Below are 56775 nucleotides of genomic sequence, written 5' to 3'. Positions count from 1 at the left end.
GACAATCAGCGTATCGGTGATCGTGTTCGTATTGCCATGCACATCGGTGGCGGTGATCGTCATTGCCTCGGTGTAGCTGCCCGCAGGCAGTTCCGTGGTAGGGAAGGTCACGCTCCAGTTGCCGTCAGCGCCGGCAACGGTCGATTGCGTATGCCCGGCCACCGTGACGGTGATTGCCGCGCCCGCCTCGCTGGTGCCCGACACTGAAATCCCGTCCTGATATTCGGTATGGTTTTCAACGTCGCCCGTGCTGAGCGCACCGGCCATCACCGCGACATCGGGGGGCGTCATGTCGATCAGGAAATCGGGGCCGTCAAGCTCGGTCACGGTGCCATCGGGCGCGCTCACCGTCACGCGCGAACTCAGATCGCCATCCGAAGGAAAGCTGTCACCTTCAAAGCGGACACCCCAGGTGCCATCCTCGCCCACCGTGGTCTGCAGCGTCTGATCGCCCAGTTCCACGACAACGGTCGAACCCGCCTCGCCGGTGCCGGTCACGACCGCCGCCGGATCGGCGGTATGGGTCGTCAGTGTGCTGTCCGCATCCGGGTCATCCACGGTCGGCACGATCACATCGCGCCCGCCGCCCCCGCCGCCGCCCGAACTGCCCCCGATGACGGCCGCACCCGCCACCCCGGCCGCGATCAGCCCGCCCGATCCGATCCCGCCCAACAGCAGCGGCGCAAACGCCGCCATCCCGGTGGTATCCCCGACCACGGCAGGCGCGATCAGATCCTCGCCATTCAGGAAGGCCAGCGCGTCGTTCGCGCTCCATTTGCCGATCACCTCGGGCTGGCTGTATTGCGCGAACATCACGCCATCGCCGCTCTCTTCCAAGGTCACCGCCGTGATTTCGCCGTCCGACGAGATGTAGAGCCGGTTCTCTTCGCCCGGGATTGCGTCGTAATAGTCCGACAGCGTAATCGTGCGCCCGTCGACCAGAACGATCTGCAGATCGTTCCCTTCGCGCACATATTTCAGAATGTTGGTTTTTCTCAGATTGAGAGAAATCTCATCGCCCGAACCGACTGCGATGTAATCACTCGCCCCCTCGCCGGAAACCACACCACGCGACACGCCGCCCATAACATTACGGACGGCAAAGTCCACCGACTTTACCATGACACCACTCCGCCTCAAAAATACTCCGGCTCTTGCGGCCAGATTTTATACTGCGGGCATAGGGATAGCGGAAACACCCATTCGTTTCCAGACGAATTATTGACCTCTGCGTCAATTTGACGGGCATGTCCCGCGGCGCGCGCCACGAAATCGGGGTTTGTGGCCTATCTGCCCCAGATCGCCTGCGCCAGGAAATGCCGATCGCCGGAATTGGCCAGCTGATCAAGCGCAGCCTCCGGCGTCATCCAGATCGCGCGATGCCCCGGTTCGCTTGGCGGGCCGCGGCGCAGGACCGGGCGCGCCAGATAAACCATGCAGAGTTTCTCGGCCCAGCGGTCGTATTCGGGCATGTAGGTGAAGCGCCGGTAGGTGCCGATCCGGCGCGGCGCGGCGATCGACCAGCCGGTTTCCTCGAAGACCTCTCGGTGCAGGGCATGCTGCGGGCTTTCGCCCGGGTCGATGCCACCGCCGGGCAGCTGAAACTCGGGGGTCGGGGCGGCCTGATGGGTGACCAGAACGGCACCGTCACGCAGCAGCACCGCATAGGCCCCTGCCCTGACACGATAGCGTTGCCCCGCCACCACGGGCTCTCCAAACCGACGGATCATGCCTGCACCTTGTGTTGCCTCTTGGGTCTGCGGTTGCCGCGCCTATATAGGCAGGGTATGCCAGCCGCCGGGCTGAACGCAAACCCTCAAGGAACCGACATGACCACGCTTTCGCAAATCGCCTGGGACGACACCGTCCTGCCGTTCCAGCTGGACCGCTCTGATGTGCGCGGTCGCGTCGCGCGGCTTGATGGCGTGCTCGAGAAGGTGCTGGAGCAACACGACTACCCGCCGATGGTCGAGGCGCTGGTGGCCGAGGTGGCGCTGCTGACCGCGCTGATCGGGCAGACGATCAAGCTGCGCTGGAAACTGTCGTTGCAGGTGCGCGGCACCGGGCCGATCCGCATTCTGGCAACCGATTACTATGGCCCGAGCGATGACGGCGCGCCCGCGCGCATCCGCGGCTGGGCCAGTTTCGATGCCGAACGGCTGGACCCGACGGCCGATCCGTTCAGCCAGATCGGCGAGGGCTATTTCGCGGTTCTGATCGACCAGGGCGAAGGCAATGTGCCCTATCAGGGCATCACGCCGCTGGCAGGCGGATCGCTGAGCGCCTGCGCACAGACCTATTTCGCGCAATCCGAACAGCTGCCGACGCGCTTTGCCCTGTCTTACGGCCGATCGACCGTGCCGGGCCAGGGCGAGCATTGGCGTGCCGGCGGGGTGATGGTGCAGATGATGCCGAAGGCCTCGCCCTTCGCCGCCAAGGAAGGGTCTGGCGAAGGCGGGCTCTTGCAGCACACCGACATTCTGGATGGCGACGAGGATGAAAACTGGAACCGCGTGAACCTGCTGCTCGATACCGTCGAGGATCTGGAACTGATCGGCCCGACCGTGCATCCGACCGATCTGCTGGTGCGGCTGTTCCATGAAGAAGGCCCGCGTGTCTTTGATCCGCAGCGCATCGAGTTCGGCTGCACCTGCTCGGCGGATCGGGTGCGCGACAGTCTGGCGATCTATTCGGCCAAGGACATTCGCCACATGACCACCGAGGACGGGCGCGTCACCGCCGATTGCCAGTTCTGCGGCGCGCATTACGAATTCGACCCGGCCAGTCTGGGTTTCGAGGCCACGGTGAACCCCGACGGCACCCCGAAAGAGGCCGGCGATGCGTGATCCGCTCTCCCCGGTTCTGGCCGCGCTGGCCCGTCCGGGGCGGCCTTCATCGGATTACGACCTGAACCCCGAAATCGCGCTGCCGCCGGGGCGCAAGCTGCGCCCCGCGGGCGTTCTGGTGGCCTTCGAGGCCACGGCCAGCGGCGTGCAACTGTATCTGACCAAGCGCAGCTCGCATCTGCGCCACCATCCCGGGCAGATCGCCTTTCCCGGCGGCAAGGTCGATCCCGAAGATGACGGGCCCGTAGCCGCCGCCCTGCGCGAGGCGCATGAGGAAATCGGCCTCGATCCCGCCAATGTCGAGGTTCTGGGCACGCTCGATCCGCATGAAACCGTCACTGGTTTTCTGGTAACCCCTGTTCTGGCGCGCATTCATACCGCCTTCGCCCCGCGCCCCGAGGCAGGCGAGGTCGACGAGATCTTCACCGTCCCGCTGGCCCATATCGCCACCCCAACCAATTTCCACGTCGAGCGGCGGCGCTGGCGTGGCACTTGGCGCAGCTATTACGTCGCCCCCTTCGGACCCTATTACATCTGGGGCGCCACCGCCCGGATGCTGCGCACACTCAGTGACCGGATGGCGCCATGAAACTGTCGGGAGACTGGATCGAGGCGGCGCATGTGCAGCGCGTGCTGGAAATGCTGCGCGCGGGCGGGCATCAGGCGCTGCTGGTCGGGGGCTGCGTGCGCAACGCCGCACTGGGGCAGCCGGTCACCGACATCGACATCGCCACCGACGCCTTGCCCGCGCGGGTGACGGAACTGGCGCGGGCTGCCGGGCTGAAACCCGTGCCAACGGGCATCGAGCATGGCACGGTGACGGTGGTCGCCGATCATATCCCGCATGAAATCACCACCTTTCGGCGCGATGTCGAAACCCACGGGCGGCATGCCACCGTGGCCTTCTCGACCCGGATCGAGGATGACGCCGCGCGGCGCGATTTCACGATGAATGCGCTCTATGCCCGCGCCGATGGCACGATCATTGATCCGCTGGGCGAGGGCCTGCCCGATCTGGCGGCGCGCCATCTGCGCTTCGTCGGCACGCCCGAGGCACGGATTCGCGAAGATTACCTGCGCATCCTGCGGTTTTTCCGGTTCACCGCCTGGTATGGGGCGCCCGATCTGGGGCTTGATCCTGACGGGCTGGCGGCCTGCGCGGCCAATGCGCGGGGGATCGAGGCGCTGTCACGCGAACGGGTCGGCGCCGAGATGAAAAAACTGCTCGCCGCGCCCGACCCCGCCCCCGCGCTGGCCGCCATGCAGGCCTGCGGGGTTCTGGCCCATGTGCTGCCCGGCGCTGACGCGCGCGCGATCGCGCCGCTGGTGCATCTGGAACAGGGCCACAGGCCCGATGCGCTGCGCCGTCTGGCCGCGCTTGGCGGGCAGGATGTGGCCGAGCGGCTGCGCCTGTCGAAGGCCGAGGCCAAACGGCTGGACCGGCTGCGCGCCGCGCTGGCCGATCCCGCGCCAGATGCCGTTCTGGGCTATCGTTTCGGGGTCCGGGATGCCACGGATGCAGTGCTGGTGCGTGCCGCGCTTATGGGTCAGGAGATTCCGGCAGCAAGCCGGGAAAGCGTGGAGTTCGGCGCCGCGCAACAGTTTCCGGTGACCGCCCGCGACCTGATGCCAACGCTTGCGGGGGCCGATCTTGGGCAGCATCTGCGCCTGCTGGAAGATCGCTGGATCGCCTCGGGCTTCTCGCTCTCGCGCGACGAACTGCTGGGCTGACCCTTTCCCTTTCGGACCCGCGCCCCTATCTTCGCAGGGAAAGCGAGTTTCGATGATTGATGCCTTCCGCCCCGCCGAGGGGCCGCCGCCGCAACGTCTGGGTGCATTCTTCCGCTGGTGCCTGAGTGGCGCCTGGCCTGCGATCTGGCTGGCGGGGCTGCTGGCCGCCGCCGCGGGCACGATGGAGGTGGTTTCGGCCTGGCTGCTGGGGCGGGTTATCGACGCCGCCGTCAGCACCCCGCCCGCAACGCTGCTGGCCGATAACTGGGTGCTGCTGCTGGCCTTTCCGGTGTTCTATCTGGTGCTGCGCCCGCTGGCCTTCGGCGCCTCGACCTGGGCATCGAACCTGATGATCGCGCCCAATGTCCTGCCGCTGGTGCTGTCGCGGCTGCATCGCTGGACGATGGGGCAATCGGTGACCTTTTTCGACAACGATTTCGCCGGGCGCATCGCGCAAAAACAGATGCAGACCGCGCGTGCCGTGACCGATGTCGTCAGCGAGGTGATCGGGACCGTCTTCTTCGCGCTGGCCTCGATCATCGGCTCGGTCGTTCTGCTGGTCGGCATCGACGCCTGGGGCGCGCTGGCGCTGGCGGTGTGGCTGGTGGCCTATGTCTGGCTGATCCGCAGCTTCCTGCCGCGCGTGCGTGCCAAATCGAAGGATCGTGCCGCAGCGCGGGCGATGGTGACGGGCCAGGTTGTCGACACGATCACCAATATCAAGACTGTGAAACTGTTTGCCCATGCCGCACACGAAGACCAGGCCGCCCTTGGCGCGATGGAGGTCTTCCGCGACCGCGCCCGCGATTTCGGCGTGACCTCGATGTGGTATCGGCTGGCGCAGATGACGTTTTCGGGCCTGCTGCCGATCCTGCTGGTGGGGGGCGCGATCCTGATGTGGCAGCGCGGGCAGGCCAGCGCGGGCGACATTGCCGCCGCCGGGGCCGTCGCGATGCGGATTGCGCAGATGTCGGGCTGGGTGTCGCAATCGCTGATGGGGCTTTGGGGCAATATCGGCGAGGTCGAGGACGGCATGCGCACGCTGACCCCGCCGCATACGCTGACCGATGCGCCCGATGCACAGACCATCGGGCGGGCACAGGGTGCGCTGGCCTTCGATCATGTCTCTTTCGCCTATGGCCGCAAGGCAGGCGGGGTCGAGGACATCACCCTGAACATCGCCCAGGGCGAAAAGATCGGCATCGTCGGCGCCTCGGGGGCGGGGAAATCCACGCTCGTGGCGCTGATCTTGCGGCTATACGACCCGGAAACCGGGCGCGTGCTGCTGGACGGGCGCGACCTGCGCGGGCTGACGCAGGAATCCCTGCGCCGCCAGATCGCGATGGTCACGCAGGAAACCGCGATGTTCAACCGATCCGCCCGCGAAAACATCCTGTATGGCCGCCCCGACGCCACCGAGGCCGAGATGATCGCCGCCGCCCGCGCCGCCGAGGCGCATGACTTCATCACCGGGCTGACCGACCACACCGGCAAGCGCGGCTATGACGCGGCGCTTGGGGAACGCGGCGTGAAGCTGTCGGGCGGGCAGCGGCAGCGGATCGCGCTGGCGCGGGCGTTTCTGAAAGACGCGCCGATCCTGGTGCTGGACGAGGCGACATCGGCGCTTGACAGCGAGGTCGAGGCGGCAATCCAGCAGGCGCTGACCCGGGTGATGGCGGGCAAGACCGTGCTGGCCATCGCGCACCGGCTGTCCACCATCGCGCAGATGGACCGGATCGTGGTGATGGATCAGGGCCGCATCGTGGAACAGGGCAGTCACGCCGAACTGCTGGCGGCAGGCGGGCTTTATGCCCGGTATTGGAGCCGCCAGTCCGGCGGTTTCATCGGCGCCGACGACGATCCCGCGTCGCAGGCCGCGCAATAGCGCTTGGCGCATGCCCCCTGCCCCTGTTAAGGGGCGGCAAAAGGGGAAGACCATGGATCAGACCGAACTGACGATCGAACGTTTGTCGCTGCATGCCGATGGCGTGGCGCATGGGCCTGCGGGCACCGTGCATGTGGCCATGGCCCTGCCCGGCGAGGTGGCCAGCGGTGACATCGTCGAGGGCCGCATCGCCGTGCCCCGGATCGTCACCCCTTCGGATCGGCGCGTCAAGGCGCCCTGCCCGCATTACCGCGCCTGCGGTGGCTGTGTGTTGCAGCACGCCTCGGACGACTTCGTGGCGGGCTGGAAGGCCAGCGTGGTGGAAACCGCCCTGGCCGCCCGCGGCATCGCGGCCAGCGTCAGCCGGGTCGAAACCTCGCCGCTGCACTCGCGCCGCCGGGCGACGCTGGCCGGACGGCGCACCAAGAAGGGCACGCTGGTGGGGTTTCACGCCCGCGCCTCGGATACGCTGGTCGAGGTGCCCGACTGCCTGATCCTGCGCCCCGAACTGCTGGCCGCCCTGCCCGCGCTGCATGAGGCGACGGCCATGGGCGGCTCGCGCAAGGGCGAGATCGCCTTTGCCCTGACCCTTTCGGAAGCCGGGATCGAGATGGCCGCGAAAGGCGGCAAGGAGATAGAGCCCGCGCTGTTCACCCAACTCGCCGATCTGGCGCGGCGGCACGATCTGGCGCGATTGAGCTGGAACGACGAGACCGTCGCCGCCCGCCGCCCCGCGCAGCAAAGTTTCGGCACAGCCAAAGTCACACCGCCGCCCGGCGCCTTTCTGCAGGCCACCGCCAGCGGCGAGGCGGCGCTGGTCGATTTCGTGCGCGGTGCCGTGGGCAAGGCCGCGCGGGTGGCCGATCTGTTCGCCGGATGCGGCACCTTCGCGCTGCCCTTGGCCGCGAATGCCGAGGTCCATGCCGTCGAAGGGGACGCCACGATGCTGACCGCGTTGGACCGGGGCTGGCGCGAGGCGCAGGGCCTGAAGCGCGTGACCCATGAGGTGCGCGATCTGTTCCGCCGCCCGCTGCTGCCCGACGAACTCGATCGCCATGACGCAATCGTGATCGACCCTCCGCGCGCCGGGGCCGAAGCGCAGGTGCGCGAGATCTGCGCCTCGAAAACCCGCACACTGGCCTATGTTTCGTGCAATCCGGTCACATTCGCCCGCGATGCCCAACTGCTGATCGCCGCGGGCTTCGCGTTGCGCGATCTGATCGTGGTCGATCAGTTCCGCTGGTCGGCCCATGTCGAGCTTGCAGCCCGGTTCACGCGCGGCTAGCAGCCTAGGAAAACCGATCGCTTCACGCTAGAGTGCATAAAAATGAGCAGCGAAAACAGGCCCCTCATGCAACGTCGCACCGCCCTTTTCGGGCTTTCCTCTCTTGCCCTGCTGGCCGCGTGCGGTGGCCCCGGCAGCGGCGGCAAATTCCGCAGCTATGCGGGCCCGCCGATCACGCAGATCCAGGTGTTCAAGGGCAAGCGCCGGATGATGCTGTTCTCGGAAAACAAGGTCATCAAGACCTACAAGATCGCCCTGGGTGGCAACCCTGTGGGGCCGAAACGTTTCGAAGGCGACGGCAAGACCCCCGAAGGGATGTATTTCATCGACCGCCGCAATCCGAATTCGGCCTATCATCTGTCGCTCGGGATCAGCTATCCGAACGCGCAGGATACCGCCTTTGCCGAAGCGCAGGGCCGCAAGCCGGGTGGCGACATCTTCATTCATGGCCGCGCCCGCAAGAACAAGGGGCGTGGTCGCGACTGGACGGCGGGCTGCATCGCGGTCAAGGACGAAGAGATCGAAGAGATCTATGCGATGATCGCGACCGGCACGCCGATCTTCATCTTCCCCTGAACACGACATGGAAAAGGGCCCCGCGGGGCCCTTTGCCTTGGCACGGCGGTTGGGCCTTACTGGCCCGTGACCATCGTCCACCAGATCTTGCCCGACGCTTCCTGATACCAGCCAAAGCCCATCTGGGTGGCCGCCGGGTTGAGGATCACGTCGCGGGTATCGGACAGTGCCATCCAGGCCGACAGGGTCTCGGTCTCGGTCTCGTAGGTTTCCGAGATGTTTTCGCCCAGAATATGCCCCATGAAGCCCTGACGGCGCGCGCGATCCAGCGGCGACGAGCCGTCCGAACCCCAGTGCCACGGCCGGTTCTGCGAGGCCATGTCCTGGGCATGTGCCGTCGCCGCCGCCATCAGCTGCGCATTGAGCACCACCGGCGCGGTGCCACGGGCGGCACGCAACGAGTTGACGGATTCGAGCACGCGTTGCGGGATCACCCCGGCTTCCTTTGCCGTGATCTTGTAAAGCTGCGGCAAGGGCTTGCCGTCGGGTCCCAGTTGCGGCGCGGCAGACTCACAAGCCGCCAGCGCCAGAACAGACATTACAATCAGCGCTTTGACAGATTTCATCGGATAACCCCTGCAATTTCAGGCCAGAGGCTTACACGCATGACCGCACCCGCGCAAACGCACAGTTGCGTGAAACCGCCCGATGACGACGGTTTGATTTGCACCTGCGGCAAAGGCGCACTATGGCTGAGCGAAATTCGTGGACTGGGCCGCGATGGAGTATGATGATGACCGATATGCGCAAACCGCTTGATCGCCGCGCATTCCTTGGGACCGCGGCACTGCTGGGTGCGGGGCTTGCCCTGCCCGCCATGGCACAAACGCCCGATGCCGGGCTGGAACAGCATGAAGACACCGCCAACACCAACATGCGGCGGAACATCTCGAGCTTCCGGGCGCTGGACTGGCAGCCCTATTTCAGCACCCTGACCAACGGTGCCATCCTGGTGGATACCGTCTCGCGTGCGCTGCATTTCTGGTCCGAGGATCAGTCGATCTACAAACTCTATCCGACCTCGGTTCCGGTGTCCGAGGATCTGACCCGCCGCGGCCGCACCGAAGTGATCCGCAAGGTGAAGGGTCCGACCTGGGCCCCCACCCCGGCGATGAAACAGCGCAACCCGGACTGGCCGGATTTCGTGCCGGCAGGCCCCGACAATCCGCTGGGCACCCGCGCGCTTTACCTCAGCTGGCAGTATTACCGCATCCACGGCACGCATGACACGCGCAAGATCGGGCGCAAATCCTCGAACGGCTGCATCGGTCTGTATAACCAGCACATCGAAGAGTTGTTCGAGCTGGCCCAGGTCGGCACGCAGGTTCTGCTGATCTGACCTATTCCCCCCGGAACGCGGAATCCAAGACCCCGGCAGAGCGATCTGCCGGGGTCTTTTGATACCAGATCAGTTGCTGCGACCCTTGCCGCCGCCGTTGCCCGCACCTTCGCCACCGCGACCGCCGGCACCGCCCTTGCCACCGCTGGCCGCAGAGCCGACATCGGGGTCCAGCTTGCCGCGGGCGTTTTGCACCATCACACCCAGCATTTCGTCCTCGCCGGGGGTGTCCACCGATTTCGCGAGGTTTTCTTCATGGTTCTTCGACAGGATCGTGTCCTCTTCGGTGGCCCAGGGGTTGGCATACCCCGCCAGGGCTGGACCGCCCAACACCATCACCACTGCCGTCATCACCATCAGTTTTTGCATCATTTTTCCTTTTTGCTCCAAAGGCCGCCGCCCCGAAAACGGCCCGAACTCAGCCCATATGGCCTGCACTCAGGTGCACACCACAGGCTTAAAGATTCATTAAAAATGCCCCAAAACGCTCCGGGGCAGATTGACGCAGCAGAAATTTCGGCAAAATCAAGCCAGCCAGCCGGCGAAGTTCTCCTGAACCACGTCCATCAGCGCCGCGATATGCAGATCGTCGTCGTTGAGGCACGGGATGTAGGTGAAGCTTTCGCCACCCGCATGTTCGAAGGCCTCGCGGATCTCGCCGTTGATCTCTTCCAGCGTTTCGATGCAATCGGCCGAGAAGGCCGGCGAAATCACGGCGATGTTCTTTTTCCCCGCCTTCGCCAACTCGGCCACATGTTCGACCGTGTAGGGGCGCAGCCATTCCTCGCGGCCAAAGACCGACTGGAAGGTGGTGTCGATCGCATCCTTGTCCCAGCCCAGACGTTCACGCAGCAGCCGCGAGGTTTTCTGGCACTGGCAATGGTAGGGGTCGCCTTCCATCAGATAGCGTTTGGGCATGCCATGGTAGGACGCGACCAGCACATCGGGACGGGTCGGCAGCGTGGCATAGGCACGCTCGACCGATTGCGCCAGCGCTTCGACATAGCTGGGACGGTCGAAATATTCGGGCGCGATGCGCACTGCGGGCTGGCGTTTCTGTTTCATCAGCGCGCGGAAGAATTCGTCATTGGCCGTGGCCGAGGTGGCGCCTGCATATTGCGGATAAAGCGGCAGGAACAGGATCTTTTCACAGCCCGCCGCGACCATCCGATCCACCACCGACCGGGTCGAGGGGTTGCCATAGCGCATGCAGAATTCGACCATCACCTCGGCACCATAGCGTGCCTCGACGGCCTCGCGCAGCTTGGCCACCTGCTGCTTGGTGATCGTCATCAGCGGGCTTTCGTCGGCCTCGGTGTTCCAGATCGACTTGTAATTGGCGCCGCTGCTGAAGGGGCGCTTGCTCAGGATGATAAGTTGCAGCAGCGGCTGCCACTTCCAGTTCGGAATGTCGATCACCCGCTTGTCCGACAGGAACTCGTTCAGATAACGCCGCATCGACCAGTAATCGGTGGCGTCGGGCGTTCCCAGATTGGCCACCAGAAGCCCGATTTTCGCCTGGGCGACGGGCGGGTGATCGGCAGGGGCATGGGCGAGGCGCGGGTTTGCGTCGATCTTCATTCTGTCGTCCTGTCTGTCACTGTTCGGAACCTTTCCCGACTTAAAGTGTTTTGACGGCGGGTCAATGCGACCTTTCAAAATGAGACAGAATGCCTTACCCTAACGCCATGCCCAGCACATACCCTTCCGAGGCGTCCGCGCCTCCGCCGCTCGATTGTGCCCGTCATGCCGTCTTTCTGGATTTCGACGGCACATTGGTCGAGATTGCCCCGCGCCCCGATGCCATTCTTGTACCCACGGATTTGCCCGCTCGTCTGGCCGCATTGAGTGACGCCTGCGCAGGGGCGCTGGCGGTGGTGTCGGGCCGGTCGCTGCCGGAACTCGCGGGCTATCTGCCCGGGTTTGCCGGGCTCATGGTCGGCAGTCACGGCGCCGAGGCACGCGGCATGGCCCCGCCGCTGGGCGACTCCCCCTCCGGGCTGGCGATGCTGCAAAACGACCTTGCCGCCTTTGCCGCAAGCAAGGGCCTGCTTTACGAAGAAAAGACCCATGGCGGCGCGCTGCATTACCGTCAGCGCCCCGAAGCGGCGGACGAAGTGGCGGCGTTTGCGGCCGATCTTGCCGCGCAAACCCCGGGCTTTGCGGTGCAGCCCGCCAAGATGGCGATGGAACTGCGCCCCGCCGGCGTGTCGAAAGACCGCGCGCTGAGCGCCCTTTGGGCACTGCCGGTCTTTGCCGGGCGCATTCCGGTGTTTCTGGGCGACGACACCACCGACGAACCCGCACTGGACTGGGCCGGGACACAGGGCGGCTTTGGCATCAAGATCGGCACGGGGGACAGCTGCGCGGGCTATCGCCTGCCCGATCCCGAAGCCGTGCGCGACTGGCTTGCCGCGGCGCAGGGGGTATCATGGGGCGTCTGATCTGCCTTTCGAACCGGATTCCGATGGGGCCGAACCCGTCCGGCGGGCTTGTGGTGGCCCTGGGCGATACCCTGGCCGAACGCGGCGGCATCTGGATCGGCACCTCGGGCGAAACGGTCGAGACCCCCGCCCCCCATTTGCGCAGCGTGGACGGCGGGGCCTTTGCCCGGATGTGCTTTGACCTGAGCCCCGAGGAGCAGGCCAATTACTATGACGGCTACGCCAATTCGGTGCTGTGGCCGCTGTTTCACGGCCGCACGGATCTGCTGGATATTCACGGCGAATTCCTGTCCGCCTACAAGAATGTCAACCGCCGGCTGGCGCGGATGCTGATGCAGATCCTGCAACCCGAAGACCGGATCTGGGTGCATGATTTTCATCTGATCCCGATGGCCTACGAGTTGCACAATCTGGGCGCACAAAACCGGATGGGGTTTTTCCTGCACACCCCGTTTCCGACGCCGCTGGCGATGCAGGCGCTGCCCAACGGCCCCGAGCTTTGCGAATGGCTTTCGCATTTCGATCTGATCGGACTGCAGGCCGAACGCGACGCGCGCAATTGCATGGCCGCGATGGTCGAGATCGGCGGCGCGACCGAACTGTCGGGCGGCTTCATCCATCTGGCGCCGCGGCAGGCCCGGATCGGTGCCTTTCCAATCGCCATCGACGCGCGCGAATTCGCCAGGCTGGCCGAGGATGAAATGGCCAAACTGCCGCCCGGCATCGTCAAGCCCGACCGGCGGCTGATGATCGGCGTCGACCGGCTGGATTATTCCAAGGGCGTGCCGCAGCGGTTCCGGGCCTTCGGCGAATTTCTGGCACGGCATGAAGATTGGCATCGGCATGTGTCGCTGCTGCAGATCTCGCCGCCCACGCGCGAAGGCGTGCAGGCCTATGACGACATTCGTCAGGAAACCGAACATCTGTCGGGGCAGATCAACGGCACCTATGCCGACATCACCTGGGTTCCGATCCGCTTTATCAACCGCCCCGTCGCGCGCGAGACGCTGGCGGGGCTGTACCGTGCGGCGGATGTGGCGCTGGTGACGCCATTGATGGACGGGATGAACCTGGTCGCAAAGGAATATGTGGCGGCACAGGACCCGGCCAGCCCCGGCGTGCTGATCCTGAGCCAGTTCGCCGGCGCGGCCGAACAGATGACCGAGGCGCTGATCGTCAACCCGCACGACCCCGAACAGATGGCCACCGCGATGATGACCGCGCTGGCGATGCCGCTGAACGAACGCAAACGCCGCCATGCCGCGCTGATGCGGGTGCTGCTGAAGCAGGACGTGCACTGGTGGTCGCGCGGGTTCCTGACCGCACTGGGTTAACTTTCCGGCGTATCCTTTTGCGGCAGTGCGCATGTGTTCAGCGCATCCGCCAGCCGCTGGATCGCCGAGCCGGGACGCAGCGGTTTTTGCTGGCTTTCATGCGGCTTCCAGCCGGTCAGCCAGACCATGTCGAAACTGGCCCGCACCCGCCCGTCAGGGTCAGAAAACGCCTGGACATACCGGTTGAGCGCCTCGGCCAGAACGGCACGACGCATGAAATGACGCGGGCGTTGCGTCAGCGCGTTGGCCTCTCCCATCGCGCGCAGATCGGCCAAAAGGCGCAGCGGGTCGGCATAGCTGACCTTGCGCAGCACACTGTCGGCCACGGGCAGCGCCAGCCCCGCGCGCTGCAGCAGCCCGCCCAGATCGCGGATCTCGCCCATCGGCAACACACGCGGGCTCAGCCCGCCGGTCACGGCGGCCTCGGCCTCGGCCAGTGCGGCGCGCAGCTCGGCCAGCGTCTGCCCGCCGAACATCACCGCCAGGAACAGCCCGTCAGGGCGCAGCGCGCGGGCGCATTGCACCAGCTGCCCGACCGGGTCGTTCGACCAGTGCAGGCACATCGCATGCACCACCAGATCATGCGCGCCCGGCACCAGATCCAGAACCTCGTCATCGGCCACCACCTTGGCGTCAGGCAGGACTTCGCGCCACGGCCCCGGGAAATTCGTCACCAGGGCCGGGTTCGTAAACCTTCTGTTAACCTCGTTGAGCCTCTCCTCGAGTTCAGCGGCCGCATCCTCGTGCAGAAACAGCGCGGGGCCTGCAGCGGCGGCACGGTGGCGGTTGCGCATCAGCGCGGCTCGGTCGGTCAGAGGGGGCGGTGTGGTCATGATGGGGCCGGACCTTAAGACGGTTCGCACGGGGATGCTAGCGGGGATCAGACAGGTCGCGCAGGGCGCGCTGCATATCGTCTTCCCGCCGCGCTGCATCGCCTGCAACGGGGCGGTCAGCACCGATTTCGGCCTGTGCGGGCCGTGCTGGCGCGACACACCCTTCATCACCGGGCTGGCCTGCGACGGCTGCGGCGCGCCCCTGCCCGGCGACGACACCGGGCCGGTGCTGTGTGACGACTGTCTGGCGCAGGACCGGCCTTGGGCGCGCGGGCGCGCGGCGCTGGCCTACCGCGACAACGGGCGCAAACTGGTGCTGGCGCTGAAACATGGCGACCGGCTGGATCTGGTGCGCCCGATGGGCGCCTGGCTGCACCGCGCCGCAGCGCCGCTGCTGGAGCCCGGCATGCTCGTCGCGCCGATCCCGCTGCACCGGCTGCGGTTGCTGAAACGGCGCTACAACCAATCGGCCCTGCTGTCGCGCGAACTCGCGCGTCTGGCCGGGTTCGATCATTGCGCCGATCTGTTCGAACGGCCGCGCGCAACCCCCAGTCAGGATGGCAAGACTCGCGACGAACGCTTCGAAAACCTGCGCGGCGCCGTGCAGGTCACGCCCCGGCGGCGCGCATCTGTGGCGGGGCGGCATGTGCTGATCGTGGACGATGTGATGACCTCGGGCGCGACGCTTTCGGCGGCAACTCAGGCCGCGTTGGCGGCAGGCGCGGCAAAGGTCTCGGTTCTGGCACTGGCGCGCGTTGCGAAGGACGCCTAAATCCCTATAGTCACCCGCGACCCAAGGGATACCTGAAATGAAACGCGTCGAAATCTATACCACCCGCACCTGCCCCTATTGCATCGCCGCCAAGGCCCTGCTGTCGCGCAAGGGCGTGCCCTTCGAGGAAACCGATGTCGCCGACCCCGCGCTGCGCCAGGCGATGATGCAACGCGCGGGCGGACGCCGCACCGTGCCGCAGATCTTCATCGACGGCCAACTGGTCGGCGGCTGTGACGACATCCACGCACTGGACGCGGCGGGCAAGCTCGACCCGCTGCTGGCCGATTGATGCGCGCGGGTCTGCTCCAGCTGTCGGTCAGCGACGATCCGGCGGCCAATCTGCCGGTCACGCGCGACTTCATCCGGCAGGCGGCGGCGGGCGGCGCGGGGTTCGTGCTGACGCCCGAATGCACCAATCTGCTGAGTTCGGACCGCGCCCATCAACGCGCGGTGCTGCATCACGAGGATGACGACCCGACCCTGGCCGCGCTGCGCGCCGAGGCTGCCGATCTGGGGATCTGGCTGCTGATCGGCTCGCTCGGGCTGAAGACCCATGATGCCGACGGCCGCTTTGCCAACCGCTCGTTCCTGATCGCACCGGACGGCGGGATCGTGGCGCGCTATGACAAGATCCACATGTTCGACGTGGATGTGTCGGAAACCGAGAAATACCGCGAATCCGAAGGGTATCGCCCGGGCACCCGGGCGGTTCTGGCCGATGCGGGCTGGGCGAAGATCGGCATGGCGATCTGTTACGATCTGCGCTTCCCGCAGCTGTTCCGCCGCCTGACCCAAGGGGGGGCGCAAATCCTGACGGTACCCGCGGCCTTCAACGACACCACGGGTGCGGCGCATTGGGAAAGCCTGCTGCGCGCCCGCGCGATCGAGAACACCGCCTTCGTGCTGGCGCCGGCGCAATGCGGCACCCATGCGGCCCATGGCGGCAAGCCGCGGCGCACCCATGGCCACAGCCTGGCCATCGCCCCCTGGGGCGAGGTGCTGGCCGATGGCGGCAGCGACCCCGGCGTGACGCTGGTCGATCTGGATCTGAACCGCGTGACCGAGGCCCGCGCCCGCGTGCCCTCGATCACCCACGACCGTACATTCGAGGGACCATGAACGACGGCTCCGATCCGCTGGCCGCGGCCCTGTTTGCCGAGGTGTTCATGGCCGATCAGCTGGCGCGCAACGTGGTCAGCCGCGCGCTGCCCAAGGGCATGGAAATCTCGCATTTCTCGGTGCTCAATCACCTGGCGCATATCGGCGAGGAACGCACGCCCGCACAACTGGCCGCGACCTTTCACGTCACCCGTGGCGCGATGACCAACACCTTGTCGAAACTGGTGTGGGCCGGGCATATCCATATCCGCCCCGATTGGGACGATGCACGGCGCAAGTTCGTGGCGATCAGCCCGGCAGGGCGGCAGGCGCGCGATGCGGCGCTGGCCGCCTTCATGCCGGTGATCGCCGACATCGTGCGCGACATCGGCCCCGAAAAGATTCGTGCGACGCTGCCCGTGCTGCGCGAATTGCGCGCCCGTCTGGAAGACAGTTGAACGCCGCCGGGGGGCCGTCTGCCCCCCGCACCCCCCGAGAGTATTTTTGCCAAGAAGAAGCACCCGATTTCTTCTTGGCAAAAATACTCCCGCCGGAGGCGGAATGGCAAAAGACCCCGCCGAGCGAACGGCGGGGCAAGGCTGCACCTGCGGGCGGACCACAGGCGCTGGCGGTAACTGAATGACAGTCAGGTAAGCCGGGGGCCCGATCAGTTCGGGCGCCCCTCCATTTCGGCGCGGATCTGCTGGCGCAGCAGGTCGATGGGCACCAGTTTGCCATCGCGCTTGAAGTGCCAGTAGGTCCAGCCGTTGCAGCTGGGCGCGCCTTCGAGATGCGCGCCAACCTGATGGATAGAGCCTTTCACGTCATTTCCGACGAGCGTGCCATCGACCCGGACTTTCGCCTTGAAGCGATTGCCGATGGAGAAAAGCTCTTCGCCCGGGCGCAGCATGCCGCGTTCCACGAGCTGGCCGAAGGGAACGCGCGGTTCTGCGCGCTTCGAGCCGGTCATTTCCAGGGCCTCTTTGTCGAACTTGCGGATCTTGGCGATCCGCTTTTCGGCGACCTTGCGATAGGATTCCTCGCGTTCGATCCCGATGAAATCGCGCCCCAGCATCTTGGCCACGGCGCCGGTGGTGCCGGTGCCGAAGAACGGGTCCAGGATGACGTCGCCCGGGTTGGTGGTGGCCAGAATCACGCGGTGCAGCAGGCTTTCGGGTTTCTGCGTCGGATGCGCCTTGTCGCCGGCGTCATCCTTCAGCCGTTCGTGCCCGGTGCAGATCGGCAGCACCCAGTCCGAGCGCATCTGCACGCCTTCGTTCAGCGCCTTCAGTGCCTCGTAATTGAAAGTGTATTTCGCGCCTTCCGATTTGGACGCCCAGATCAGCGTTTCATGCGCGTTGGTCAGGCGTTTGCCGCGGAAGTTCGGCATCGGGTTCGATTTGCGCCAGACCACGTCGTTCAGGATCCAGAACCCTTGGTTCTGCAGCTCCGCCCCCATGCGGAACACGTTGTGGTAGCTGCCGATCACCCAGATCGCGCCATTGGGTTTCAGGATGCGGCGCGCGGCGGCCAGCCAGTCGCGGGTGAAATTGTCATAGGAGGCGAAGGACGAAAACTGATCCCAGTGATCGTCCACCGCATCGACCTTGGAATTGTCGGGGCGATGCAGATCGCCGCGCAGTTGCAGGTTATAGGGCGGATCGGCGAAAATCAGATCCACGCTCGCCTCGGGCAAGCGGTTCATCGCGTCGACGCAATCGCCCGCCAAAATCTGATTGAGCGGCAACGCCGCCGGCGCCACCTGCGTTTTTACCTTGGTCATCTGTGCCTCATTCTGCCCGATTTGGGTATGCCGACTTGTGCCGGTCTATGTCCCCAAACATGAGTCAAAGGCGATTCGCCGTCAAATTCTTTTTTGAATCAACTACTTACAGATTTGCCTTGGCACAAGATATTGTGCACGGGTTTGAACGAACGCCTATGCACGGGGGTCACACCAAGATTTAGGAGCGCCTCCAGATGGTCTTTGGTCGGGTAACCGGCGTTCTTCTCCCAGCCGTAGCCGGGATATTGTTGCGCCAAATCCACCATCAGCGCATCGCGTGCCTCTTTCGCCAAAATCGAGGCGGCAGAAATCGACACCGATCGCGCATCGCCCTTCACCAGCGCCTCGGCCGACACGCCCAGATCGCGCGGCAGACGGTTGCCGTCGACCAGCACATGATCGGGCGGGGTGCGCAGCCCTGCCACTGCACGGCACATCGCAAGATGGCTGGCCTGCAGGATATTGAGCGCGTCGATTTCCGCGACGCTGGCATGGGCCACGCAGAAATCGGCGACCTGCATGATTTCGGCGGCCAGTTCGGCACGCCGTTTCGCGCTGAGCTTCTTGCTGTCGTTCAGGCCGGCGGGGATGCGCGCGGGGTCCAACACCACGGCGGCGGCGGTCACGGGCCCGCACAGGGGGCCGCGCCCGACCTCGTCCACGCCGGCGATGCGCAGAAGGCCACGCGCCTGCGCGGCCTGTTCAAAGGAATAATCGGGGTTCTGTATCATGCCGTCCGGGATGCCCGCTGGGCGCCGCCCGTGCAATGAAAAAGCGCGGAGGGTTGCCCCTCCGCGCGCTGTGCGATGCCGGTTTCCTCAGCGGCGGCTGATACGGTAGCCGTGGCTTTCGAGGCAGTTGCGCCCGAACACCTCTTCCCGGCGGTTATGGTCGGTGCGGATGTCGAAGGCGCAGGCCTGCGGCAGGTTCACCCGGCTCGCGTTGCGCTCCATGCAGCGCCCCGAGATCACCTCGCGGGTGCGGCCCCGGGTTTCGACGCGGGTCACGCATCGTGCGGGCACCGTATAGCGTGCATCACGGCGCGCTTCGCGGCGGTCATCGTCCCAACGGTCCTGGTAACGGTCCTGATAGCGTTCTTCGTAGCGCTCGGTCCGGCGCTCCTGTTTCTTGTCTTTCTCGATGCCGTCGATGATCAGCGCCATCGTGCCGATTCCCAGCACGATCCCCAGCGCGTTGCGGTCTTTCTCGCTCAGCGCGGCGGCGGGGGTGGCGGTCAGGCTGGTCAGCGCAATCGTCGCGGCGGCGGCAACGGTGGTCAGCGACTTGAACGAAAAGCGGGTCATGGCAGTGTCCTGTGTGAAAGCGGGTCGCCCCGCGGTTTCGATGCCTGGACCCTGGCCCCGACCGCAACCGCCACGCAATAACAGCCCCCTGTTATCCGATAGCAAGCCCTGTAACCCCCTTTGGCTATTGCATAACAACGTCACTGCGCGCAGCGTTGGGACATGATGAAACATGCGCTCCTGATCCTTGCCCTTCTGGCCGCAGCCCCCGCGCAGGCCGACTGCTATGCCGATTACAAGGCCAAGCAGGACAACCCGCTGCGGCTGCATTACGGGGTGGCCAAGCTGCCCGACAATGCCTGCGGGTCGGCCGGGGCCGCCGCCAAGGCCCTTGCCCCGCGTCTTGCCCGTCAGGGCTGGACGCTGCTCAACATCCTGTCCATTTTCGGCCCCGAAGGGTTGGATCAAAGGAAAGCCAGTGCCGGACAATATTTCCTCCGTTACTGACAGCCTGCGCGCGGGCAACCGGGCCGTGGTCTGGGGTATTGCGGCGATTGCCACGATTCTGGCCGTCGCGGCGGGATTGCTGTTTTTCGCGCTGCCCGACGCCAATGCCTTCAACGCGCGGGTCGAGCGGATCTTCGTGCAGAACGACGCGCTGACCGGCGCGGGCGAAATCCGCCTGCTGGAGGTTCTGGCGCAATCGGGCACCGCCTTTGGCGAGGTGCTGTCGTCTTACCGCGTCATCATCTTCATCCTGCTGGTCTTTGCCACCGCCCTGCTGATCGCCGCGCTGGTGTTCTTGCTGCTGATAGTCGGGCTGAACCGGCGGATGAGCGAGATCCAGCGCGCCGGGATCGAGGTGCAGCGGCTGCGCATCCTGCGCAGCGAAAACGCGGTGATGCTGAACGACATGGCCTTCACCCTGACGCCCGCGGCGATCGAGACACTGGCCGTGCTGGCCGAGGCGCGGATGGATGACGACATCCTGACTGGCGCGCAGATCGAAGCGACGATTTCCGGCCGCCCCGAACCCGATTGCGACGAGGCCGCGGGCGCCACCCGGATCAAGCGGCTGCGCGATGCCCTGGGCAATCAGCTGGTGGCCGAGCTGCTGGTGCGCAACATTTCACGCAAGGGTTACACTTTGGCCGTAGCCAAGGACGCAATCCGCGTGGACTGAGTTTCCCTTGCGAAGGGGGGGCATGGGCCCTATATCGCGGCTTCACTTTGCCGCCTCGGGGGGGAGCCCATGATTCCGACACCCTTTTACCTGATCGACGAAGCGCGGCTTTTGCAGAACATGCAAAAGATTGCCCGCCTGCGCGAATTGTCCGGTGCCAAGGCGCTGCTGGCGCTGAAGTGTTTCGCCACCTGGGGCGTCTTTCCGTCGATGCGGCCCTATATGGACGGCAGCACGTCCAGCAGCCTGTTCGAGCTGCGTCTGGGGCGCGAGAAATTCGGCGGCGAGACCCACGCCTATTCCGTCGCCTGGTCGGATTCCGAAATCGACGAGGCGATCGGCTATGCCGACAAGATCATCTTCAACTCGATCAGCCAGCTGGAGCGCTTTGCCGACAAGGCCGCGCATATCGAACGCGGGCTGCGGCTGAACCCGCGGTTTTCCACCAGCGGGTTCGACCTGGCAGACCCGGCGCGGCCGTTCTCGCGGCTGGGCGAATGGGACATGACCAAGCTGATGACCGCCCTGCCCCGGATTTCGGGCGTGATGATCCATTACAATTGCGAGAACCGCGATTTCGACCTGTTCGACCAGCAACTGACCCGGATCGAGAGTGAATTCGGCGAATTCCTGAGCCAACTGAAATGGGTCAGCCTGGGCGGCGGCATCCACTTCACCGGCGAAGGGTACCCGCTGGAGGCGCTGGCCGCGCGGCTGCGCGCCTTTGCCGAGAAATTCGGCATCCAGGTCTATCTGGAACCGGGCGAGGCCTCGATCACCGGGGCAGCAAGCCTTGAGGTCTCGGTTCTGGACATCGTCGACAACGGCAAGCAGGTGGCGATCGTCGATAGCAGCATCGAGGCGCATATGCTCGATCTGCTGATCTATCGCGAAACCGCGAAACTGCCACAGACCGGCGATCACGCCTATCAGATCGCGGGCAAGACCTGTCTGGCAGGCGACATCTTCGGCGATGCGAAATTCCCCGCGCCGCTGGCGGTGGGCGACCGGATCAGCATTGCCGATGCGGCGGGCTACACCATGGTCAAGAAGAACTGGTTCAACGGCGTCAACATGCCTGCCATCGCCGTGCGGCGCGCCGATGGCAATGGCACGGTCGAGCTGATCCGTGAATTCACCTACGAAGACTATCAGTCTTCGCTTTCGTGAGGGCATCCGCCCTTGATCCGGGCCGCGCAGGCCCCCTTCCCCTGTCCTGAAGAAAAGGAGACAGCAGAAGTGAAACGTAACGTGCTCATCATCGGTGCCGGGGGCGTGGCGCAGGTCGTCGCCCATAAATGCGCGCAGAACAATGACGTTCTGGGCGACCTGCACATCGCCTCGCGCACGAAGGCGAAATGCGACGCAATCATTGCCAGCGTTCTGGAAAAGAACGCGATGAAGGTGCCGGGCACGTTCGACAGTCACGCGGTGGACGCGATGGACAGCGCCGCCGTGGCCGCGCTGATCCGCCAGACCGGGGCACAGATCGTCATCAACGTGGGGTCCGCCTTCGTGAACATGACGGTGATGGATGCCTGCATCGAAACGGGCGCGGCCTATATCGACACGGCAATTCACGAAGATCCGGCCAAGGTCTGCGAAACGCCGCCGTGGTATGGCAATTACGAATGGAAGAAGCGCGATCTGTGCGCGCAAAAGGGTGTGACCGCGATCCTGGGCGCGGGCTTCGACCCCGGCGTGGTGAATGCCTTCGCGCGGTTCGCCGCTGACGAATACATGGACGAGGTCAAATCCATCGACATCGTCGACATCAACGCGGGCAGCCACGGGCGCTATTTCGCGACCAACTTCGACCCCGAGATCAATTTCCGCGAATTCACCGGCACGGTGTTTTCGTGGCAGGGCGGCAAGTGGGTCGAGAACAGCATGTTCGAGGTCGGCCGCGACTGGGATCTGCCCGTGGTCGGCACCTGCCGCGCCTATCTGTCGGGCCATGACGAGGTGCATTCGCTGAGCGCGAATTACCCGCAGGCCGATGTGCGGTTCTGGATGGGCTTTGGCGATCACTACATCAACGTCTTCACCGTGCTGAAGAACCTGGGCCTGCTGTCGGAACATCCGGTAAAAACCGCCGAGGGCCAGGAGGTCGTGCCGCTGAAAGTGGTCAAGGCCGTGCTGCCCGATCCGTCCAGCCTCGCCCCGGATTACACCGGCAAGACCTGCATCGGCGATCTGGTGAAGGGCACCAAGGACGGCAAGGATGTCGAGGTGTTCGTCTATAACGTCGCCGATCATAAAGAGGCCTATCTGGAGGTCGGCAGCCAGGGCATTTCCTACACCGCGGGCGTGCCGCCAGTCGCCGCGGCGATGCTGGTGGCCACCGGCGAGTGGGACGTGGGCACGATGAAAAACGTCGAGGAACTGGACCCGAAACCGTTCTTTACCCTGCTCGACCGGATCGGCCTGCCCACCCGCGTGCAGATCAATGGCGAAGACAAGGCCTGGAACGACTGATCCGACCCGACATCTGAACCAAAGGCCCGCGCCCGTCGCGGGCCTTTTTTATCAGGCCCGGCACGATGCGAAATCCATGCAGCGCTGCCTTCGCGGCAGCCGACGCCATGACCGCGCGTATTATGGAGGTCAGCCTGCGCAACCCCGGCTCGCCCCTTGGTTGCGGCAATAGACCGCAATTTCAGCCGCCCCAACGCCCGGCGCCCAAGAATGTGACAAAGCTTCCGTCCCCTTGCGCAGTGCATCATTATTGCGCATCAAAGATTGACAGAGGCCGGGCAGGTTTGCGACTCTCCTCAGGGGTGAATTGCACGCAGATGCAGCTATGCGCCTGATTTGTAGGTAGACACTTAGGGCGATCATGACGGCTCATCTCGCGACCTCCGAGACAGAAGCAGGCTGCACAACCTGCAAATCGCGCAAAAACGGTCTGTGCGGGCGGCTGTCGGATCAGGTGCGCGAACGGGTCGCCGCACGAGCCCAGATCGTCAGCTATCCGGCGAATCGACGCATCTGTGGCGGAGAGGGCGACAGCTCGGACGTGGTCATCCTGCGCAGCGGCTATGTCAGGACACAACACCACAGCCTGTCCGGGCGACGCCAGATCATGGCGATCGCACGCCCGGGCCAGACCGTCGGCCGGGAAAACGAAGAACGCAACGAACATGAAATCGAGGCGATCACCCCGGTGTCGGTGTGCCGGCTTGAGCGGCTGGAATTCGAGCAGCTGCTCAGTCGTGAGCCGGGGCTGTGCCGGGCGCTGTGCAACCAGATGGTCACCCGTCTGGACGAGACGCGGCGGCTGACCTGGATTCTGGGTGCGCTTGAATCAAATCAGCGGCTGCGCGCGTTCCTGCTGCTGTCGCGCAACTGGATGGACTGGGCCCCGCAGCCCGATGGCACCGGGGTGCTGACGATGATTTTGCCCCGGCGTGACATCGCCGATCTGCTGGCCACAACCCCCGAAACGATCAGCCGGCTGCTGCGCCAGTTGCATGCACAGGGGCTGATAGAAATTCTCAGCCCCCGCCAATTCCGGCTTTGCGACATTCCCGGCCTCGCCGATGGGCTGGATATGGTCATTCCGCTCTGACCTCGCCGCGACGCGGGTCAGAGCCGCTCCAGCAACAGAGAGTTGCCCGCAACTTCCGTCAGCTTCGCCAGATCGAGCACGTCGATATCATAGGGCGTGTTGATCCGTATGATCTTGTCCCCTTCGAGCTGATGAAACGAACGGCTGAGCGATTCCGGCGAGGTGCCGCTCGCTCAGACTTTCCTGAATACGCGCACCGACGCGGGCCATCACCCGGCCGCGCACGAACTCAAGCAACGTGTAGAAAAAATACAAGAACGCGACCAAGGCGAACAAGGCGACCAGCGTCTCTTCGGAACGCGAACCGATCACGCGATCATAGACCTGCAGCATGAACAGCGGCCCGGTCAGCAGCAGCAGGTTGGTGAAAAAACTGAACAGAAATGCAGATCCGATCAAGCCCCGCACCCCGGCGAGGCTTCGTTTCATTTCCGCCCCGGACAATCCTGCCTTCATCGAGTTTTCCTATTCTGCCGTCTTGCGGATGTGCACCCGTCGAATGCTGGCAAACCGACGGTGTTACACAATCCGGCGCGCTGTGGCACCCGCCCCATTCAACCACGGGTTTTAGCCCCTCAATCCAAAGTTTCATAGGGAAAACAACGCCGCGCCTTGGATAATGCGGTGCGGTCGTCACTATCCGGGCCCGGAAGAACACCCTATTTTCGCGGATGACAGACTGCAGCGCACGCGTTGACCCAACCCTTCGCCTGACAACCGGGGGAGAGTGACGAAAACGCACAACTTCGGCGTGTTTCAGTGCCCCGAAACCCGCCGCGGGCCTTTCAGCCCTGCGCCAATGCAGCGATCAGCGGCTGCAGGTCGTCTGCATATTTTTCCCAGGCATGCATCGAGCTTTTATAGATCGGCTGCCGCACCTGATGCAGCGAAATGGTTTTCACCATTCGCGTGCTGCGGTGGAAATTCAGGCAGCCATCCTCCCATTCCAGCCCTGCGGCCGCCACCAGACGACGCGACTGCTCCTCGGGGTTCCGGATCAGGTCTTCATAGTGGACTTCGATAAACGCGTCGGGCGTCTTTTCGCGCCAGAAATCGACGATCTTGCGGAAGCTCTTGTATTGATAGGCCATGCTGTCGAAGTCATAGGCGTAGGGATGATCCCCTTCCCGGAAGATGTTCTTGTAAATCGACAGCAGGTTGTCGCGCGGGTCGCGATGCACCACGATGATACGGGCATTCGGCATGATGTGCCGGATCAGCCCGATAAACAGATAGCTGGTCAGTGTCTTGTCGGTAACGTACCGGTCGAAAGCCACCTGCCCGCGCAGAACACTGCGATAGAAGGTGCGGACCGCCTCCATCTCTTCGCGCGGGATGTCGGCCAAAGCCCGCAACCCATCCCCCTGCTTGACGTGAACGAGCTTTCGCAGCGCCCCCGTCAGCATCAGGATCTCGCCCGCGCCGGTGACCTGCGAATGGCTTGCGAGGATCTGCTCGACAAGGGTTGTGCCGGACCGGGGCATGCCGGTGACGAAGATCGGGGCGAAACTGTCGTCCGGCTCAAGGCCCGGCGTCCCGAAATCCGCATCCCGGAAAACCTCGATCAACCCCTCGACTTCCTTGCGACGCTCCGCAATCGGGTCGAGCGTGGCAGGCATCAATGCGCGCATTTCGGCATTCGCCTCGTTCAGGAAACGGAACACCCGGTCGGTCTGGCCGCTGTCCTCCATCGCCTTGGCCAGCGCGAAACACAGGTGGGCATGCTGGCGTGGCGGCAGGTCATGGGCCTTGTAGATCCGGAGCATCTCCGAGATCAGCGGGTCGCCCTTGCGCAGTTTCTTGCTCGACAGCATCGCAAGATAAAGCGTGCCATTGTGGGGCACCCGCCTGATCGCACGGCGAAACTCCCTTTCCGCGGCCTCGAAGTCTCCGGCACGCTGCAGCAACTGACCCAAAGCCAGCCGCGCGGCCATGTCGTTCGGCTGCAATCGGATCAGCTCCCTGAACTTGTCGACGGCCTTCTCGATCGAGCCTGCATCCCGCAGCGCTTCGGCATAAGTCGTCAGGATGATCGGGTCTTCGGGGCGCAACCGCTGCGCCTTGGCCAGGACCCGCGCCGCGCCGCGATAATCGCGCGCCGCAATGCCGATCTTGCCGATCTGATACAGGGCCTCGACGGTGTCTGGCCGGAGCGCAAGGATCGCCTTGTAAAGCTCATGCGCATCGCCAAGCCGCCCCGCCATCTGCAAAGCCCGCGCCTTCTGCAGAGCCGCCGGAATATCCCTGGGACTTGGGCCAAACATGATCGAATGCTTTCTTCTGGGACAATTCGGGCTGAAAGGCGCGAGAAATCATACGCATGGCCCAGAAAAAGAATGACCATTTCCGACCAATGGATGCAACCGCAGCATGCACTGATCGAAGAAACGTGATCGGTCAGCCGCCACAGTTTCCCCAGGCTCGGCTCTTCAGAAACGAGACGCCGGAGGCATGCATAGGCCCGGGACACCGGCGGAAATACATCGGACACATCAGGCCGACAATTTCCCGGGCATCGCGCTGCACCGATCTTCCCCCGCTCAAAAGCACGCCTAAAAAGTAAGGTATTTCAATATTTTGAGGGGAGATTGGTGACCCCGACAGGATTTGAACCTGTAACCTGCCCCTTAGGAGGGGGCTGCTCTATCCAGTTGAGCCACGGGGCCACAGGCCCTTAATGGGGGCAATTCGTGATTTGCGCAAGCCACAGGGAGAGGAAGGGCAGATAGGAACAGGGGGAACGGTTGGCCGACCGTTCCCCCCTTGATGTTCCGGACCCGTGATCGGATTCTACACACGCGTCGGATCTGTCAGGCACCGGATTTTCGGAGTCTTCTCCAGTGCCGTTATCGCTAACATAGCGCTTGCCAGACGCTTGCGCAACAGAAATATATGAGTCTAACAAGGACAATCCCAACGAAAGGCTCGTCGATTGACCCGTCCCCCTACCGACCCCCGCCGACCGCTGACCCTGCGTGACGTCTCCGAAGCCTCGGGGGTTTCGGAAATGACGGTCAGCCGGGTGCTGCGCAATCGCGGCGATGTGTCCGACAGCACGCGCGAAAAGGTGCTGGGGGCGGCCAAGGCACTGGGCTATGTGCCCAACAAGATCGCGGGGGCACTGGCATCGCAGCGCGTAAATCTTGTGGGGGTGATCATCCCTTCGCTGTCGAACCTGGTGTTTCCCGAGGTGCTGTCCGGGATTTCGGCAGAGTTGGAGGATACCGGGCTGCAGCCGGTGGTCGGCGTGACCAACTATTCGCCGCAGAAAGAAGAGGCGGTGCTTTACGAAATGCTGTCCTGGCGCCCCTCGGGGGTGATCATCGCGGGGCTGGAGCACACCGACTCGGCGCGTGCCATGCTGGAAAACGCCGGCATCCCGATTGTCGAGATCATGGATGTCGACGGTTCCGGCGTCGATTCGGTCGTTGGGATCTCGCATCGCCGGGCAGGGTTGCACATGGCCGAGGCCATCGTCGCGGCGGGCTATCGTCATATCGGATTTCTGGGCACGAAGATGCCCGAGGATCACCGCGCCCGCAAACGGCTGGAAGGCTTCAAGGAGGGGCTGGCTGCCGCCGGGCTGCAGCTGGAGGACGAGGAATTCTATTCCGGCGGTTCCGCGCTGTTGAAGGGGCGCGAGATGACAGAGGCGATCCTGAAACGCTCTCCCAACCTTGATTTTCTATATTACTCCAACGACATGATCGGCGCCGGCGGGTTGCTGTGGTGTCTGGACAACGGCATTGACGTGCCCGGGCGCGTTGGCCTGGCCGGGTTCAACGGCGTTGACCTGCTGGACGGGTTGCCGCGGCGCTTGGCGACGATGGATGCCTGCCGCCGCGAAATCGGTCGCAAGGCGGCCGAAATCATCGCCGGGCGTCCACATTCGGGGCTGATCGGCGGCGAGGTGATCGAACTGGAACCGACATTGCAGCGCGGCGACACGATCCGCAGCGCCTGACCTGCCGGGACGCGCAGGCGCCTAGCGCCGCGCGCTCCAGCTGATCGAGGCATATTGCCGGGTATAGAATTCACCCATCAGGCCGATCATCAGGAAGGCCAGACCGACATAAAGCGGATACTGCCAGTTCGAGAAATGCGGGTTGTAATTGATGAAGGTGAAGCCCCGCGCCTGGTCAATCGTGTGAAACAGCGGGTTCCAGTTGAAGAGAACCAGCATCTTGTGCGGCAGGGTATTGGCCAGGAACATCTTTCCCGACGCGATCATGTTCGCGCGGGAATAGACCTGCTGGATCACACCGACGACATCGGGTGCCCAGGGCTTGGCCGCCAGAAACACCATGCCCAGTGCAACCCCGGTGAACCACGACAGGAAAACCATCCCCATGGCGCCGACCCAGTTGTAGATCTCGATCGGTTTGAACGCCGCGTGATACAGATACATCACCACCAGCATTGAAAGCAGCTGGATGTAAAGCGCGCCCAGCGCCGCCGCCGAAATCGAGACCGCCGTCGTCATCGGCGCGTGCTTCATCATCTGCGAGGTCGAACTTTCGGCCCCGAAGACCGCGCCCATCGCCTTGGTATGGGTCATGAACAGGAAAATCCCGCTCATCACATACAGCAGGAAATCGCCCCGCACGCTGTTACCGCGCATCCCCAGAACACCGAACATGATGTAGAAGGTGAATACCAGCAGCATGGTCTGAAACATGTTCATGATCAGACCGATGATGGCATTGCCGTGGCTGCGGCGGATCGAGCGCACCGTCGCATGATAGATCAGCTCCAGCAGGCTGAAGGTCGATCCAAGCGTGGAATTGCTGCGTGCTGCTCTGAACATGACCCTGCCGCGCTGGCTGTTGGCGTGATTATGCCGTGGAAAACTTGCCGTTCCCTTGACGGACTATCATAAGGTTAGACAAACAGCATAGCAATCGGGCCAAATTCGGGCCGGAATGGAGTGAAAATGGATTTTGAACGCCTTGTTGTGGTGATGCGCCGCCTTGCACTGGAGGCAGGCGACAAGATCATGGAAATCTACAACTCTCCCGAATTCGAGGTGAAATCGAAATCCGATGCCTCGCCGGTGACAGAGGCCGACGAGGCCGCCGATGCGCTGATTTCGGCCGGGCTGGCCGAGGCGTTTCCCGGAATGCCGCTGGTCACCGAAGAGCAAGCCGCCAGTCACAGCCAGAATGTCAGCACCTTCCTGATCGTCGATCCCCTTGATGGCACAAAGGAATTCATCAAGCGGCGCGGCGATTTCACGGTCAATATCGCCTATGTCGAAAACGGTGTGCCGCTGCGCGGTGTGGTCTATGCCCCGGCCCGCGAGCGGCTGTTCTATACGCTGGCGGACGGGCGCGCGGTCGAGGAAACAGGGCCGTTCGACAAGGACACTATCGGTGCGCAAGTGCCGATCACTGTCTCGGTCCCCGACAATCGCGGGCTGATGGTCGTGGCCTCGAAGTCGCATCGCGATCAGGCCACCGACGATTACATCAATCAATATGCCGTGAAAGACATGACCTCGGCCGGGTCTTCGCTGAAATTCTGTCTGGTGGCAACGGGCGAGGCCGATCTTTACCCGCGCCTTGGGCGCACGATGGAATGGGATACGGCCGCGGGCGACGCGGTGCTGCGCGGCGCGGGCGGCGAGATGGTGCGCTTCGATGACCACAGCCCCTTCACCTATGGCAAGCCCGGCTTCGAAAACCCGTTTTTCATCGCCTTCGCCCCCGGCGTTCTGCTGGTGAAATGATGTCTGTTCTGATCGTCATTCCCGCCCGCTACGCCTCGACCCGCTATCCCGGCAAGCCGCTGGTCGCACTGACCGGGGTTTCCGGCCAATCGAAAACCCTGATCCGGCGCAGCTGGGAAGCGGCGATGGCGGTGCAGGGCGCCGACCGCGTCGTCGTGGCCACCGATGATCCGCGCATTCAGGCCGAGGCCGAGGGCTTCGGCGCCGAGGTGGTGATGACCTCGGAGGCCTGCCAAAACGGCACCGAACGCTGTGCCGAGGCGCTGGCCAATCTGGGCGGCGGCTATGACATCGTGGTCAACCTGCAGGGCGATGCACCGCTGACCCCCGCCTGGTTCATCGAGGATCTGGTGGCCGGGCTGCGTGCCAACCCCTGGGCGGAACTGGCAACCCCGGTGCTGCGCTGCGAAGGCGCGATGTTGGAGGCGCTGAAAGAAGACCGCCGCAACGACCGCGTGGGCGGAACGACGGCGGTGTTCGGGGCGGAAAATCGCGGGCTTTATTTCTCGAAAGAGGTGATCCCCTTCACCGCCGCCCGCTATGCGCCCGAAGACCCGACGCCGGTGTTCCACCATGTCGGCGTCTATGCCTACCGCCCCGAAACACTGGCGGAATATCCGACCTGGCCGGTCGGGCCGCTGGAAACGCTGGAAGGACTGGAGCAGCTGCGCTTTCTGGAAAACGGGCGCGCGGTGCTGTGCACCGAAGTGGCCGCGCGCGGGCGCCAGTTCTGGGAGCTGAACAACCCCTCGGACGTGCCGCGGATCGAGGCGATGATGGCCGAGATGGGGCTGGAATGAGCGACACGGCGGTGGTGCGGACGAGCGTGATCGTCGTTTCGCGCCACCGCGCCGCCGCCTTGACCCGCTGCCTGACCGGGCTGGCGCAGCTCGACCACCCCGACTTCGAGGTGATCGTCGTGGCCGACCCCGAGGGGCTTGCTGCGACCGAGGATCTGGCCGTGAAGCGGGTGGCCTTCGATGCGCCCAATATCTCTGCTGCACGCAATGCCGGGTTGAGGCAGGCGGCCGCCCCGGTGGTGGCCTTCATCGACGATGACGCCGTGCCCGAACCGACCTGGCTGTGCCGCCTGACCGCCCCCTTCGCCGATCCGCGTGTGGCGGCGGCCGGCGGGTTCGTGCGCGGCCGCAACGGGATTTCGTTTCAATGGCAGGCCAGCAGCTGCGACCGGATGGGGCAGACCAGCCCCTTGATGGTTGACGAAACCGCGCCCAGCCTGCACGCCCCGACCGCCGGACGGGCGATTCGCACCGAAGGCACCAACTGCGCCTTTCGTCGCGACACGATCCTGCAACTCGGCGGCTTCGATCCAGGCTTTCAGTTCTATCTGGACGAGACGGACCTGAACATGCGGCTGGCTGCAGATGGGCATCTGACCGCGATCGTCCCGGGCGCGCAGGTGCATCACGGCTTTGCCGCCTCGGCCCGGCGTGCAGTTGACCGCGCGCCGACCGACCTGCATCAGATCGGCGCCTCCATGGCGGTGTTCTGGCGCAAATACGCCCCTGCGCACGCCGATCTGGAGGCAGCCAGCGCCACGCTGACCGCACGCCAACGCAACCGGCTTTTACGCTACATGATCGACGGCGCGCTGGAGCCACAGGACCTGGCGCCGATCCTGACCACGCTCCAGGCCGGGCTGAAGGAAGGCCGCGCCCGCCCCCTGCCCGATCTGGCGCCGCTGTTGTCCGACACCACAGCCTTCCTGCCTTTCCCCGCAGGGCCGCGCCCACGCCGCATCATTGCCGGGCGGGTCTGGCAAGCTTGGCGCAAGCGTCGCGCTGCGGCACGCGCCGCCGCCCGTGGCGATTTGGTCACGCTGCTGCTGTTCGGCCCCTCGATCCGTCGCCACCGGCACTGGTTTCACCCGCAAGGGTATTGGGAACAAAACGGCGGGCTTTGGGGCCGCGCCGGGCGCCAGGATCCGTTTTTTCGACCTTTTGGTTTCCGTGCCAGGGTGCGCCACGAGGCCAGCCGAATTGCAGACCTGCGCAATCCCTGACCGGACATGCAGCAAATGTCGCGAACCGATGCAGTTGCAGCATCCATCGGCAACAGCCTGCCTTAAGTTTCGCCGTCGCGTGCAGCGGAACTTGTTCCAATCCCGTTTCGAGCCTAAAATGACCACATAAAAAGGACGCATTTGTCCGGAATTATAGGTGTGCATATGAAACGCAAGGTCACGAAAGCGATCTTTCCTGTCGCAGGTCTCGGGACCCGATTCCTCCCCGCCACCAAGTCGATCCCGAAAGAGATTTTGACATTGGTGGACCGTCCGTTGATCCAATATGCGATCGACGAGGCCCGCGCCGCCGGAATCAAGGAATTTATCTTTGTGACTTCGCGCGGGAAATCCGCGCTTGAAGATTATTTCGACGATGCCCCCGAGCTGGAAAGCTCGCTGCGCAAAGCCAACAAGACCGCACTTCTGGAAACCCTGAAAGCCACCAATATGGATTCGGGCGCGATTGCCTATGTGCGCCAGAACCGTCCGCTAGGCCTGGGCCATGCTGTGTGGTGCGCGCGGCGTCTGGTCGGCAACGAGCCCTTCGCGGTCATTCTGACCGATGACGTGATCGCCGCCGACAAGCCGTGCCTTGCGCAGATGGTCGAAGCCTATAACGAGACCGGCGGCAACGTCGTGGCAGCGATGGAAGTCCCGCATGAACGGACCTCGTCCTACGGGGTGCTGGACATCGACGAGGACATGGGCGCGATGGTCAAGGTCAAGGGCATGGTCGAAAAGCCCAAGCCCGAGGATGCGCCCTCGAACCTGGCGGTGATCGGGCGCTACATCCTGACCCCGAATGTGATGACCAACCTGAACAAAAAGAAAGAGGGCGCCGGGGGCGAGATCCAGCTGACCGATGCCATCGCCGAGGAAATCGAGGCGGGCAATCCGGTCTATGGTTTCCGTTTCCGCGGCCAGCGCTACGACTGCGGCACCAAGGCGGGCTTCCTGCAGGCGACGGTGGCCTTCGGTCTGGCCCGCGAGGATCTGCGCGACGAGTTCTCGGACTATCTGAGCGAAGTGATGGCGATGCGCACGGCGGCCGAATAACCGATGGCCAAGCATGTTCTGGTAACCGGCGGCGCCGGATATATCGGTTCGCACGCCTGCAAGGCGCTGCGTAACGCGGGTTATGTGCCGGTCACCTATGACAGCTTTGTCACCGGCTGGCGCGACGCGGTCAAATTCGGCCCCCTCGAAGAGGGCGATCTTGCCGACCGTGCCCGTCTGGATGAGGTGTTCGCGAAATGGCGGCCGGTTGCGGTCATGCATTTCGCGGCCCTCAGCCTGGTCGGCGAGTCGATGAAAGCCCCCGGCAAATACTGGCGCGGCAATGTGCTTTCCAGCCTGACACTGATCGAGGCGGCCGTCGCCGCGGGTTGCCTCGATTTCGTTTTTTCCTCGACCTGCGCAACCTATGGCGATCAGGACGGGGTGGTGCTGGATGAATCCACCCGGCAGGCACCCATCAACGCCTACGGCGGATCGAAGCGCGCGATCGAGGACATGCTGCGTGACTTCGGCAACAGCCACGGGCTGAATTCGGTGATCTTCCGCTACTTCAACGTGGCGGGCTGCGACCCCGAGGCCGAGGTGGGCGAATTCCACCAACCCGAGACGCATCTGATCCCGCTGATGCTGGATGCGATCGCGGGCAAACGCCCGGCGCTGACGGTCTTCGGATCGGATTACCCCACCGCCGATGGCACCTGCATTCGCGACTATGTGCATGTCTCGGATCTGGTCGACGCCCATGTTCTGGGGCTGAAATGGCTTGAGGCGGGCAAGGGCTCCGAAGTGTTCTGTCTGGGTACCGGCAGCGGCTTTTCGGTGCGCGATGTCATTGCCCAGTCGCGTAGCGTGACCAATCGCGAGGTGCCGATCATCGAGGGCGCGCGCCGCCCCGGCGATGCGGCGGTGCTGGTTTCGGGCTCGACCAAGGCAATGTCGGAACTGGGCTGGGCGCCCAAGCGCGCCGATCTGAAGACCATGATCGCCGATGCCTGGCGCTGGCATCAGACCGGCCACTATGAGACCTGAGCCGGCGGCACGTCTGCTGGATGTCACGCGGCTGGTGTCGCGGGTAGGGCTGGGGCCGCTGACCGGAGTCGACCGGGTCGAAGCCGCCTATCTGGACCATTTGCGCCACGAGCCGGTTCCGCTCTACCTGCTGTGCCGCACCGGCTATGGCTATCTGCTGCTGCGTGGGGCCGAGGCCGAATTCCTGTTCGCCGCCCTCAGCGCGCCCGAAACGCTGCCATGTGCCGGATGGTTCGACCGGTTGCGCGGACGACGCGGACTACGCACACGGCTTGAAGCGGGCCTGCGGGCGCGGGCCATCGCCCGCGCGGGTCATCGCGCGCTGACCCGCCTGATCGCGCGGCATCTTCCCACACCCGCCCGCTACATCAACGTCGGCCAGACCACGCTACGCCCCGAGACCCTGCGACGCCTGAAGCGCGTGCCTGGTTTGCGCATCACCGCGATGCTGCATGACACGATCCCGCTCGACTTCCCGCAATTCGCGCGCGAGGGCGAGCCCGAACGGTTTGCGGCCAGCTTTGCCGCCACGCTGGGCAATGCGGATCTGATCCTTGCCAATTCCGCCGCAACCGCCGCCGATCTGGCGCGCCATGCCGCGCGGCTGGGCCTGCCCCTGCCGCCGGTTCTGGTGGCGCATCTGGGGATCACCACCGCACCGCCAGATCCCGCACAGATCCCCGGCGATCTGGATTTGCTGCCCGGCTATTTCGTGACGCTGGGCACGATCGAGCCGCGCAAGAACCATGCGCTGCTGCTGGATGTCTGGGACAGGATGTCGACCGAAATGCCCGAAGACCAAATCCCGCGGCTGCTGGTTTTAGGGCGGCGCGGCTGGCGCAACGAGGCGGTCTTCGCCCGGCTGGATCAAGCAATCGCGCAGGGCTGTGTGGTGCAGGAACGCGCCGACCTGCCCGATGCCGCGGTTTCCGCCCTGCTGGCGCGGGCGCAGGCGCTGCTGATGCCGTCCTTTGCCGAAGGCTTCGGCCTGCCTGTTCTGGAAGCGGCTGCACTTGGAACGCCCGTTGTCGCCAGCCCCCTGCCTGCCACGCAGGAATTGCTTGGCAACAGCGCCATTTACGCAAACCCCGACGCCCCCTATGATTGGCTGCAGATCATAAAAAAACTGACGGGGGGCACTGCAGCGACGGATGAAGCAATCCGCACGGAATACACGAAAATTATCATTCCGACGTGGACAGAGCATTTCAATATCGTCTTAAAGAAGACGTGAGAGAAACAATCCATACCGCAGAAACATGACCGCCGGGAAAGGGCCGGGTTGAGCATCTGGAGCACATACCGCCTGCGCCTTGAGCGCAAGCGCCGTCTCTATCGCGCATTCCGCAAGAGGCGGGACTTGTGCATGCTCAACGACCAGACGGGCAAGATCGGGCGCGGCGACATCCTGGCCTTCGTCACCCTGCGCAACGAACGCATCCGCCTGCCCTATTTCCTGCGCTACTATCGCGACATGGGGGTTCATCACTTCCTGATCGTCGACAACGCCTCGGACGACGGCTCCACCGCCTACCTCAAGGCGCAGCCCGACGTTTCGCTGTGGCGGACCGAGGCAAGTTACAAACGCGCGCGTTTCGGCGTCGACTGGATGAACTGGCTGCTGCGCAAATACGGCACCGGGCACTGGACGCTGACGGTCGACCCGGACGAATTCTTTGTCTACCCGTTTTGCGACACCCGCCCGATCACCGCGCTGACCGACTGGCTGGATACTTACGACATCCGCTCTTTCCCGGCGATGTTGCTGGACATGTATCCCAAGGGACCGATCGACGCCGTGCCCTACAAAGAGGGCCAGGACCCGTTCGAGATCGCCTGCTGGTTCGACAGCGGCAATTACACGATTTCCAAGAATCCCCAGCTTCATAACCTCTGGATTCAGGGCGGGCCGCGGGCGCGCATGTTCTTCGCGCACAAACCGCAGGCGGCACCGTCCCTCAACAAGATCCCGCTGGTGAAATGGGAACGATCCTTCGCCTTCACATCCTCGACGCATATGCTGCTGCCTCGCGGGCTGAATACGGTCTATGACGAATGGGGGGGTGAAAAGGCGTCGGGCTGTTTGCTGCATGCCAAATTCCTGTCGCCGATGGCCGATAAGGTCACCGAAGAGCTGGAACGGCGCGAACATTTCGCCGGATCACGCGAATACAAGGCCTATGCCAGAATGCTCAGCGAAGAGCCCGAGCTGTGGTGCAAATGGTCCGAGAAATACATCAACTGGCGTCAGCTCGAAATTCTGGGGCTGATTTCCAAGGGCAACTGGGCATGAGGGCGCGGGGGTGAGCATCGGTTTCATTATGATGTGCCACACGGCGCTGGACCGCGCCGCGCAGGTTGCGCGGTTCTGGGCCACGAACGGCGCGCCGGTGGTCATTCATGTGGATAAACGCGTGCCCGATCGCGAATTCAACGGGCTGCGGGCCGCTGTGGCCGATTTCGACACCATCTCGTTTTCGCGGCGCTACAAATGCGACTGGGGCACCTGGTCACTCGTCGCCGCCGCGCAGGCCGCCTCCGAGCAAATGCTGGCGCGTCATGCCGAGGTGCGCCATGTCTTCCTTGCCTCGGGCGCCTGCCTGCCGCTGCGCCCGGTGCAAGAGCTGGTCGATTACCTTGATGCGCGGCCTTACACCGATTTCATCGAAAGCGTCACCACCGCCGAAGTCGACTGGACGGTCGGCGGCATCGACATGGAACGCTTCACCCTGCGTTTTCCGTTTTCCTGGAAAAAGCAACGCCGTCTATTCGACCGCTATGTGCATCTGCAGCGCCGCCTGGGGCTGAAACGCAAGATCCCCGCAGGGCTGGTGCCGCATCTGGGCAGCCAGTGGTGGTGCCTGACGCGCCAGACCCTGAGCGCGATCCTGCAAGATCCCGAACGCCCGACCTACGACCGCTATTTCAAAAAGGTCTGGATCCCGGACGAGAGCTATTTCCAGACGCTCGCGCGGCTTTATGCAACCTCGATCGAAAGCCGCTCTCTGACGCTGTCGAAATTCGATTTTCAGGGCAAGCCGCATATCTTCTACGACGACCACCTGCAGCTGTTGCGCCGCTCGGATTGCTTTGTGGCGCGCAAGATATGGCCCCGCGCCGAACGGCTCTATGCCACGTTCCTGTCGGCCCGACAGGAAGCGGAAAGCACTGCCGAACCGAATCCGGCCAAGATCGACCGGCTGTTTGCCAAGGCGGTCGAGCGACGCACCAAGGGCCGCCCCGGGCTTTACATGCAAAGCCGCTTTCCGCTGCTCGACCGCGAAAATGGCAAGACCTCGGCGCCCTATTCGATCTTTCAGGGGTTTTCCGACCTGTTCGAGAATTTCGACGGATGGCTGTCGAAATATGTTGGCGCGCGGGTCCACGGCCACCTGTTCGCCCCCGGGCGCGCGGAATTCGCCGGCGGCGAGACGATGTTCAACGGCTGCCTGAGCGATTCGGCCAAATTGCGCGACTACAACCCCCGCGCTTTCCTGACCAATGTCATCTGGAACTCGCGCGGCGAACGACAGTGCTTCATGTTCAGCCCCCGGGACACACAGGACATCAACTGGTTCACCGCCACCGATCCGAATGCGCAGATTTCGGTCATCAGCGGCGCATGGGCCGTGCCGCTGTTCCGCTCGAACGAGAATTTTGCAACGATCCGGGCCGAGGCCGCGCGGTTGCAGCAACTTGAACTCAACCACCTGTCGATCCTGCGCTCGATGTATGTGAAGGCGCGGGTGCGGATCTGGAACATGGCCGATTTCGTCGAAAACCCGATGGAGCCGCTGCAGACCATCATCGACGAGATCAGCCCCCGCGCGACCCGCCGCCTGACCGAGGCGCCGCAGATGGTGGACCTGACCGGTTTCGGCCAGTTCCTGCAGAACCTGAAAAATCAGGGGATGCAGCCACGGCTGATGGGCGATTTCCCTGTCGGCGGCGATCCGCGGCCCAATGCCTCGCGTCGTGGGCGCCCCTATCTGGTGAAGTGATTTCATGCCCAAATTCGACAGCTTCGTGATCTTTGCCGAAATGCGCACCGGCTCGAATCTGCTGGAAGCGGCGCTCAACGCCTTGCCCGGCGTGACCTGTCACGGCGAGGCCTTCAATCCCGCGCTGATCGGTTACCCCAAACGCACCGAGTTGCTGGGCGTCACGCAGGCCGCGCGCGATGCCGAACCGATGCATCTGTGGCGCAAGATCGTGGCGGCGCCCGGGCTGAACGGCTGCCGCTATTTCCACGACCACGACCCGCGCGTGCTGGAGGCGATACTGGCCGACCCGACCTGCGCCAAGATCGTGCTGACCCGCAATCCGATTGACAGCTACGTCAGCCTGAAAATCGCCCGCGCGACCGGACAGTGGAAGCTGGGCGACGCGAAACACCGCAAGGCCGCGCAGGCCGATTTCGATGCCGCCGAGTTCGAGGACCATCTGGCGCAGTTGCAGGGCTTTCAGATCGTGCTGATGCATGCGCTGCAAACCAGCGGGCAAAGCGCGTTCTATATCGACTACGAAGATGCGCAGGATCTGGACGTTCTGAACGGGCTGGCGGCCTGGCTTGGGCTTGAGGCACGGCTGGCTGCCCTGCCCGACAGTCTGGTGCCGCAAAATCCCGAACCGCTGGAAGCCAAGGTGACCGATTTCGCCGGGATGGAGGCGTCGCTGGCCCGGATGGACAGGTTCAACCTGTCGCGCACACCGAATTTCGAACCGCGCCGAGGCCCGAACGTGCCGGGCTTCGTCGGCTGCGCCAAGGCAGGGTTGCTTTATATGCCGCTGCGCCCGGCGCTGGATGCGCAAATCCGTGGCTGGATGGCGCAGATTGGGCCGCTAGAGGAAAAATTCTCGCAAAAGACCCTGCGGCAGTGGAAGCGCAAGCATCCCGGCCATCGCAGCTTCACGGTGCTGCGCCATCCGCTGATGCGCGCACATCTGGCCTTTGCCGCGGTGCTGCACTGGCCGGCCTTTGCTGAAAGCCGCGATATTCTGCGAAACGCCTACAAGCTGCCACTGCCCGCCGAAGGGAAAAGCATCGGGCCGGCCGATTACGCCCAGGCTCTGTTAGAGTTCATCCGCTGGCTGAAGGCCAATCTGAACGCGCAAACCAGCCTGCCGGTGCATGCGCTCTGGGCCAGCCAGTCGGCCGCATTGCAGGGATTCGCGCAATTTGCGCTGCCCGATCTGCTGGCCCGGGAGGAGCGTCTGGCGCAGGATCTGGCCTATCTGACCCAGGCCGCGGGCATTGCCGCGCCGCCCCTGGACCTTGGCGAAACCGATACCGCGCCCTTCAAACTGGCCGAGATCTGGAGCCCCGAACTGGAAGCGGCCGCGCGCGACACTTACATGCGCGATTTCATGCAATTCGGATTTGGGGCGTGGAACGCGGCCTGATCAGGCCGCCTGCACACCCTGCGCGGCGGTCAGCACCGCATGCAGCGCCGACGGGTCGGTGTTGGCGCGCAGCTTCGCACAGGTTTCAGCGCTGCGCATCGTGCGCGACACCAAGGCCAGCGCCTTGAGATGATCGACGCCCGAATCCTTGGGCGCGAACAGCGCAAAGACCAGATCGACCGGCAGCCGGTCCACCGCATCGAAATCGAGCGGGCGTTCGAGGCGCAGGAATACACCCACGACAGACTTCAACCCGTGCAGACGCGCATGCGGCAGCGCCACCCCATGACCCACGCCGGTGGGCCCGAGGCTTTCACGCTCTTGCAGCGCATCGACGGTTTGGGCCGCATCCAGCCCGTAGGCTGAATGCGCGATATCCCCGAGATCCTGAAACAGGCGCTTCTTGCTCGTTACATTGGCCAAGGCCTTGACGGCGCCCGGCTTGAGCAGGTTGGAAAGATCCATTTGTCCATTTTCCGCGCCTGCCATGTCAGGCGCTCACTTGCTGTTGCGCGGGTCGATCCAGCCCACATTGCCGTCATCGCGGCGATGCACGACGTTGACCCCACCGTGTTTCTCGTTGCGGAACACGAGCAGCGGCGCGCCAGCCAGCTCCATCTGCATCACTGCCTCGCCGACCGACAGGGTGGGAACCTTGGTTTCCATCTCGGCCACGATCACAGGTGCGAGGCTGCTGCCGTCGGCCTCCGACTCCTCATCATCCGCGGCGAGGACATACAGGCCCGCTTGGTCAAATTCAACCGGCTCGACGCGTTCCTTGTGGTGGTCTTTCAGGCGACGCTTGTGGCGGCGCAGCTGTTTGTCCATCTTTTCGCGGCACGCTTCGAAAGCGGCGTAGATCTCGGTCGCATGGCCGGTCGCCGCAGCGGTCAGCCCGGTCGACAGGTGAACCGTGGCTTCGCACAGGAATTCATGCGCATTGCGCGAGAAAACCACGGTGGCATCGGTCGGGCGCTGAGAATATTTTTCCACCGTTTCGCCCAGCTCGGACTTCACATGGCTTTGCAGCGCTTCACCCACGTCGAGCTGTTTGCCGCTGATCTGGTAACGCATGGCTTCTCCTTCACGTCAAAGGTCTGGTCCCGGAATTTCATATTCGGGTTGCAGACCGGTTAATATCGGAAAACGGGGCGTGGTCCACCGGCAAGACGCAGAACGCACAATTTTCGGCCTGCCGAAATCTCGCGGCGCAGTCACACGGGAAGTGAGGCGGTGTTCACGCATTTGTCTCATTTGGGAACGGAACGCCGGAGGTGTCAACGGGTGACCTACGCCGCAGTGCAGCACCCTACTGGATGCGGAAATTCTGCCCCAGATAGACACGGCGCACATTTTCGTCGCGCACCACATCTTCAGTGCGTCCCGACATCAGAACCTTGCCGTCGTGCAGGATATAAGCCCGATCGACGATCTCGAGGGTCTCGTGCACGTTGTGATCGGTAATCAGCACGCCAATGCCCCGCTCCTTCAGGTGCGACACCAGAGCGCGGATCTCGCTGACCGCGATCGGGTCGACCCCCGCGAAGGGTTCGTCCAGCAACAGATATTTCGGATCGGCCGCCAGGCAGCGCGCGATTTCGACGCGCCGACGTTCCCCGCCCGACAGAGCCAGCGCGGGCGCCTGCCGCAGATGACCGATCGAGAAATCGCCCAGCAGTTCCTCCAGCCGTTCGCGCCGCTTGTGCGGCTCTGACACGGCGATTTCCAGCACGGCCATGATGTTCTGCTCGACGCTCAGACCGCGAAAGATCGAAGCCTCCTGCGGCAGATAGCCGATGCCCAGACGGGCCCGGCGATACATCGGCAGGGTGGTCACATCGGTGCCGTCGATCGTCACCTGCCCGGAATCGGGGGTAATCAGCCCGGCGATATTGTAAAAACAGGTGGTCTTGCCCGAGCCATTGGGCCCCAGCAGCGCAACGACCTCACCGCGGTTGAGATGCATCGACACATCGCGGATCACCAGACGGCGGCGATAGCTCTTGCGCAGGTTGACCACGCGCAGGCCGCCCGCACCATCTTCGGCCACCAGATCGGCGACATCGGAACTGCCGGTCAGGGCCATCAATTGCCCCCCGGTTGCAGGATCGTGCGCACCCGCCCGTCCATCTGGCCGGTGCCGGTTTTCAGATCGACCGACAGTTTCTGCCCGGCCATGACATTGCTGCCCTGGGTCAACAGCACATCGCCTGTCATCACGATCTGGCCAGTGGCGACCTCATAGACCGCATCGCGCGCCTCGGCCGAGTCGCTGGCAGAGACCAGGGTCACCCCACCGGAGGCATGCAGCTGTTTGATCTGGCTGTGATCGTCGCCGTATTCGACGCGCACATTGGCCGCCTGCAGGCGCATGTCCTGCTGCACGATCAGGACATTGCCGCTGAAAACGGCGGTGCCATCCTCCTGATTGACCGCAAGGCTGTCGGCGGTGATCTCGACCGGCGCAGACGTGTCGGCACGAAGCCCACCGAAGGCCACCTGCTGCGCCAGCGCCGCCCCGGGGGCCAACATCAGCACAAGCGCGAAAACACGGAGCAACATGACCTAACCCTCATTCCTTCGGCTGATATACCAGCTTCACATGGCCATTGAAAACCAGATCGTGCGGGCCATCCGCAGAGGCCGCAGTCAGCGCCATCGAATCGGCCGAGATGGTGCCGAAGGGGGCTTCGCCCTGCACCGGGCCCGGGGCGATCACGCTGGTGTGGTCGGTGGCGATCTCGATGCGGTCCGTCGCCAGGCGATAGCCCGCCGAGGTTTGCACACCCACACCGTCGCTCAGCAAAATCTGGCCTTGTGCAGGGTCCAGCCGCCCGGTTTTCGACGTCAGCTCCGTCACCAGCCCCCCGGTGCTTTCAAGCTTGGCCGCCAGGCGCTCGGCGGTGGCCCCGCCCCCGTTCGGGTCGGGCATCGCCGTCTGCGCGGTGACCGTCAGCGCGGCGCCTTCCTGCGTCATGCCGGCGAACTGCGGGGCGGTCATACGCGGTTCGCGCGCCAGCGCGTCGACATCGACCTCGGCATAAAGCCGGGCAGCGCCGGGATCGACCTTGCCGGAAAACAGAAACATCGTGGACAACAACCCGAGCGCGGCCAACGGCAGAGCGATCTTCGCCCAGACCACCAGAGCCGAATGCCGGTTGTCGTAATGCATCACGCCACCCCGGCCCGCAGGCAGTCGTGGATGTGCAAGATGCCCTGCGGTTGCCCATCGGCCACGACAAACAGACAGGTGATCTTGCGCTCGTTCATCACGGCGACAGCGGCCTCTGCCAGGGCATCGGGGGCGATGGTGCGCGGGTTTTGGGTCATCACCTCGGCAGCCGTGTGATCGAGCAGCCCCTGCATGTGGCGCCGCAGGTCACCATCTGTGATGATGCCGGCCAGATGCCCCCCGGCGTCGGTCACGCCGACCACGCCAAAGCCTTTCTGGCTGATTTCCAGAAGCGCCTCTGACATCGGTGTCTGTTCGGGCACCAGCGGCATGTCGCGGTGCATCAGATCCGCCACTTTCGACAGTTTCGCGCCCAGCTTGCCCCCCGGGTGGAAGGTACGGAAATGTTCGGGCGTGAACTGGCGGTGCTCCATCAGCGCGACGGCCAGCGCGTCCCCCAGCGCCAGCGTCATCGTGGTCGAGGTCGTGGGCACAACGCCGGTGCCGCAAGCCTCGGGCGCCTGGGGCAGCACGATCGCCACATCCGACTGCCGCAGCAGAGTCGATTCGGGGCGGCTGGCCACCCCGATCAGCGGGATCGAGAACCGGCGGGTATGCGCGATCAGATCGGCCAGTTCCGGCGTCTCGCCCGAATTGGACAGCACCAGCGCCACATCTTCGCGCGTGACCATGCCCAGATCGCCATGGCTCGCCTCGGCGGGATGGACGAATTGCGCGGGCGTGCCGGTCGAGGCTAGCGTCGCCGCGATCTTGCGCGCGATATGGCCCGATTTGCCCATGCCCGAAACGATCACCCGGCCGCGCGCGCCCAGGATCAGTTCGACGGCGCGGGAGAAGCTGCCATCCAGACTGTCCGACAGTTGGCGCAACCCCTCCAGCTCGATCGCGATCACGCGGCGCGCGGTATCCAGATAGTCAGTGGTTGAAGATGTCATTGGTGTCCCCCCACCCCAGCAGATCCAGCTGCGCCCGCGCGGGCAGGAAATCGAAGCAGGCCTGCGCCAGATCGGTGCGCCCCTCGCGCGCCAGACGGCGGACCAGTTCGTCCTTGAGCCGGTGCAGATACAGAACGTCCGAAGCCGCATATTCCAGCTGCGCCTGCGTCAACTGCGCCGCCCCCCAGTCCGAGGTTTGCTGCTGTTTCGAAATATCGACCCCGACCAGTTCCTGCAGAAGGAACTTCAGCCCGTGCCGGTCGGTGAAGGTGCGGATCATCCGCGAGGCGATCTTGGTGCAGAACACCGGCGCGGTGACCACACCGAAGGCATTATACAGCGCGGCGATGTCGAATCGGGCGAAGTGAAACAGTTTTTCCACGCCCGGATCGGCCAGCATCGCGCACAGCCGCGGGGCTTCGGTCTGTCCTCTGGCGATCTGCACCATATGCGCGCTGCCATCCCCCGCAGACAGCTGCACCAGGCACAGCCGGTCGCGGCGCGGATCGAGCCCCATGGTTTCGGTGTCGACAGCCACGACCGGGCCAAGGTCGAGCCCTTCGGGCAGGTCGTTTTGATGCAGATGCAGAGCCACGGGCAATTCTTTCACTGTGCTTTGCGCCATATAAGCGCTTTCGCCAGACATTGCCAACGCGGCCCGGCCCTACTGCGCAAACCACGGCCCAAAAACGAAAAACCCCCGCTTTCGCGGGGGTCTTGCGACCGGTGCAGGTTCACCGGAAAGACTTGGTGCCCAGGAGAGGACTCGAACCTCCACGCCTTGCGGCACACGGACCTGAACCGTGCGCGTCTACCAATTCCGCCACCTGGGCAGGTGTCGTGGGGGGCGATGTAACGGGAGCCGCGGGGGGTGTCAACGGGGATCTGAAAGATTTTTTCAGCTTTTTCTGCGCCGCAGCCTTTGGCCTTGTTTGGCAAGGGGCTTGGCGGTAATCAGGGTGCGACTTTTTGTAATATATGAGGCCTAAGCCGATGTCGAAGCTGGTCACGATCTATGGCGGTTCGGGGTTTGTCGGGCGGTATGTCGCACGGCGCATGGCAAAAGAGGGCTGGCGCGTGCGCGTCGCAGTGCGCCGCCCCAACGAAGCACTGTTCGTGAAGCCCTACGGCGCCGTCGGCCAGGTCGAACCCGTGCTGTGCAACATTCGCGACCATATCAGCGTGCGCGAAGCGATGAAGGGCGCGGATGCGGTGGTGAACTGCGTCGGCCTGCTGGTCAACGAAGGCCCGAACAAATTCAACGCGGTGCAGGCCGAAGGCGCGGCGCTGGTCGCGCGAATCGCGGCCAAGGAAGGGGTGAAGACCTTGGTGCATCTGTCCGCTTTGGGCGCCGATGCCGCCAGCGAGAGCGATTACGCCCGCACCAAGGCCGAAGGCGAGGCCGCCGTGCTGAAACATTTCCCCACGGCGATGATTCTGCGTCCCTCGATTATCTTCGGCAGCGAAGATCGCTTCTTCAACAAATTCGCCGCGATGACCCGCTTCGGGCCGGTGCTGCCGATTTTCGGCGGCAACACCCGCTTCCAGCCGGTCTATGTGGATGATGTCGCGCAGGCTGCCGTGAAGGGCGTTCTGGGTCAGGCCACGGGCACCTACGAACTGGGCGGCCCCGATGTCGACACGTTCAAGGGCCTGATGGGCCGCATGCTGGCGGTGATCCACCGCCGCCGTCTGGTGCTGGACCTGCCGCGCTTCGTTGCAAAGGCGATCGCGCTGGCCGGTGATACGGTGCAGACCCTGACGCTGGGCCTGGTAACGAACCGCGTGCTGACGCTGGATCAGGTTGCCAATCTGCAAAACGACAATGTCGTAGCGGAAGGCGCCAAGGGCTTTGCCGATCTAGGCATCAAGCCGACGCCGATGGGTGCCGTCCTGCCCGACTATCTGTGGCGCTTCCGCCCGCATGGGCAGTATGACGCGATTCAGGCCTCGGCGAAAAACCTGCGCAAGTCGCTGTGATGAACGACACGCTCGTTGCCGCGCTTCTGGGTCTTCTGGAAGGGCTGACCGAGTTCATCCCGGTGTCGTCCACGGGCCATGTTCTGCTGGCCGGGCATTTCCTGGGCTTCGAAAGCACCGGGAAAGCCTTTGAGGTGGTGATCCAGCTAGGTGCCATCCTGGCGATTCTGGGCGTCTATGCAAAACGCCTGATCGGCGTTTTCGCGGCCGCGCCGCATGATCCCGCCGCACGGCGGTTCATCGGCTCGGTCCTGCTGGCGTTTCTGCCTGCGGTCGTGATCGGTGTAATGGCACATGATTTCATCAAGACCGTGCTGTTCGAGACTCCGCTACTGATCGCGGTGATGCTGCTGGTCGGCGGCCTGATCCTTCTGATCGTCGACCGGATGAACCTGCCGGTGACCCATGATGACGCCATGGACCTGCCGCTGGGGATGGCCTTCAAGATTGGCGTGATCCAATGCCTGGCGATGGTGCCCGGTGTGTCACGCTCTGGCGCGACGATCGTTGGCGCAATGGCCCTGGGCGCCAGCAAGCGCGCCGCAGCCGAATTCAGCTTCTTCCTGTCGATGCCGACGATGGCGGGCGCTTTTGCCTATGACCTGTACAAGAATCGCGACGTGCTGAGCGCGGCCGACCTCAATCTGATTGCCGTCGGCTTCGTAATGGCCTTCATCTCGGCGATTTTCGTGGTCCGCGGGCTGTTGGCCTTTGTCAGCAAGCATGGGTACGCCCCCTTCGGCTGGTGGCGAATCATCGTCGGCGGTGCGGTTTTGATCGCGATCGCGTTGGGTTACTGAGGGTTATGTTAGCAAGACTGACCTAAAATTACCCCAAATCGGCACGACCTGCGTCAATCGACCGCGAATTTCGAGCATATAGGTCATAACAGCTGACTTTTAATTTTTTCTCAGCCAGTGTAATCAGGCGCACCCGAACCACACCCGCAGGGAGGCGCAGCCATGGCTCAGCAACGCATGCTCAAATTCGTCACCAAGGCGAAGGAGATGCCCGAGAAGCGTGACGCAAGTGTGCGTTCCCACGACTTCAACGAGATTTACCGCGAATTCGCGGATGCCAAGGCCACCGAACAGGCCAGCCGCTGCAGCCAGTGCGGCGTGCCTTATTGCCAGGCGCATTGCCCCCTGCACAACAATATCCCCGACTGGCTGCGCCTGACCGCCGAAGGCCGCCTGCAAGAGGCCTATGAAATCAGCCAGGCCACCAACAGCTTCCCGGAAATCTGCGGCCGGATCTGCCCGCAGGACCGTCTGTGCGAAGGCAATTGCGTGATCGAGCAGTCGGGCCACGGCACAGTCACCATCGGCGCGATCGAGAAATACGTCACCGACACCGCCTGGGACATGGGCTGGGTCAAGCCGATCAAACCGGCGGTCGAGCGCGCGGAATCGGTGGGCATCATCGGCGCGGGCCCCGGCGGGCTGGCGGCGGCGGATGTGCTGCGCCGTGCGGGCGTGCAGGTCACGGTCTATGACCGCTATGACCGCGCGGGCGGCCTGCTGACCTACGGCATCCCGGGCTTCAAGCTGGAAAAAGACATCGTCATGCAGCGCGTGAAGCAGCTGGAAGATGGCGGCGTCGATTTCGTGATGAATTGCAATGTCGGCGAGGACATCAGCTTCGACGCAATCCGCGGCAAGCATGACGCCGTGCTGATCGCGACGGGCGTCTACAAGACGCGCGATCTGCGTGATCCGGGCGCCGATGCGGCCGGAATCGTGCGCGCGATCGACTATCTGACCGTGTCCAACAAGCTCAGCTTCGGCGACGATGTGCCCGAATTCGAAGACGGCACCTTCAACGCCGCGGGCAAGCGGGTGGTCGTGATCGGCGGTGGCGACACTGCGATGGACTGCGTGCGCACCGCGATCCGCCAGGGCGCGACCTCGGTCAAATGCCTGTATCGCCGCGACCGCGCCAACATGCCCGGGTCGCAGCGCGAAGTGCAGAACGCCGAGGAAGAAGGCGTCGAATTCGTCTGGATGGCCGCGCCGTGCGGCTTTGCCGGCAACCCGGTGTCGAAGATGTCGATCCAGAAGATGCGTCTGGGCCAGCCCGACGCCTCGGGGCGCCAGTCGCCCGAGCCGATCGAAGGCGGCATCTATGAAGAAGAGGTCGATCTGGTGATCAAAGCGCTCGGGTTCGAGCCCGAAGACCTGCCCAAGCTCTGGGGGGTCGAGGCGCTGGAAACCACGCGTTGGGGCACGGTGAAAGCCACGTTCAACACCCACGCCACGAGCCTGCCGGGCGTCTATGCCGTGGGCGACATCGTGCGCGGGGCCTCGCTGGTGGTCTGGGCGATCCGCGACGGTCGCGAAGCCGGGGCCGAGATCGTCAAGTTCCTGGACGGCGCCGCGCAGGTAGCCGCCGAATAAACCGTCTGTCGAAGGGATCAATCTGGTGCGTGCAGCAATGGCATGTCTGGCAAGTGTCGGGGGGCTTTTCGCCGCCCTGCCCGGCCATGCCGGCGTGTTTGCACCACCGCCCGGGTGCGAGCTGGAAATGACGGTGCAACTGCACCAGTGCCAGGTTGCCAACCACTATCGCTGTGCGGGCGATCCGGCCGGCTATCGCAATGTGGCCTATGCCGATGGCAGCGGCGTGTTCTTCATCAGCCAGATTGATGACGAAACCCGTTGGATCGAGAGCTTCAGCCCCGAGACCGGCGAGATCGACCAGCTCGACATCGCCGGATCGAAAGACAACGCCTCGTTCAGCGCGCTGCTGGCCGAGGGGCGGGACGATTACGATTTCGTCACCCGCAACAATTTCGGCGAGGTGCGCCGCAACATCGGCCACGATCAGCTGACCGGCGAAAGCGTGACCATCGACGGCGTTGCGCTGGAACGCTGCACCTTCGATCTGCGGATCGAGGATGGCGCGGGCAACTTCGTCGCACGGCGCACCGGGCAGCAATATATCAGCCGCAAGATGCGCATCTTCTTCTCGGATATCGAGGAGTTCGAGAACGCACAGGGCGACAAGGTCCAGAGCATGGACGGCCCCGTGACCTTCGCCTTCCCCGGCGACGAGGGCTTCGCTGCGGCGGAACCGCAATTCGACTGCGACATGTTGATGACGAACATGTCCCCGACCCTGACCTACCCACTCTCTGAGGAGGCACTGTGATGACTGAATACGACGCCAAATGGGTTGCCGCCGAGGAAGCCAAGCGCCAGTGGATGGACGAGCATTCGCTCTATAAATCGGATGACGAGAAGGCCTCTTGCGGGGTTGGTCTGGTCGTGGCGCTGGACGGCAAGGCGAGCCGCCGGGTCGTGGAAAACGGCATCGACGCGCTCAAGGCGATCTGGCACCGCGGCGCGGTGGATGCCGACGGCAAGACCGGCGACGGCGCGGGCATCCATGTGCAGATCCCGGCCCCGTTCTTCTATGACCAGATCCGCCGCACCGGGCACGAACCCGACATGGAGAAAATGGTCGCCGTCGGTCAGGTCTTCCTGCCGCGCACCGATTTCGGCGCGCAGGAGCGCTGCCGCACGATCGTGGAAACCGAAGTGCTGCGGATGGGCCATTACATCTATGGCTGGCGTCACGTTCCGGTGAACACCGAAGTGCTGGGCGAGAAAGCCAACGCGACGCGCCCGGAAATCGAGCAGATCCTGATCCGCAACGAGAAGGACATCGACGACGAGCAGTTCGAGCGCGAGCTGTACATCATCCGCCGCCGGATCGAGAAAGCCGCCATCGCGGCCCAGATCAACGGGCTTTATATCTGTTCGCTGTCGTGCCGCTCGATCATCTACAAGGGCATGATGCTGGCCGAGCAGGTGGCCGAGTTCTACCCGGACCTGAAGGACGAGCGGTTTGAATCGGCCTTCGCGATCTATCACCAGCGCTATTCGACCAACACCTTCCCGCAGTGGTGGTTGGCGCAGCCGTTCCGCATGCTGGCCCACAACGGCGAGATCAACACGATCAAGGGCAACATCAACTGGATGAAAAGCCACGAGATCCGCATGGCCTCGCATACGTTCGGCGATGCGGCCGAGGACATCAAGCCGATCATCCCGGCCGGTGCGTCGGATTCGGGCGCGCTGGACGCGGTGTTCGAGGTGATGGTGCGGTCGGGCCGCTCGGCCCCGATGACCAAGACGATGCTGGTGCCCGAGGCCTGGTCGAAATCCACGACCGACATGCCGAAAGCGTGGCAGGACATGTATGCCTATTGCAACGCCGTGATGGAGCCGTGGGACGGCCCCGCCGCGCTGGCAATGACCGATGGCCGCTGGGTCTGCGGCGGGCTGGACCGCAACGGCCTGCGTCCGATGCGCTATGTCGTGACCGGCGAAGGCATGCTGATCGCAGGCTCCGAGGTCGGCATGGTGCCGGTCAACGAAACCACGGTGATCGAGAAAGGCGCGCTTGGGCCTGGGCAGATGATCGCCGTCGACATGCGCGAAGGCAAACTCTACCACGACGCCGACATCAAGAACCGTCTGGCCAACAGCCAGCCCTTCGGCGACTGGATCGAGAAGGTCGTGGATCTGAACGCGTTGATGCGGGACGTGCCCGAAAAGGCGCTGTTCACCGGCGCCGAGCTGCGCAAGCGGCAGATCGCTGCGGGCTATTCGGTCGAGGAACTGGAACAGATCCTGGCGCCGATGGCCGAAGACGGCAAGGAAGCCATCGCCTCGATGGGCGATGACACGCCGCCTGCGGTTCTGTCCAAGCAGTATCGCCCGCTGAGCCACTTCTTCCGGCAGAACTTCAGCCAGGTGACCAACCCGCCGATCGACAGCCTGCGCGAAAGCCGCGTGATGTCGCTCAAAACGCGGTTCGGCAACCTCAAGAACGTGCTGGACGAAGACAGCAGCCAGACCGAAATCCTGATCCTCGAAAGCCCGTTCATCGCGAACGCGGAATACGAGCAAATGCTGAAGCAATTCGGCAGCGCCGTGACGGTGATCGACTGCACCTTCCCCGAAGGCTGCGGTCAGGAAGCGCTGCGCGACGGGTTGGAACGCATTCGCGCCGAAGCCGAGGATGCCGTGCGTTCGGGTTCGGCGCATATCGTGCTGACCGATGAAAAACAGAACGCCGACCGTGTCGGGATGCCGATGATTCTGGCCACCAGCGCGGTGCATTCGTGGCTGACCAAGAAGGGCCTGCGCACGTTCACCTCGATCAACGTGCGCGCCGCGGAATGCATCGACCCGCATTATTTCGCGGTGCTGATCGGGTCGGGCGCGACCACGGTGAACGCCTATCTGGCGCAGGATTCGATTGCCGACCGGATCGAGCGGGGCCTGCTGGAAGGCAGCCTGGTCGACGCCGTGCGCCGCTATCGCGATGCCATCGACGCCGGCCTTCTGAAGATCATGTCGAAGATGGGGATCTCGGTGATTTCCTCGTATCGCGGCGGTCTGAACTTCGAGGCCGTGGGCCTGAGCCGCGCGATGGTGGCCGAATATTTCCCGGGCATGCACTCGCGCATCTCGGGGATCGGCCTGCACGGCATCCAGCACAAGATCGAAGAGGTCCACGACAAGGGCTGGAAAGGCGGGCAGGACGTTCTGCCGATCGGCGGCTTCTACAAGGCGCGCCGCACCGGCGAGAAACACGCCTGGGAAGCGCAGACGATGCACATGCTGCAATCGGCCTGCGACCGCGCCAGCTATGACCTGTGGAAGCAGTATTCCGCGATGATGCGGGCAAACCCGCCGATCCACATCCGCGATCTGCTGGACGTCAAGACGCTGGGCAAGCCGGTGCCGATCGAGGAAGTCGAATCGATCACCTCGATCCGTAAACGCTTCGTCACGCCCGGCATGTCGCTTGGCGCACTGTCGCCCGAGGCGCACAAGCTGCTGAACGTCGCGATGAACCGGATCGGCGCCAAGTCGGATTCGGGTGAGGGCGGCGAAGATCCGGCGCATTTCGTGCCGGAACCGAACGGCGACAACCCGAGCGCCAAGATCAAGCAGGTCGCCAGTGGCCGTTTCGGCGTGACTGCCGAATACCTGAACCACTGCGAAGAGCTGGAAATCAAGGTTGCGCAGGGTGCGAAACCGGGCGAGGGCGGCCAGCTGCCGGGCATGAAGGTCACCGACCTGATCGCGCGTCTGCGGCACTCGACCAAAGGCGTGACGCTGATCTCGCCGCCGCCGCACCACGACATCTATTCGATCGAAGACCTGGCGCAGCTGATCTACGACCTGAAACAGATCAACCCGCGCTGCAAGGTCACCGTGAAACTGGTGGCGTCTTCGGGCGTCGGCACGATCGCGGCGGGTGTGGCCAAGGCGAAAGCCGATATCATCCTGATCTCGGGGCACAACGGCGGCACCGGGGCAAGCCCGGCGACCAGTATCAAATATGCGGGTCTGCCGTGGGAGATGGGCCTGACCGAGGCGCATCAGGTTCTGGCGATGAACAAGCTGCGCGACCGCGTCACGCTGCGCACCGACGGCGGTCTGCGGACCGGCCGCGACATCGTCATGGCCGCGATGATGGGCGCCGAGGAATACGGCATCGGCACCGCCGCGCTGATCGCGATGGGCTGCATCATGGTGCGTCAGTGCCAGTCGAACACCTGCCCGGTGGGCGTGTGCACGCAAGACCCCGCGCTGCGCGCCAAATTCACCGGCACGGCGGACAAGGTCGTCAACCTGATCACCTTCTACGCCCAGGAAGTGCGCGAGATCCTGGCCTCGATCGGGGCACGTTCGATGGATGAGATCATCGGCCGCGCCGACCTGCTGACCCAGGTCAGCCGTGGCTCGGCGCATCTGGACGACCTGGACCTGAACCCGCTGCTGATCACCGTCGATGGCTGGGACAAGATCGTCTACGATCGCAGCAAACCGCGCAACTATGTGCCCGATACGCTGGATGCCGAGATCATCAAGGACGGTCACCGTTTCTTCGAGGACGGCGAGAAGATGCAGCTCAGCTATGCCGTGCGCAACACGCTGCGCACCATCGGCACGCGCGCGTCGAGCCATATCGTCAAGAACTTCGGGATGCGCAACGCGCTGCAACCCGATCACCTGACGGTGCGGCTGACCGGGTCTTGCGGGCAGTCGCTGGGGGCCTTCGCGGCACCGGGGCTGAAGATCGAAGTGTCCGGCGATGCGAACGACTATGTCGGCAAGGGCCTGTCGGGTGGCACCATCGTGGTGCGTCCGCCGATGGCCAGCCCGCTGGTCGCGAGCGAGAACACGATCATCGGCAACACCGTGCTTTACGGGGCGACCGACGGCTACCTGTTTGCCGCCGGACGTGCGGGTGAACGCTTCGCGGTGCGCAACTCGGGCGCGAAGGTCGTGGTCGAAGGTTGCGGCACCAACGGGTGTGAATACATGACCGGCGGGGTGGCGGTGATCCTGGGCACGATTGGCGCGAACTTCGGCGCCGGCATGACCGGGGGCATGGCTTACCTCTATGACCCGCAAGGCACGACCGAGGAGTATATCAACCTCGAAAGCCTGGTGACCTGCGCCGTGACGCATCCGCATTGGGAAGCCCAGCTGAAAGGGCTGATCGAGCGGCACGCCAAAGAGACCGGCTCGCGCAAGGCGAATGACATCCTCCAGAACTGGGAGGCCGAACGCGCCAACTTCCTGCAGGTCTGCCCGAAGGAGATGCTGGTGCATCTGCCCTTCCCGCTGACCGAAGAGGTCAAGGCAATGCCCGCCGAATAAGCGCGGCCCGATACGATACCGCTGCGGGCGGGGCCAACGGCCCTGCCCGTTTCGCTTTCTGCCGCATGCCCCCCCATCATACGCGGCTCGTGACTTGACCGCCCCGGCCTTGCCGTGGCTTATGGCCCCCATGGCGCGCAAGAGCAGATCCAGCACCCGAAAAACCCGAAAAACCGCGCCTGTGACGCAGGCCGCGCAGCTGCCGCTGATCTGGGCCTGGCGTTGGGCGACCCGGCTGGCGTTGGGGGTGATAGCCGGCTATCTGGCTCTGATCGTCCTTTATACCTTCGTGAACCCGCCAACGACGCTGACGATCTGGTCCGAGGCACGGCGCCTGGGGGCCGTAGATCGTCAATGGACCCCGATTGAAGACATTGCCCCGGTGATGGCGCGCTCGGTGGTGGCGGCGGAAGACGCGAATTTCTGCACCCATTGGGGGTTTGACATGCGCGCGATCCGGCAGGCGATCGACGAGGGGTCGGGGCGCGGCGCCTCGACGCTGAGCCAGCAAGTGGTGAAGAACGTCTTCCTGTGGCAGGGGCGCAGCTGGCCGCGCAAGGCGCTGGAGGCGATGCTGACCCCCGTGGTCGAGGCGGTCTGGACCAAGCGGCGGATTCTTGAAGTCTATCTGAACGTTGCCGAATTCGACGAGGGTGTGTTCGGGGTTGATGCGGCGGCGTTTCGTTATTTCCGCACAACGCCGGGCAAGCTGACGGCGCGCCAGGCGGCCCTGCTAGCCGCGGTCCTGCCCGACCCGAAAGACCGCTCGGCCGCGAAGCCCTCGGCTTTCGTGTCGCGCCGCGCGCAGGCGATCGAAGATGGCGCCGCGACGATCCGAAACGACGGGCGCGCGGCCTGTTTCGAATAACCCGGTCAATTGCGCAGTTAGAGGCCGTCGCAATTAAGGGTTTGTTTCCCCATCCGCGCTAGACATTCGGAAAGACCGCTCAACCGGACCCTTGGCACCCGCCGCAGGGCCCGACGCAAGCCAGGTGCCCCGAAATGATCTCGCCCCACGTTCCTGTCAAACTCCGTTTCCAGACCGCGCGGGTGATCTTTGCGCTGATGATGCGCGAGATGAGCACGACGCACGGGCGGTCACCGGGTGGCTATCTGTGGGCCATTCTGGAACCCACGCTGACGGTGCTGTTCCTGACCTTCATCTTCACGATCTTCACACGTCATCCGCCCTTGGGCACAAATTTTCCGCTGTTCTACGCAACGGGTTTTCTGCCCTTCCATCTGTATGGCGAACTGAGCGGCAAGACCGCACAGGCGATCCGGTTTTCCCGCCCGCTGCTGGCGTATCCGCGCGTGACCTTCGTCGATGCGGTGATTGCCCGTGCGCTGATGGCGCTGATCACCAATGTGATCGTCTGGTATATTCTGCTGATCGGGATCGTGATGCTGTATGATCTGTCGCCCAGTATCCGGTTTCAAAGCATCGCGGGCGCGCTGCTTCTTTCGGCCTTTCTGGGCTTCGCTATCGGTGCGATCAACAGCCTGCTTTTCGCCTTCTTCCCGATATGGGAGCGGCTTTGGGCCATCGTGAGCCGCCCTTTGCTGATCGTGTCGTGCATCTTTTACCTGTACGAAAGCCTGCCCGAGAATTTCCAGAGCCTCCTCTGGTTCAACCCCATCGCCCATCTCGTCGGCATGATGCGCGCGGGCTTCTATGCCGAATATCAGCCCACCTACATTTCAGTGCCTTATCTGCTGCTGTGGTGCACCTCACTCTCGACGCTCGGGGTGTTTTTCCTGCGGTTTTACCACCGCAAGATCATGAACGAGGTGTAACGCCATGTGCCGCACGCAGATCCACCGCAAAGGAGTGTCCGGATGACAGACGATGCACCGCAAGGTCCGGGCCCGGCCGCTGGCCGACGCAAACGCGCAACGCCGCTTCAAGTCGTCGATGCACCGCAAAGCGCCCCGCCGCGCCTGGTGAAACCGGCCAGGACCAAACGGCGTCACAGCCTTGCGCTGGCAAGTTTCCTTTTGCTTGTCGTAGGGCCGATCACCGCTGTTTTCGTCTATCTCTATGCCTTTGCAGCCGATCAATATGCGTCTTACGCGGCGTTTTCCGTGCGCAAGCAGGACTTCAACACGGCAATGTCCGTGTTCGGCGCCTTGCCGACCCTGAGCAGTGGCACCGCCGACATAGAGGTGATCCACGAATTCATCCAGTCACGGGATCTGGTCGCCAAGCTTGACGCGGAACTCGACCTGCGCAAGCGGTTCAGTCTGCGACGGGACACCGACCCGGTTTTCGGGCTGAAACCGGATGCCGCAATCGAAGATCTGGTGACCTACTGGAACAGGATGGTGGTGCCGCAGCTGAACTCCTCGAACGGCATCCTGACGCTGGAAACCCACGCCTTCACGCCGCAAGACGCACAAGAGATCAATGCCGCGGTCTTGCGGGAAAGCAGCGAACTGGTCGAGCGGCTGAGCCAGATAGCGCAGGAAGATGCGATCCGGCAGGCCCGGGACGAATTGGGCCTCGCAACTGCGCGGCTGAAAACGGCGCGAATCGCGCTGGCCACCTTCCGCAAACAGGAACGCATCATCGACCCGAACGCAGATTACCAATCCCAGATGGGGTTGATGGCGCAGCTTGAACAGAAGCTGGCCGAAGTTCTGATCGAACGGGATTTGCTGGAAAGTGCCCCCGACAAGGACCCGCGCAAGGCCAATGCCGACCGCAAGATCGCGGCAATCCGAAACCGGATCGAGGCCGAACGAAAGCAGGTCGCCTCCGATGGAAATTCCGACCGGACCAAACAGCTCTATGCGACCTTCGGAACTTACGAGGGGCTTCTGGTCGATAAGGAGTTTGCCGAGAAAACCTATACCTCTGCGCTTTCAGCGCTGGACGAGGCGCAGGCCGAAGCAAAGCATAAATCGCGTTATCTGGCCGCGCATATCCTGCCCGGTCTGGCACAGACACCCGAATACCCGCGCCGGATCATCCTGGGTACGATGTTTTCGGTGCTGGCCTTCTTCACTTGGGTCTTGCTGATTCTCATCGCCTATTCGCTGCGAGACCGCCGATGACCGCCCCCGTCATCGAACTGCGCAACGTGACGAAATCCTTCCGCACCCCGGGCGGCGGCCGCAAGCATGTGCTGCGCAATGCCTGTTTTGCCATTCCTCCGCGCAAGATCGTCGGCGTTCTGGGGCGCAACGGCGCCGGAAAGTCGACGACACTGCGCGTCATTGCCGGAACGCAAGATTACGACAGCGGAGAGATCATCCGGCGAGGCTCTGTCTCCTGGCCGGTGGGTTTTGCCGGATCGTTTCATGGCGAACTGTCCGGCGCTCAGAACACCCGCTTCATAGCGCGGGTCTACGGCGTCGACACCGATGATCTGTTGGAATTTGTGCGCGAGTTTTCCGAACTGGGTTCCTACCTCGACATGCCGTGCAAGACCTATTCGTCAGGCATGCGCGCACGCCTGGCCTTCGGCATCTCGATGGGGGTGCCCTTCGACATCTACCTGATGGACGAAGTGACTTCGGTCGGCGATGCCTCCTTCCGGCAAAAGTGCAACGAGATGCTGACACATCGCCTGTCAATGTCGGGGGCCTTGTTCGTATCGCATTCGCACAAGGCCATTTCGGAGATTTGCGACAGTGCGATCGTGCTGGAAAACGGGGTCGGTCAATTTTTCGACAATGTCGAAGAGGCCCTTTGCCGGCACGAGGAGAATATGCGTGCGCCATGACCTGCCACGGGATTTTTCCTCCACCGTCGATTAGAGTCCGCGCCAACTTGAGGACGGACAATGAAGCGAACGAGATTCACGGACGAACAGATCATCGGTATCCTGGCGGAGCACGAGG

Annotated in this window: 55 protein-coding genes, 2 tRNA genes and 1 pseudogene (1 of these 58 only partly in view); 37 read left to right on the top strand and 21 right to left on the bottom strand. The window is 63.7% G+C overall.

Features of this window, described 5'->3' with window-relative positions:
* Positions 1-1122: the start of an Ig-like domain-containing protein gene (locus tag P2G62_RS02435; RefSeq protein WP_275733277.1), read on the bottom strand. 1494 nt of this gene lie to the left of the window's left edge; the window shows 1122 of its 2616 coding nt (coding positions 1-1122); it begins with the start codon at positions 1120-1122; its stop codon lies off the left edge, out of view.
* Positions 1123-1286: 164 nt separating this feature from the next.
* Positions 1287-1730 carry an NUDIX hydrolase gene (locus P2G62_RS02430; protein ID WP_275733276.1) on the bottom strand — a complete coding sequence of 148 codons (444 nt, stop codon included), beginning with the start codon at positions 1728-1730 and terminating at the stop codon, positions 1287-1289.
* A 99-nt stretch (positions 1731-1829) separates the two neighbouring features.
* Here P2G62_RS02430 and P2G62_RS02425 point away from each other — a divergent pair, with 99 nt between their 5' ends.
* The 6 genes from P2G62_RS02425 (at position 1830) to P2G62_RS02400 (ending at position 8323) form a co-directional block, all read left to right on the top strand.
* On the top strand, positions 1830-2846 hold the full coding sequence (locus P2G62_RS02425; RefSeq protein ID WP_275733275.1) for an Hsp33 family molecular chaperone HslO: 1017 nt from the start codon (positions 1830-1832) through the stop codon (positions 2844-2846).
* Positions 2839-3435, top strand: a complete 597-nt coding sequence (locus tag P2G62_RS02420; protein ID WP_275733274.1) for a CoA pyrophosphatase — start codon at positions 2839-2841, stop codon at positions 3433-3435. Before P2G62_RS02425 ends, P2G62_RS02420 begins: the two co-directional genes overlap by 8 nt.
* A complete protein-coding gene (locus tag P2G62_RS02415; RefSeq protein ID WP_275733273.1) occupies positions 3432-4577 on the top strand; it encodes a CCA tRNA nucleotidyltransferase in 1146 nt (381 codons plus the stop codon). The genes P2G62_RS02420 and P2G62_RS02415 overlap by 4 nt, the downstream gene beginning before the upstream one ends.
* A gap of 52 nt (positions 4578-4629) precedes the next feature.
* Complete coding sequence (locus P2G62_RS02410; protein WP_275733272.1) at positions 4630-6462, top strand: ABC transporter ATP-binding protein; 1833 nt, start codon at positions 4630-4632, stop codon at positions 6460-6462.
* Between the two features lie 52 nt (positions 6463-6514).
* Positions 6515-7747: a class I SAM-dependent RNA methyltransferase gene (locus P2G62_RS02405; protein WP_275733271.1), complete on the top strand. Its 1233-nt coding sequence runs from the start codon at positions 6515-6517 to the stop codon at positions 7745-7747.
* 66 nt (positions 7748-7813) lie between these two features.
* On the top strand, positions 7814-8323 hold the full coding sequence (locus P2G62_RS02400; protein WP_275733270.1) for a L,D-transpeptidase family protein: 510 nt from the start codon (positions 7814-7816) through the stop codon (positions 8321-8323).
* A 56-nt stretch (positions 8324-8379) separates the two neighbouring features.
* Here P2G62_RS02400 and P2G62_RS02395 read toward each other — a convergent pair whose 3' ends face one another.
* Complete coding sequence (locus P2G62_RS02395) at positions 8380-8889, bottom strand: CAP domain-containing protein (RefSeq protein WP_275733269.1); 510 nt, start codon at positions 8887-8889, stop codon at positions 8380-8382.
* Positions 8890-9056: 167 nt separating this feature from the next.
* Here P2G62_RS02395 and P2G62_RS02390 point away from each other — a divergent pair, with 167 nt between their 5' ends.
* Positions 9057-9662 (top strand): L,D-transpeptidase, encoded by a 606-nt coding sequence (locus P2G62_RS02390; protein ID WP_275733268.1) that lies wholly within the window; start codon positions 9057-9059, stop codon positions 9660-9662.
* A gap of 69 nt (positions 9663-9731) precedes the next feature.
* Here the strand turns inward: P2G62_RS02390 and P2G62_RS02385 are convergent, their stop codons facing one another.
* Positions 9732-10031: a hypothetical protein gene (locus P2G62_RS02385; RefSeq protein ID WP_275733267.1), complete on the bottom strand. Its 300-nt coding sequence runs from the start codon at positions 10029-10031 to the stop codon at positions 9732-9734.
* A 156-nt stretch (positions 10032-10187) separates the two neighbouring features.
* Entirely contained in the window at positions 10188-11243 is a 1056-nt protein-coding gene (gene hemH / locus P2G62_RS02380) for a ferrochelatase (RefSeq protein ID WP_275733266.1), read from the bottom strand.
* A gap of 89 nt (positions 11244-11332) precedes the next feature.
* On the opposite strand from hemH, the gene otsB reads away from it, so the two are divergent.
* Both otsB and P2G62_RS02370 read left to right on the top strand, forming a co-directional pair.
* The gene (gene otsB, locus P2G62_RS02375) at positions 11333-12106 is read left to right on the top strand and encodes a trehalose-phosphatase (RefSeq protein WP_275733265.1); all 774 of its coding nucleotides are present in this window, start codon (positions 11333-11335) and stop codon (positions 12104-12106) included.
* Complete coding sequence (locus P2G62_RS02370) at positions 12094-13440, top strand: trehalose-6-phosphate synthase (protein ID WP_275733264.1); 1347 nt, start codon at positions 12094-12096, stop codon at positions 13438-13440. The genes otsB and P2G62_RS02370 overlap by 13 nt, the downstream gene beginning before the upstream one ends.
* On the opposite strand, the gene P2G62_RS02365 is transcribed toward P2G62_RS02370, so the two are convergent.
* On the bottom strand, positions 13437-14273 hold the full coding sequence (locus P2G62_RS02365; protein WP_275733263.1) for a methyltransferase domain-containing protein: 837 nt from the start codon (positions 14271-14273) through the stop codon (positions 13437-13439). The genes P2G62_RS02370 and P2G62_RS02365 overlap by 4 nt on opposite strands.
* A 1-nt stretch (position 14274) precedes the next feature.
* On the opposite strand from P2G62_RS02365, the gene P2G62_RS02360 reads away from it, so the two are divergent.
* From P2G62_RS02360 to P2G62_RS02345, 4 genes are read left to right on the top strand one after another with little or no spacing between them, the layout of a single operon-like run.
* Positions 14275-15045, top strand: coding sequence for a double zinc ribbon domain-containing protein (locus P2G62_RS02360; protein ID WP_275733262.1), 771 nt, complete (start codon positions 14275-14277; stop codon positions 15043-15045).
* A gap of 37 nt (positions 15046-15082) precedes the next feature.
* Complete coding sequence (gene grxC, locus P2G62_RS02355) at positions 15083-15337, top strand: glutaredoxin 3 (protein WP_275733261.1); 255 nt, start codon at positions 15083-15085, stop codon at positions 15335-15337.
* The gene (locus P2G62_RS02350) at positions 15337-16167 is read left to right on the top strand and encodes a carbon-nitrogen hydrolase family protein (protein WP_275733260.1); all 831 of its coding nucleotides are present in this window, start codon (positions 15337-15339) and stop codon (positions 16165-16167) included. Before grxC ends, P2G62_RS02350 begins: the two co-directional genes overlap by 1 nt.
* Positions 16164-16604 carry a MarR family winged helix-turn-helix transcriptional regulator gene (locus P2G62_RS02345; protein WP_275733259.1) on the top strand — a complete coding sequence of 147 codons (441 nt, stop codon included), beginning with the start codon at positions 16164-16166 and terminating at the stop codon, positions 16602-16604. Before P2G62_RS02350 ends, P2G62_RS02345 begins: the two co-directional genes overlap by 4 nt.
* 209 nt (positions 16605-16813) lie before the next feature.
* On the opposite strand, the gene P2G62_RS02340 is transcribed toward P2G62_RS02345, so the two are convergent.
* From P2G62_RS02340 to P2G62_RS02330, 3 genes are all read right to left on the bottom strand, one after another.
* Entirely contained in the window at positions 16814-17929 is a 1116-nt protein-coding gene (locus P2G62_RS02340; RefSeq protein ID WP_275733258.1) for a site-specific DNA-methyltransferase, read from the bottom strand.
* Between the two features lie 98 nt (positions 17930-18027).
* Positions 18028-18663: a ribonuclease HII gene (locus tag P2G62_RS02335; protein ID WP_275733257.1), complete on the bottom strand. Its 636-nt coding sequence runs from the start codon at positions 18661-18663 to the stop codon at positions 18028-18030.
* A gap of 87 nt (positions 18664-18750) precedes the next feature.
* The gene (locus P2G62_RS02330) at positions 18751-19236 is read right to left on the bottom strand and encodes a hypothetical protein (protein ID WP_275733256.1); all 486 of its coding nucleotides are present in this window, start codon (positions 19234-19236) and stop codon (positions 18751-18753) included.
* Between the two features lie 162 nt (positions 19237-19398).
* On the opposite strand from P2G62_RS02330, the gene P2G62_RS02325 reads away from it, so the two are divergent.
* From P2G62_RS02325 to P2G62_RS02305, 5 genes are all read left to right on the top strand, one after another.
* Complete coding sequence (locus P2G62_RS02325; protein WP_275733255.1) at positions 19399-19683, top strand: hypothetical protein; 285 nt, start codon at positions 19399-19401, stop codon at positions 19681-19683.
* Positions 19655-20359: a helix-turn-helix domain-containing protein gene (locus P2G62_RS02320; RefSeq protein ID WP_275733254.1), complete on the top strand. Its 705-nt coding sequence runs from the start codon at positions 19655-19657 to the stop codon at positions 20357-20359. The genes P2G62_RS02325 and P2G62_RS02320 overlap by 29 nt, the downstream gene beginning before the upstream one ends.
* Positions 20360-20428: 69 nt before the next feature.
* Positions 20429-21529, top strand: coding sequence for a carboxynorspermidine decarboxylase (locus tag P2G62_RS02315; protein WP_275733253.1), 1101 nt, complete (start codon positions 20429-20431; stop codon positions 21527-21529).
* A 69-nt stretch (positions 21530-21598) separates the two neighbouring features.
* Positions 21599-22837 (top strand): saccharopine dehydrogenase family protein, encoded by a 1239-nt coding sequence (locus P2G62_RS02310; protein ID WP_275733252.1) that lies wholly within the window; start codon positions 21599-21601, stop codon positions 22835-22837.
* Positions 22838-23198: 361 nt separating this feature from the next.
* The gene (locus P2G62_RS02305; protein ID WP_275733251.1) at positions 23199-23930 is read left to right on the top strand and encodes a Crp/Fnr family transcriptional regulator; all 732 of its coding nucleotides are present in this window, start codon (positions 23199-23201) and stop codon (positions 23928-23930) included.
* Positions 23931-24113: 183 nt separating this feature from the next.
* Here P2G62_RS02305 and P2G62_RS02300 read toward each other — a convergent pair.
* From P2G62_RS02300 to P2G62_RS02290, 3 genes and pseudogenes are all read right to left on the bottom strand, one after another.
* Positions 24114-24359: pseudogene (locus P2G62_RS02300) on the bottom strand (type I secretion system permease/ATPase); the annotation flags it as partial.
* A gap of 356 nt (positions 24360-24715) precedes the next feature.
* Complete coding sequence (locus tag P2G62_RS02295; RefSeq protein ID WP_275733250.1) at positions 24716-26194, bottom strand: tetratricopeptide repeat-containing sulfotransferase family protein; 1479 nt, start codon at positions 26192-26194, stop codon at positions 24716-24718.
* A gap of 325 nt (positions 26195-26519) precedes the next feature.
* Positions 26520-26596, bottom strand: a tRNA-Arg gene (locus tag P2G62_RS02290).
* Between the two features lie 266 nt (positions 26597-26862).
* Between P2G62_RS02290 and P2G62_RS02285 the strand changes: the two genes are divergently transcribed.
* Complete coding sequence (locus P2G62_RS02285; RefSeq protein ID WP_275733249.1) at positions 26863-27894, top strand: LacI family DNA-binding transcriptional regulator; 1032 nt, start codon at positions 26863-26865, stop codon at positions 27892-27894.
* A 21-nt stretch (positions 27895-27915) separates the two neighbouring features.
* Here P2G62_RS02285 and P2G62_RS02280 read toward each other — a convergent pair whose 3' ends face one another.
* The gene (locus tag P2G62_RS02280) at positions 27916-28737 is read right to left on the bottom strand and encodes an ABC transporter permease (RefSeq protein WP_275733248.1); all 822 of its coding nucleotides are present in this window, start codon (positions 28735-28737) and stop codon (positions 27916-27918) included.
* A 126-nt stretch (positions 28738-28863) separates the two neighbouring features.
* Here P2G62_RS02280 and cysQ point away from each other — a divergent pair, with 126 nt between their 5' ends.
* From cysQ to P2G62_RS02235, 9 genes are all read left to right on the top strand, one after another.
* Positions 28864-29658 (top strand): 3'(2'),5'-bisphosphate nucleotidase CysQ, encoded by a 795-nt coding sequence (gene cysQ / locus P2G62_RS02275; protein ID WP_275733247.1) that lies wholly within the window; start codon positions 28864-28866, stop codon positions 29656-29658.
* On the top strand, positions 29658-30458 hold the full coding sequence (locus tag P2G62_RS02270) for a manno-octulosonate cytidylyltransferase (protein WP_275733246.1): 801 nt from the start codon (positions 29658-29660) through the stop codon (positions 30456-30458). Before cysQ ends, P2G62_RS02270 begins: the two co-directional genes overlap by 1 nt.
* A complete protein-coding gene (locus P2G62_RS02265; protein ID WP_275733245.1) occupies positions 30455-31681 on the top strand; it encodes a glycosyltransferase family 2 protein in 1227 nt (408 codons plus the stop codon). Before P2G62_RS02270 ends, P2G62_RS02265 begins: the two co-directional genes overlap by 4 nt.
* 165 nt (positions 31682-31846) lie before the next feature.
* On the top strand, positions 31847-32740 hold the full coding sequence (galU, locus tag P2G62_RS02260) for a UTP--glucose-1-phosphate uridylyltransferase GalU (protein WP_275733244.1): 894 nt from the start codon (positions 31847-31849) through the stop codon (positions 32738-32740).
* Positions 32741-32743: 3 nt separating this feature from the next.
* Positions 32744-33730, top strand: coding sequence for a UDP-glucose 4-epimerase GalE (gene galE, locus P2G62_RS02255; protein WP_275733243.1), 987 nt, complete (start codon positions 32744-32746; stop codon positions 33728-33730).
* Positions 33720-34964, top strand: a complete 1245-nt coding sequence (locus tag P2G62_RS02250; protein ID WP_275733242.1) for a glycosyltransferase family 1 protein — start codon at positions 33720-33722, stop codon at positions 34962-34964. Before galE ends, P2G62_RS02250 begins: the two co-directional genes overlap by 11 nt.
* Before the next feature lie 48 nt (positions 34965-35012).
* The gene (locus P2G62_RS02245) at positions 35013-36023 is read left to right on the top strand and encodes a glycosyltransferase family 2 protein (protein WP_275733241.1); all 1011 of its coding nucleotides are present in this window, start codon (positions 35013-35015) and stop codon (positions 36021-36023) included.
* A gap of 10 nt (positions 36024-36033) precedes the next feature.
* Positions 36034-37731 (top strand): beta-1,6-N-acetylglucosaminyltransferase, encoded by a 1698-nt coding sequence (locus tag P2G62_RS02240; RefSeq protein WP_275733240.1) that lies wholly within the window; start codon positions 36034-36036, stop codon positions 37729-37731.
* A gap of 4 nt (positions 37732-37735) precedes the next feature.
* Positions 37736-39133 carry a nodulation protein NodH gene (locus tag P2G62_RS02235; RefSeq protein ID WP_275733239.1) on the top strand — a complete coding sequence of 466 codons (1398 nt, stop codon included), beginning with the start codon at positions 37736-37738 and terminating at the stop codon, positions 39131-39133.
* On the opposite strand, the gene P2G62_RS02230 is transcribed toward P2G62_RS02235, so the two are convergent.
* The 8 genes from P2G62_RS02230 to P2G62_RS02195 all read right to left on the bottom strand — a co-directional run bounded on the left by P2G62_RS02230 (position 39134) and on the right by P2G62_RS02195 (position 44094).
* Positions 39134-39598: a PTS sugar transporter subunit IIA gene (locus P2G62_RS02230; protein WP_275733238.1), complete on the bottom strand. Its 465-nt coding sequence runs from the start codon at positions 39596-39598 to the stop codon at positions 39134-39136. It abuts the gene before it with no gap.
* Positions 39599-39631: 33 nt separating this feature from the next.
* The gene (raiA, locus tag P2G62_RS02225; protein WP_275733237.1) at positions 39632-40207 is read right to left on the bottom strand and encodes a ribosome-associated translation inhibitor RaiA; all 576 of its coding nucleotides are present in this window, start codon (positions 40205-40207) and stop codon (positions 39632-39634) included.
* Positions 40208-40442: 235 nt separating this feature from the next.
* Positions 40443-41219, bottom strand: a complete 777-nt coding sequence (gene lptB, locus P2G62_RS02220) for an LPS export ABC transporter ATP-binding protein (RefSeq protein ID WP_275733236.1) — start codon at positions 41217-41219, stop codon at positions 40443-40445.
* Positions 41219-41695, bottom strand: coding sequence for a lipopolysaccharide transport periplasmic protein LptA (gene lptA, locus P2G62_RS02215; protein WP_275733235.1), 477 nt, complete (start codon positions 41693-41695; stop codon positions 41219-41221). The genes lptB and lptA overlap by 1 nt, the downstream gene beginning before the upstream one ends.
* 10 nt (positions 41696-41705) lie before the next feature.
* Positions 41706-42305, bottom strand: coding sequence for an LPS export ABC transporter periplasmic protein LptC (gene lptC / locus P2G62_RS02210; protein ID WP_275733234.1), 600 nt, complete (start codon positions 42303-42305; stop codon positions 41706-41708).
* Positions 42305-43261 carry a KpsF/GutQ family sugar-phosphate isomerase gene (locus P2G62_RS02205; protein WP_275733233.1) on the bottom strand — a complete coding sequence of 319 codons (957 nt, stop codon included), beginning with the start codon at positions 43259-43261 and terminating at the stop codon, positions 42305-42307. The genes lptC and P2G62_RS02205 overlap by 1 nt, the downstream gene beginning before the upstream one ends.
* Positions 43242-43856: a ribonuclease D gene (locus P2G62_RS02200; RefSeq protein ID WP_275733232.1), complete on the bottom strand. Its 615-nt coding sequence runs from the start codon at positions 43854-43856 to the stop codon at positions 43242-43244. Before P2G62_RS02200 ends, P2G62_RS02205 begins: the two co-directional genes overlap by 20 nt.
* A gap of 153 nt (positions 43857-44009) precedes the next feature.
* Positions 44010-44094 (bottom strand) — tRNA-Leu (locus P2G62_RS02195).
* A 160-nt stretch (positions 44095-44254) separates the two neighbouring features.
* Between P2G62_RS02195 and P2G62_RS02190 the strand changes: the two genes are divergently transcribed.
* The 9 genes from P2G62_RS02190 (at position 44255) to P2G62_RS02150 (ending at position 56657) form a co-directional block, all read left to right on the top strand.
* Complete coding sequence (locus P2G62_RS02190) at positions 44255-45241, top strand: complex I NDUFA9 subunit family protein (RefSeq protein WP_275733231.1); 987 nt, start codon at positions 44255-44257, stop codon at positions 45239-45241.
* Entirely contained in the window at positions 45241-46041 is an 801-nt protein-coding gene (locus tag P2G62_RS02185; RefSeq protein ID WP_275733230.1) for an undecaprenyl-diphosphate phosphatase, read from the top strand. The genes P2G62_RS02190 and P2G62_RS02185 overlap by 1 nt, the downstream gene beginning before the upstream one ends.
* 162 nt (positions 46042-46203) lie before the next feature.
* Positions 46204-47637 (top strand): NAD(P)-dependent oxidoreductase, encoded by a 1434-nt coding sequence (locus tag P2G62_RS02180; RefSeq protein ID WP_275733229.1) that lies wholly within the window; start codon positions 46204-46206, stop codon positions 47635-47637.
* Between the two features lie 25 nt (positions 47638-47662).
* Positions 47663-48391: a hypothetical protein gene (locus tag P2G62_RS02175; RefSeq protein ID WP_275733228.1), complete on the top strand. Its 729-nt coding sequence runs from the start codon at positions 47663-47665 to the stop codon at positions 48389-48391.
* A complete protein-coding gene (gene gltB, locus P2G62_RS02170) occupies positions 48391-52929 on the top strand; it encodes a glutamate synthase large subunit (RefSeq protein ID WP_275733227.1) in 4539 nt (1512 codons plus the stop codon). The genes P2G62_RS02175 and gltB overlap by 1 nt, the downstream gene beginning before the upstream one ends.
* A gap of 130 nt (positions 52930-53059) precedes the next feature.
* Entirely contained in the window at positions 53060-53797 is a 738-nt protein-coding gene (mtgA, locus tag P2G62_RS02165) for a monofunctional biosynthetic peptidoglycan transglycosylase (RefSeq protein ID WP_275733226.1), read from the top strand.
* Between the two features lie 134 nt (positions 53798-53931).
* Positions 53932-54726, top strand: a complete 795-nt coding sequence (locus P2G62_RS02160; RefSeq protein WP_275733225.1) for an ABC transporter permease — start codon at positions 53932-53934, stop codon at positions 54724-54726.
* A gap of 42 nt (positions 54727-54768) precedes the next feature.
* Positions 54769-55986 carry a hypothetical protein gene (locus P2G62_RS02155; protein ID WP_275733224.1) on the top strand — a complete coding sequence of 406 codons (1218 nt, stop codon included), beginning with the start codon at positions 54769-54771 and terminating at the stop codon, positions 55984-55986.
* Positions 55983-56657, top strand: a complete 675-nt coding sequence (locus tag P2G62_RS02150; protein ID WP_275733223.1) for an ABC transporter ATP-binding protein — start codon at positions 55983-55985, stop codon at positions 56655-56657. Before P2G62_RS02155 ends, P2G62_RS02150 begins: the two co-directional genes overlap by 4 nt.
* Positions 56658-56775 lie beyond the last annotated feature (118 nt).

Source organism: Paenirhodobacter sp. CAU 1674 (assembly GCF_029222945.1).
Taxonomy (GTDB): domain Bacteria; phylum Pseudomonadota; class Alphaproteobacteria; order Rhodobacterales; family Rhodobacteraceae; genus Rhodobacter.
Note: the sequence above shows the minus strand (reverse complement) of the source record. Positions and strands in the feature narration are given on the sequence as shown.

Coding starts and splice junctions, on each gene's coding strand:
- P2G62_RS02155 (WP_275733224.1), top strand. CDS start 54,769: ATGACAGACGATGCACCGCAAGGTCCGGGCCCGGCCGCTGGCCGACGC.
- hemH (WP_275733266.1), bottom strand. CDS start 11,243: ATGAAGATCGACGCAAACCCGCGCCTCGCCCATGCCCCTGCCGATCAC.
- P2G62_RS02270 (WP_275733246.1), top strand. CDS start 29,658: ATGTCTGTTCTGATCGTCATTCCCGCCCGCTACGCCTCGACCCGCTAT.
- P2G62_RS02160 (WP_275733225.1), top strand. CDS start 53,932: ATGATCTCGCCCCACGTTCCTGTCAAACTCCGTTTCCAGACCGCGCGG.
- P2G62_RS02360 (WP_275733262.1), top strand. CDS start 14,275: ATGGGGCCGGACCTTAAGACGGTTCGCACGGGGATGCTAGCGGGGATC.
- P2G62_RS02315 (WP_275733253.1), top strand. CDS start 20,429: ATGATTCCGACACCCTTTTACCTGATCGACGAAGCGCGGCTTTTGCAG.
- lptB (WP_275733236.1), bottom strand. CDS start 41,219: ATGGCCCTGACCGGCAGTTCCGATGTCGCCGATCTGGTGGCCGAAGAT.
- P2G62_RS02295 (WP_275733250.1), bottom strand. CDS start 26,194: ATGTTTGGCCCAAGTCCCAGGGATATTCCGGCGGCTCTGCAGAAGGCG.
- galU (WP_275733244.1), top strand. CDS start 31,847: ATGAAACGCAAGGTCACGAAAGCGATCTTTCCTGTCGCAGGTCTCGGG.
- P2G62_RS02365 (WP_275733263.1), bottom strand. CDS start 14,273: ATGACCACACCGCCCCCTCTGACCGACCGAGCCGCGCTGATGCGCAAC.
- P2G62_RS02265 (WP_275733245.1), top strand. CDS start 30,455: ATGAGCGACACGGCGGTGGTGCGGACGAGCGTGATCGTCGTTTCGCGC.
- P2G62_RS02410 (WP_275733272.1), top strand. CDS start 4,630: ATGATTGATGCCTTCCGCCCCGCCGAGGGGCCGCCGCCGCAACGTCTG.
- P2G62_RS02305 (WP_275733251.1), top strand. CDS start 23,199: ATGACGGCTCATCTCGCGACCTCCGAGACAGAAGCAGGCTGCACAACC.
- P2G62_RS02190 (WP_275733231.1), top strand. CDS start 44,255: ATGTCGAAGCTGGTCACGATCTATGGCGGTTCGGGGTTTGTCGGGCGG.
- P2G62_RS02385 (WP_275733267.1), bottom strand. CDS start 10,031: ATGCAAAAACTGATGGTGATGACGGCAGTGGTGATGGTGTTGGGCGGT.
- P2G62_RS02230 (WP_275733238.1), bottom strand. CDS start 39,598: ATGGATCTTTCCAACCTGCTCAAGCCGGGCGCCGTCAAGGCCTTGGCC.
- P2G62_RS02430 (WP_275733276.1), bottom strand. CDS start 1,730: ATGATCCGTCGGTTTGGAGAGCCCGTGGTGGCGGGGCAACGCTATCGT.
- lptC (WP_275733234.1), bottom strand. CDS start 42,305: ATGCATTACGACAACCGGCATTCGGCTCTGGTGGTCTGGGCGAAGATC.
- P2G62_RS02345 (WP_275733259.1), top strand. CDS start 16,164: ATGAACGACGGCTCCGATCCGCTGGCCGCGGCCCTGTTTGCCGAGGTG.
- P2G62_RS02405 (WP_275733271.1), top strand. CDS start 6,515: ATGGATCAGACCGAACTGACGATCGAACGTTTGTCGCTGCATGCCGAT.
- galE (WP_275733243.1), top strand. CDS start 32,744: ATGGCCAAGCATGTTCTGGTAACCGGCGGCGCCGGATATATCGGTTCG.
- otsB (WP_275733265.1), top strand. CDS start 11,333: ATGCCTTACCCTAACGCCATGCCCAGCACATACCCTTCCGAGGCGTCC.
- raiA (WP_275733237.1), bottom strand. CDS start 40,207: ATGCGTTACCAGATCAGCGGCAAACAGCTCGACGTGGGTGAAGCGCTG.
- P2G62_RS02400 (WP_275733270.1), top strand. CDS start 7,814: ATGCAACGTCGCACCGCCCTTTTCGGGCTTTCCTCTCTTGCCCTGCTG.
- P2G62_RS02185 (WP_275733230.1), top strand. CDS start 45,241: ATGAACGACACGCTCGTTGCCGCGCTTCTGGGTCTTCTGGAAGGGCTG.
- P2G62_RS02150 (WP_275733223.1), top strand. CDS start 55,983: ATGACCGCCCCCGTCATCGAACTGCGCAACGTGACGAAATCCTTCCGC.
- P2G62_RS02425 (WP_275733275.1), top strand. CDS start 1,830: ATGACCACGCTTTCGCAAATCGCCTGGGACGACACCGTCCTGCCGTTC.
- P2G62_RS02180 (WP_275733229.1), top strand. CDS start 46,204: ATGGCTCAGCAACGCATGCTCAAATTCGTCACCAAGGCGAAGGAGATG.
- gltB (WP_275733227.1), top strand. CDS start 48,391: ATGACTGAATACGACGCCAAATGGGTTGCCGCCGAGGAAGCCAAGCGC.
- P2G62_RS02340 (WP_275733258.1), bottom strand. CDS start 17,929: ATGACCAAGGTAAAAACGCAGGTGGCGCCGGCGGCGTTGCCGCTCAAT.
- P2G62_RS02415 (WP_275733273.1), top strand. CDS start 3,432: ATGAAACTGTCGGGAGACTGGATCGAGGCGGCGCATGTGCAGCGCGTG.
- P2G62_RS02420 (WP_275733274.1), top strand. CDS start 2,839: ATGCGTGATCCGCTCTCCCCGGTTCTGGCCGCGCTGGCCCGTCCGGGG.
- cysQ (WP_275733247.1), top strand. CDS start 28,864: ATGGATTTTGAACGCCTTGTTGTGGTGATGCGCCGCCTTGCACTGGAG.
- P2G62_RS02350 (WP_275733260.1), top strand. CDS start 15,337: ATGCGCGCGGGTCTGCTCCAGCTGTCGGTCAGCGACGATCCGGCGGCC.
- P2G62_RS02390 (WP_275733268.1), top strand. CDS start 9,057: ATGACCGATATGCGCAAACCGCTTGATCGCCGCGCATTCCTTGGGACC.
- lptA (WP_275733235.1), bottom strand. CDS start 41,695: ATGTTGCTCCGTGTTTTCGCGCTTGTGCTGATGTTGGCCCCCGGGGCG.
- P2G62_RS02250 (WP_275733242.1), top strand. CDS start 33,720: ATGAGACCTGAGCCGGCGGCACGTCTGCTGGATGTCACGCGGCTGGTG.
- grxC (WP_275733261.1), top strand. CDS start 15,083: ATGAAACGCGTCGAAATCTATACCACCCGCACCTGCCCCTATTGCATC.
- P2G62_RS02205 (WP_275733233.1), bottom strand. CDS start 43,261: ATGACATCTTCAACCACTGACTATCTGGATACCGCGCGCCGCGTGATC.
- P2G62_RS02395 (WP_275733269.1), bottom strand. CDS start 8,889: ATGAAATCTGTCAAAGCGCTGATTGTAATGTCTGTTCTGGCGCTGGCG.
- P2G62_RS02325 (WP_275733255.1), top strand. CDS start 19,399: ATGATGAAACATGCGCTCCTGATCCTTGCCCTTCTGGCCGCAGCCCCC.
- P2G62_RS02235 (WP_275733239.1), top strand. CDS start 37,736: ATGCCCAAATTCGACAGCTTCGTGATCTTTGCCGAAATGCGCACCGGC.
- P2G62_RS02330 (WP_275733256.1), bottom strand. CDS start 19,236: ATGACCCGCTTTTCGTTCAAGTCGCTGACCACCGTTGCCGCCGCCGCG.
- mtgA (WP_275733226.1), top strand. CDS start 53,060: ATGGCGCGCAAGAGCAGATCCAGCACCCGAAAAACCCGAAAAACCGCG.
- P2G62_RS02335 (WP_275733257.1), bottom strand. CDS start 18,663: ATGATACAGAACCCCGATTATTCCTTTGAACAGGCCGCGCAGGCGCGT.
- P2G62_RS02370 (WP_275733264.1), top strand. CDS start 12,094: ATGGGGCGTCTGATCTGCCTTTCGAACCGGATTCCGATGGGGCCGAAC.
- P2G62_RS02280 (WP_275733248.1), bottom strand. CDS start 28,737: ATGTTCAGAGCAGCACGCAGCAATTCCACGCTTGGATCGACCTTCAGC.